The organism is Cetobacterium sp. ZOR0034 (assembly GCF_000799075.1).
GTDB lineage: Bacteria > Fusobacteriota > Fusobacteriia > Fusobacteriales > Fusobacteriaceae > Cetobacterium_A.
In genome coordinates this window covers 1-51,556 of record NZ_JTLI01000013.1, presented here as the reverse complement: position 1 = coordinate 51,556, position 51,556 = coordinate 1, and the positions used below count along the sequence as shown (strand labels likewise).

The following is a 51,556-nucleotide window of genomic DNA, read 5'->3' as shown; positions in this document are numbered from 1 at the left end:
ATTTTTTTAAAAAATTCTAAAAAATATTTTAGAAAAAACAAAATTATATACTTGACTTCATATAGTTAGTCTCATATTTATCTAATAATTTATAATACTCTTTATTTTATGAAAAGTAAATAAAAAGGGTGAATAGTTCATAGGTGAACACTCCATCTATTTATTTGTTTCAAAATAGATTAAAATAACTTATGAAAAAGAGATGAGACATATTTTAGCCACAAATATTTAGTAAAATATTAGTAATAAAAAATGCTCAATTAATAGGAGGAAAGAAAAATGAAAAAAATGAATATGATGGTTTTAATTGGAAGTTTATTAATAGGAACTATGGCTTTTGCAGAAAGAGAAGTAGAATTTGATTATCAAAAGAACTTAGAGGAAAGAAATCAAAGAGATCAAAAAAACATAGAAGCCTACGCAGAAAGTAATAATATTTCAATAGAAGTAGCGGCTCAAAAATATTATCAAAAACTGCAACAAGAATTTAAAAATAATGAAGCATTAAGACAAGAGATGATAAAAAGTAGTAGTGATCAAAATTAATTTAACTCCACATATTGTTTGATAATCAAAATTTTGTGAAAAAAATGTATTTTTTCCAATCAAAATATCTTGACTTTTTCCATTTTATTAGGTATATTACATAGTATAAAGAAACATAAAAATTCAGGAGGTATTTGGTTATGCATATAATAGATAAAGACACTTGTATTGGTTGTGGAGCTTGCGAAGGAACTTGTCCAGTATCAGCAATATCAGCTGACACAAATGGAAAATATGAAATTGGTGAGGCTTGTGTAGACTGTGGAGCTTGCGCAGGAGTTTGCCCAGTATCAGCAATAACAGCATAGTTATAACTAGATTTTAAAGCTTAGGGAAACCTAAGCTTTATTTTTTTTTGATTTTTTTGTATACTTAAAGAAAAAAGGATGGTGTTCCGATGAGTTTAAATAGAAGTCAAAAAGAAGCAGTGGAAACTATCAACGGACCATTGTTAATAATAGCAGGACCCGGTTCTGGAAAGACAAAAACTTTAGTAGAGAGAATGGTTTATATGATCAAAGAGAAAAATATAAAACCAGAGGAACTTTTAATTTCAACATTTACAGAGAGAGCAGCAAGAGAACTATCAACAAGAGTTATGGATAGATTGAAAGATGAAAAATTTCATATAGAAGGAATGTATATAGGAACGCTGCATTCAATCTGTTTAAAAATTATAGATGAAAATATAGAGATATCTAATTTAAAAAAAGGATACAAAGTGCTTGATAATATAGATCAAAAGTTTTTTATCTTTTCGAAATTGAGATATTTTAAAGAAATTAAGGGATTTAATGAATTTTTTGAAAAGAAAGAATATTTGAGTAATTGGAAAATTGGGGAAATCTTAATAAAGTGGTTTAACAAATTTAGTGAAGAGGGATTAGAACTATATGATGAAAGTTTCTTATCAAAAGCATATAGAATCTATAAAGAGATTCTTTTCAAAGAGAATGTAATTGATTTTTCAATGATTCAAAAAGAGGCTTTTCAAATTTTGAAAAATAATGAAGTTATTTTAAAGAGATTCACTGAAAAAATTAGATATATAATGATTGACGAATATCAGGATACAAACACAATTCAAGAAAAATTGATTTTTTTAATGGGCGGAGAAAATAAAAATATATGTGTTGTAGGAGATGATGACCAGGGGATATATAGATTTAGAGGTGCGACAATAAGAAATATACTTCAATTTGAAGAACGAATAGGAAAAGAGTGTAAAGTAATTAAATTAGAAGTTAATTACAGATCAGAAAAAGATATTGTTAAATTTTGTAAAGAATGGATAAATAGTCTTTATTGGGATAAGTTTAGACACTCTAAAGAGTTAGTAGTGCCTGAAGAAAAGAATAGTGAGAAAACCAGAGTTGTAAAATTATCGGTTGAGGACTCTGAAAGCAAATGGCAAGACAGAATTGCTAAATTTTTAATTTTTTTAAAAAATTCAAAAAAAATTGATGATTTTAATCAAGTTGCATTTTTGTTTAGATCTGTAAAAAATAAAAGAATTGTATCTTTAGCGCATTATTTAGAGTATAGAGGGATAGGAGTCTATTCACCGAGGTCTAATCTTTTTTTTAATAGAGATGAGATTATACTTTTAATAGGAGTTTTTCTTTATATTTTAGCTAGGCCTGAAAGCAAGATTTATAATAATGAATATAAATTGGAAATTTTAGATTATTACAAAAAATGTTTAAATATTGTGGAGAAAAAAATAAAATCTGATGAACTTTTTAAACAAGAAATTAATTATTTAAAAGATGAATATCTTCAAGAAAAAAATGAAGGAGCGTTGCTAGAACTTTACTATAAAATTATTGGATTAAGTATATTTAAAGAAAGTTTTGAAAAAGAATTAAATGGTGTTTTAAAAAATAGAGAACTTTATAATTTAGGAATATTTTCGAAAATAGTTCAAAAAGCAGATAATATTTCTGGTGTTTTAAAAATAAAAAAAGAAAATATAATAAAAGTTGGAGACTATTTTTTTACTATGCATTTAAAATTTTTAAAACAAAATGGTGTAGATGAATATGAGGATATTAAGGAATATGCTCCAGAAGGAGCAGTATCATTTTTAACAATTCATCAGTCTAAAGGATTAGAATTTCCTGTTGTTATAGTTGGTTCATTAGAAAGTATTCCAGAGGGAGACAGAAATGAAGAGGAAGAGTTAGAAAGAATGTATATTCCATATAACGATTTTGAACCAGATTACAGAATAAAAGATTTCGATTTTTGGAGATTATATTATACAGCGTTTTCAAGAGCTAAGAATTTATTAGTCTTAACTGCAATTGAAAGCAATAAAGGTAAAAGACAAGTTCCGTCTTTGCCTTTTAAAAGAGTTTATGAAAGTATTCCTGATATCCTTTCTGGCGATTTAAGTTTTAATGATTTAGATATAGAAAATATAAATAGTATTGAAATAAAAGAAAGCTATTCGTATACCGGAGATTTATTGAAGTATAAAGAGTGTCCATATAAATATAGACTTAATAAAATTTTAGAATTTCAAAATATGCGAACTGTTGATAATTTTTATGGGTCATTAGTACATGAAACTTTAGAAAATATAAACAAATATATTTTACAAAATATAAATTTAGATGACAGTCAATTATCTAAAGAATATTTTGAAATATATGAAACTATGAGAAAAAGGGATAATATATCCTTAAATAAAGAGATTTTGGAAAAGGGATTCTCTCAAATACTAAATTACTATAAAAGTGAATTTACTAAGAGAAAATTTAAAGATGTAGAAAAAAATATTTTTGCTCTAAGAAAAAACTATACGATAGAAGGAACACTAGATTTAATTATAGAGGAAAATGAAGAATTGAAAGTTATAGATTTTAAAACTGGTTCAGATGAATTAAATGAAGAGATGATGAATAAGTATATAGAGCAGATAAGGTTATATTGTTATCTTTTATCTGTAAATACAGATAAAAAAATTATTGGTGGGGAGATTTATTTTGTTAAAAATAATAAGATAATAGAAGTTGAGTATAATTTAGGTGATGAGGAGAATATTTTAAAGGAGTTTGATACGATATCTGAACGTATAAGTAAGTGTGATTTTTCTGAAAAAAGTTCTTCGAAAGAAAAATGTTTAAAATGTGAATTTAAAAAGCACTGTTTTGGTATAAATATGATATAATAAGAATAAAAAAAGGTGATTAGAATGTATGTAGTATTAAAAAAATCTGCTACATCTGGAGAAATTTTAGAGTTAAAAAAATTTATAGAAGAAACAGGACATGGGGCTTTAGAGATTCTAGATGGTGGTATAAAGAAAATTGGTATTATGGGTAAAAAAGGTGGATTAACAAAAGAAACTTTAAAGGAGTTTCATATAGTTAGTGATGTTTTACAGATTGGGAAACCTTTTAAATTTGTGAGTAGAGAGTTTAAAAATGAAGATACAGTAATTGAAATAAAAGGAAGAAAAATTGGAAGCTCTGATTTAGTTTTAATGGCAGGACCTTGTTCTATTGAAGATAGAGATATGATACTAGAGATAGCTAAAGTTGTAAAAGAAAATGGCGGAGAATATCTTAGAGGTGGTGCATTCAAACCGAGAACATCTCCGTACGATTTCCAAGGATTAGGTGAAGAGGGTCTTAAGTATATGAGAGAAGCTTGTGATACTTATAATCTTTTGATGGTAACAGAGGTAATGGATACAAGAGATATAGAGTTGATTTCAAAATATACAGATATTTTCCAAGTTGGTGCTAGAAATATGCAGAATTTTAGTCTATTAAAAGAACTTGGAAAAACGGATAAACCAGTACTTTTAAAAAGAGGATTGAGCGGTACAGTAAGAGAGTTCTTAATGGCTGCAGAGTATATTGTAGCTTTTGGAAATACACAGATTATTCTTTGTGAAAGAGGAATAAGAACGTTTGAAACGGCGACTAGAAATACTGTAGATATAAATGGAATAGCTCTTTTAAAAGAAAAGACACATCTTCCTATAATTATAGATGCAAGTCACGGAACAGGAAAAAGATCTCTGGTAGAACCTGTGACATTAGGATGTGTTTTAGCGGGAGCTGATGGTGCAATGGTAGAGATTCATAAAAATCCATGTTGCGCTTTATCAGATGCAGATCAGACTTTAAGCTTTGAAGCTTTTGAAATACTTTGTAAAAAATTAAAGAAAACACTAGAATTTAAAGAGAGCTTGAAATGTTTATAGATAAGAAAGAATATTGGGAGCTAGAGGAGTTTAAAGAGTTTAATTTAAAAGCTATTTATACAACTAAAACTTTTGGAGATGTTCGAAATGAAGAGGATAGAAAAAATATAATCTCGATATTAAAAATAGAGGATAAAAAAATCTATTCAGGTTATCAAACACACTCGGATAATATAGTTATAATAGAAAGTGAAACGCCAGAGTATTCTGAGGATACAGATGGTTTTTTAACAGATAGAGATGATGTGGTAATATTTACTAAATATGCAGATTGTCTGCCAATCTATTTTTATGATAAAAAAAATAAGGCTTATGGCTGTGTTCATTCTGGATGGGTAGGAAGTTTTAAAAAGATAGGAGTAAAAGCAGTACAGCTTTTACAAAAGAGATTTAAAACTGATTTAAAAGACCTTATAGTAGCTTTCGGAATAGGAATCTCTCCTAAAAATTATGAGGTATCAAAAGATTTTTATGAAAAATTTAAACTAGAGTTTTCAAATGAAATTTTAGAAAAAGTATTTTTAAATATAGATGAAAAGTATTTTTTTGATAATCAGAGGTTTAATTATAACTTGATGATAAACTTTGGAATAAAATCAGAAAATATTATAGAAACTCAACTTTGTACATTTGAAGGGAATTTTCATTCTCATAGAAGAGAAAAAGAACTTTCAGGAAGAAATGGAGCATATATATATGTTGACATTTCTAGAGAATAGTGGTACAATAATTTGCTAATAAAATGCACATTGATTATTTCTAAACAAGGTGCCCTTAGGGGATGTTTAGTTTTGAGATCAATGGAAGAAAAAACCAAAACTAGGAGGAATTAAAAATGGCAGTAATTACTATGAAACAATTACTTGAAGCTGGAGTTCACTTCGGACACCAAGCTAAGAGATGGAATCCAAAGATGTCAAGATACATCTTCACTGAGAGAAACGGAATCCACGTAATCGATTTACACAAATCTTTAAAGAAAATAGAGGAAGCTTACGCTGTAATGAGAGAAATCGCATCTAACGGTGGAAAAGTTCTTTTCGTAGGAACTAAAAAGCAAGCTCAAGAAGCTGTTAAAGATCAAGCTGAAAGATCAGGAATGTACTACATCAACAACAGATGGTTAGGTGGAATGTTAACAAACTACAAAACTATCCAAACTAGAGTAGAGAGATTAAAAGAGTTAGAAAGAATGGAAGCTGATGGAACATTAGATACAGCTTACACTAAGAAAGAGGCTGCTAACTTCAGAAAAGAGTTAGTTAAACTTTCTAAAAACTTATCAGGAATCAAAGATATGAAAGAAGTTCCAGCTGCTATATTCGTAGTAGACGTTAAGAAAGAAACTTTAGCAGTAGTAGAAGCTGCTAAATTAGGAATCCCTGTATTCGCTATGATCGATACAAACGTAGATCCTGATTTAATAACTTACCCAATTCCTGCAAACGACGATGCTATCAGATCGGTAAAATTAATCGCTTCTGTAATGGCTAACGCTATCATCGAAGGAAACCAAGGAAAAGAAAACGCTGCAGTAGCTTCAGACGAAATCGCTGTTGAAGAAGGATCAGCTGAGTAATTAATACTTGAATTTATGGAATTGAGTGCTTAGCCCTCAATTCCTTGTACTATATAGATATGAAAGAATTCTAAAAAATTAGGAGGAAAAAATGGCAGAGATTACAGCAAAATTAGTAAAAGAACTAAGAGATAGAACTGGTGCTGGAATGATGGATTGTAAAAAAGCATTAGGAGAAACAAACGGAGATATCGAGAAAGCGATAGACTTACTAAGAGAGAAAGGAATTGCTAAAGCAGCTAAGAAATCAGGAAGAACAGCTGCAGAAGGATTAATATTCGACGGTGTTTCTGCTGATAACAAAACAGCAGTAGTATTAGAGTTCAACTCTGAGACAGACTTCGTTGCTAAAAATGACGAGTTCAGAGCTTTAGGACAAGCAATGGTAGATCTTGCATTAACTGCAGGAATCAACACTGTTGAAGATTTAAAAGCTGCTGATTTAAACGGAACTACAGTTGAAACAACAATAACTAACTTAATCGCAAAAATCGGAGAGAACATGTCTCTAAGAAGATTCGAGAAAGTAACTGCTGAAGGATTTGTAACTACTTACAATCACTTAGGAGGAAAATTAGGAGTTATCGTTGAAATGACTGGAGAAGCTACAGAAGCTAACGTAGCAAAAGCTAAAGATATCGCTATGCACGTTGCTGCTATGGATCCTAGATACGTAGACAGATCAGTTGTAACTACTGACGATTTAGATAGAGAGAGAGAAATTTCTAGAAAGCAATTAGAAGCTGAAGGAAAACCTGCTCAAATTATCGAAAAGATATTAGTTGGAAAAATGAACAAATTCTACGAGGACAACTGTTTAGTTGACCAAATCTTCGTAAAAGCTGAAAACAAAGAAACAGTTGCACAATACGCTGGAGATATCAAAGTAGTTTCATTTGCAAGATACAAAGTTGGAGATGGAATCGAAAAAGAGGAAGTAGACTTCGCAGCAGAAGTTGCAGCTCAACTTAACGCGTAATACAACAAAAATTATAGGGGTGCGACTTAGCACCCCCTTTTTTTAAGCTAAATAAAAGATAAAAGAGGAGAGTTTTGACATGAAGCCAGTTTATAATAGAATTCTATTAAAATTAAGTGGAGAAGCTTTAATGGGAGACCAAGAGTTTGGAATTTCATCTGAGACAATCACTTCATATGCTAGACAAATAAAAGAGATAGCTGATTTAGGAGTAGAAGTAGGAATCGTAATCGGTGGAGGAAATATCTTTAGAGGATTATCTGGAACTGAACAAGGTATAGATAGAGTAACTGGAGACCATATGGGAATGTTAGCAACAGTTATAAACTCACTGGCTCTTCAAAATGCAATTGAATCACTAGGAGTACCTACAAGAGTACAAACAGCAATCGAAATTCCAAAGGTTGCAGAGCCTTTCATAAAAAGAAAAGCTCAAAGACACTTAGAAAAAGGTAGAGTTGTAATCTTCGGTGGAGGAACTGGAAATCCATACTTCACAACAGATACAGCTGCAGCTTTAAGAGCTATTGAAATCAATGCTGATGTTGTAATAAAAGCAACAAAAGTTGATGGAATATATGACAAGGATCCTGTAAAATTTGCAGATGCAGTAAAATATGTAGATGTAACTTATACAGAGGTTTTAAATAAAGATTTAAAAGTTATGGATGCAACAGCAATCTCTTTATGTAGAGAGAACCAATTGCCAATCGTTGTATTCGATTCATTAACAGAAGGAAACATTAAAAAAGTTGTTTTAGGTGAAAAAATCGGAACAACTGTAGTAAATGGATAATTTTAGGAGGGTAAAATGAGCGCACAAGTAGTAATTAATGAATGTAAAGAGAAAATGAGTAAAGCAATAGACTCAACAAAGCACAAGTTTGCTTCAATAAGAGCAGGAAGAGCATCTGTTTCTATGTTAGATGGAATAAAAGTAGAGCAATATGGATCTTTAATGCCATTAAACCAAGTTGGATCAGTATCAGCTCCAGAAGCTAGATTATTAGTAATCGATCCTTGGGATAAGTCAGTTATACCTGTAATAGAAAAAGCTATAATGACTTCAAACTTAGGATTAACTCCAAACAACGATGGAAAAGTTATCAGACTTATGATTCCTGAGTTAACAGCTGATAGAAGAAAAGAGTATGTAAAGTTTGCTAAAACAGAAGCTGAAAACGGAAAAGTTGCAGCTAGAAATGTTAGAAAAGACATGAACAACTCTCTAAGAAGATTAGAAAAAGAGGGAGAGATAACTGAGGACGATTTAAAGAGATTTGAAGATGAAGTTCAAAAGTTAACAGATGCAACAATAAAAACAATTGATGAGCTTTTAGCTTTAAAAGAAAAAGAGATCACAACTGTATAGTTAAATTAAAAGAGAGTTTTTCAACTCTCTTTTTTTGTTACAAATATATATATAGATAAGAAGATTGTACTAAAAATTAAAAGAATAATTAAAATCTTATTAGCCTCAGAATAATCTCCGGATTCGATAGCAGAGTATAGAGCTAAGGGAAGTGTTCTGGTTTTTCCAGGAATATTCCCTGCAATTAAAATAGTTGCTCCGAATTCTCCAAAAGCTCTGCCAATTCCAAGAATAGTTGCGGATAAGATTTTTCTATAACCTAATGGAATATAGACGTACCTAATCATATTAAACTTAGAAACTCCTAAACACTGTGCTGTTTCAATATAAACTTTATCTATTGTTTCGAAGGCTACTTTGATGCCTTGATATAAAATAGGTAAAGAAACTATAATTGCAGCTAAGCATGCACCTTCAAAAGAGAAGATAAATCTGAAATCTAGATATCTATAGAAGATTCTTCCAATAAAACTATTTATCCCTAAACCTATAATCAACATATATCCAATTACAGATGGTGGTAAAAAAATTGGAAGAGTAAGTAAAAATTCAACTATCTTTTTGGATTTTCTCTTTTTTTCAAAAATAAAATAAAGTGAAATACTGAAAAAAAGATTGAAAATTATAGCTATTGTTCCGATAGAAAGAGAGAGTTTTAAAGCATTAATCATTCCCAATCTTTTCCTTTTAAGAACTCAATAAATTTTCTGGCTTCAGCTTTATTTTTAGATGACTCTGCTATTCCAATTGAATATTCGATTGGAGAGTGGAGATTCTTATCAAAAACTTTAACAATCTCTGAGTTTTTAAGAAGCTTAGTATCAGTTAGATAAACTATACCAAAATCAGCCTCACCAAGCTCAACATACGATAAAACACTTCTAACATCTTTGGTGTATACGAAAGAGTAGTTTTTAGGCTGTAATTTATCAAGAACTTCAGTAGCATATGCTCCTGCAGGAACGTATTTAGGATCTCCAATAGCTAAAACTCCATTTTCTGATGTTACTTTTTTGTTTTTAATTAAAGCTAATGAGTTTTCTAAAATAACCTCTTCATCTTCAATATATTTATTCTCTTTTAAATCAATCATATAGGCTCTATCAGCTAAAAAGATGATGTCGACATCGCCGCCTCTTTCAAGCTGCTTTTTAAGTGTACCAGAACCACCTAGATTTAATGTAACATTGAAATCAGGTTCTATTTTTTTGTATTCTTCAATATTTTTTTCTAAATACTCTTTTAAAGAAGCAGCTCCACTTAGAAGCAGCTCTTTTGAAAAAGAGAGTTGAAAAACCATAAGAAAAAGTAATAAAACTATCTTCATAAATCCTCCCCCCCCTAAAAATTATTTGTTCATATTATAAAGAGTGTAAAGTCCTCTGATACTAAGTTCAGGACAGTATTCATCAATCTCTTGAATTTCAGCGAAAAGAATCTTTCCAAGTCCACCAGTAGCAATAATGTATGGGTCAGGAACTATCTTTTTAATTTCTTGAATTATATTTTTTAATTGTCCAGCATACCCATAGAATATTCCTGCTTGTATTTGTTCGGCAGTATTTCTACCTAAAACACTTTCAGGAGTGCTGAATTTAACCTTAGGAAGTTTAGCAGTATTTCCAAATAAAGCATTGATAGACATCTCTATTCCAGGTAAAATTCCACCACCAATATAAACTCCATCTTTTAAAACTTCGTAAGTAGTTGCAGTTCCTAAATCAAAAATAACCAAATTTTTATTTGGATAATCGATAACAGCTTGTGCAATGTCGATTATTCTATCTGCTCCAAATCCATTAATCTGAAGAGTTTCAGAGAATGTAAATGGTAGATTTAGATTTAAATCTATAACCATAGGTTCAATTTCAAAATATTTTCTACCTAAGAATTGGAAAATTCCAATTAGGTTTGGAACAACAGATGATATGACGATTCCATTTAACTCCTTAATTTCAACTCCGTTAAAATCACATATATTTTTTAAGTATGAAAAATATTCATCCTCAGTTAATTTTTCGTTTGAAGATACTCTGAAAGTAAGTAAAACCTCTCCGTTGGGGTTAAGTAATCCAGTAACAATATGAGTATTTCCAATATCTACAGCTAAAAGCATGTAATCACCGCCTAATAAAATTTTAGATAATCCATATTATAAACTATAATTAAAAAAATGTAAATTTTTCTCGGATAAATTATTAAAATTTCATATAATATAGTAAATATGAATATGAGGTGTCAGATGAAAAAAGCGGTAGGAATAGTAGTCGAATATAATCCTTTTCACAATGGACATAAATATCATTGCTTAAAAGCTAGAGAGCACGGAGATTTAGTTATTGCTGTTATGAGTGGAGATTATGTTCAAAGAGGAGAGCCAGCATTAATAAATAGATGGGATAGAGCAGAACTAGCTTTAAGAAATGGGGTGGATATAGTGGTAGAATTACCAGTATTTTATTCAACTCAGAGTGCAGAGATATTTTCTAGAGGAGCAGTTGGACTATTAGATTTAATGGGAGTAGAAAAGATAGTTTTTGGATCAGAGAGTGGAGATGTTCAAAGCTTGAAAGAAAGAGCAGAGTTAGAGGAGATGAATGAGTTTAAAGAAGAGTTAAAAAAGCAACTTAAAGATGGAAACTCATATCCAACGGCTTATTCAAATAGTTTAAGAAAATTAAATAAAGGGATAGATTTAAATTCAAATGATATTTTAGGTGTTGAATATATTAAAGCTTTGAAGTTTTGGGAAAGTGATATAGAACCAGTAGCAATAAAAAGAGAGAAAAGTGGATATTATTCAGAAGGAATAGAAGATGGAATATCTAGTGCTACAGGAATTAGAAAAAAATTAGAGCAAGGTGAAGAGATAAAAGATGTTGTTCCTTTAACGACATATGATATTTTAAAAGAAGCTTTAGAAAAAAATAGATTTGCGAAATTAAAAGATTTCTATCCGTTTATAAGGCATAAAATTTTATTGGAAAAATATAATTTGAAATATATTCAAGATATAGAGGATGGATATGAAAATAGATTATATGAAGCAGCTTTCAAATGTATTGATTTTGAAGAATTTTTCAAAGAGATTCAAAGTAAAAGATTTACAATAGGTAGAACTCAAAGAATACTTATTCACATCCTTTTAGGTATAAAAAAAAGTGATGTGGAGAGTGTTAAAAATAATGTTCCATATGTTAGAGTTTTAGGTTTTACAAAAGATGGGCAAAACTATTTAAAGTTTTTAAAAGAAAAAGATATTGAAATTTTAACAACACTTAAAAATATTCAGAGAATATTGAGTGAGGAAAACTTGAAATTATTAGAAATGAACGAAATTGCAAGCAAAATATATTCAATGGTTAATCCGTATGAAGATAGAAAAATCCCTATAATGATAAGGTAGGATTAGATGAAAAGTAAAATAAAAATAACAGATGATTTAAAATGGATTTTAAATAGATTGAATAGTTATGGAAAAGGTTATATTGTCGGAGGTTATATTAGAGATTACCTATTAGGAATAGAACCAAAAGATTGTGACTTTTGTACAGATATAGATTATGAAAAATTGAAGGTTATTTTTGCAGAGTGTTCACCGAAAGAGATAGGAAAAGCTTTTGGTATTATCCAGATTATATATAATGGTAAAAGTTATGAAATAGCTAAACTGCGTAGAGAGATAGGATTTACAGAGAATAGAAATGTAGTAGAGGTCGAGTTTGTAAGTGATATATACGAGGATTTAAAAAGAAGAGATTTTACAGTTAATGCAATAGCATTTGATGGAGAGAGGATAATATATCCATCAAATGAATCTTTAAAAGATATTGAAAATCGAATTTTAAGATTTGTAGGAGAGGGAGAAGAAAGAATAAAGGAGGATCCTCTAAGAATATTGAGAGGAATTCGAATTGCTGGAGAGAAAAAGTTATTTATATTGAAGAGTGTTGAAGACAATATGATTAAAAATAAAAAAGAGATACAAAGAGTTTCAATTGAGAGAGTACAAGATGAAATTTTTAAAATGTTAAAGGGTGAAAATAGAGTAGAGTCATTTTATCTATTAAACAAACTTCAAATTTTTGAAGAACTTTTTCCAGAAACTTCTAAAAAAATGGATTTAACCGGAGTTTTAGATAAAATAAAACAAATAGATAGATTAAATTTAGAGTTAGCAATTATATTTTTTAAATCTAAAGAGGAACTTTCAAAATTAAAATTAGATAATAAAAGTAAAAAATCAATTTTGAATATAATCAATCAAAAAGAAAACTTTAAAAATATTAAAACTAAATATGATGTAAAAAAAATGATATCTCTTATTGGTTTAGAGGATTTTAAAGATATTTTAGTATTAGAAAAACTAGAGAGAGAAATTTCGAATTTAGAGATTTTTTTAAAAGAGATTTTAGAAAATAATGAACCAATATTTTTAAAAGATTTAGTTATTTCAGGAAAAGATATTATCTCTTTAGGAGTAACTGATGGAAAAAAAATAAAATTGAATTTAGAGAGATGTTTAGAGAGTGTTTTACAAAATCCGAGATTTAACAGTAGAAATTATTTAATGAAATTAATAAAGGAGGAGAAAAATTGAAACCGAGAATACCTTTGTCAACGCAGATATTTTATGGAGTAGGAGTTAGTTATGCAATAGTAGATCAAATATTTGCACAGTGGATACTATATTTTTACTTACCACCTGAAAATTCAGGGTTAAAACCGTTTTTAGCACCAGTATTAATTTCTCTAGCCTTAGCCATATCGAGAGTTGTAGATATGATTTCAGATCCAGTGGTAGGTTATTTATCTGATAAGTTTAACAGCAGATGGGGGAGAAGGATTCCATTTATAGCAGCAGGTGCTATTCCACTAGGATTGGCAACAGTGGCTTTTTTCTATCCACCGCTTAGCAGTGAAAAATCTACATTCTTATATCTAGCAATGGTTGGATCGTTATTTTTTACTTTTTATACAATAGTAGGTGCTCCATATAACGCTTTAATTCCAGAGATAGGAGAGAATTCAGAGGAGAGATTAAATCTATCGACATGGCAATCTGTATTTAGATTAGTATACAGTGCTATAGCTATGATATTACCTGGAATTTTGATAAAGTATTTTGGAAAAGGGGATACTTTAGTCGGAATTAGAGGAATGGTTATTTCATTGAGTATCTTATGTGTCTTAGGACTTTTTGTGACTGTTTTTTTAGTTCCTGAAAAAAAATATTCAAGACCTGTTGAAAATGTAGGAGCTATAAAAGAGATATTAAAAGAAGTTATAAAAGATAGAGATTTCTTGTACTATCTTTTAGGATTACTCTTCTTCTTCGTAGGATTTAACTCGTTGAGAGCAATGATGAACTATTATGTAGAGGATATTATGGGATATGGAAAAGAAACAATAACAATAGCCTCGGCACTGTTATTTGGAGCCTCAGCTTTATTTTTCTATCCTGTAAATAAATTGTCAAGAAGATTTGGGTATAGAAAAATTATGTTGGCGTCGTTAATAGCTTTAATAGTTTTAACTATAGGATTAGCACTTCTTGGAAAAGTTATTCCAGTAAAATATGGCTTTTTAATATTTGGGCTTTTAGGAATTCCAATATCTGGAGCAGCATTTATATTTCCACCAGCTATGATGAGTGATATAAGTGAGAAGATTAGTAAAAGAATTAACAATAGAATTGAGGGAGTTTGCTTTGGAATTCAAGGATTCTTTTTAAAAATGGCATTTTTAGTGTCGATAGTGATACTACCGTTGATGTTGGTTTTAGGTGGAACTGGAGAGGTAACAAAGTTTGGAATCTACTCAGCGGCAATATTTTCAGCAGTATCCTTTGTAATCTCATATATATTTTATTTTAAATATAGTGAATAGTTTTAATTAGGAGGAGAGTTGAAGCGAATAGGGATTGGGGCATTAATAATAGTTTTTGCCTCAATTTTCTTTTTAAGGTTAAATTTTATGACTTTTAAAGAGAGAGTTGAGGTTGGAGATATAGTTCAAATTACTGCACGAGTAGACGCTGGAAGAGGACAAATTGAAAAGATAAATGGAAAATATCCTAAAAAAAATCTATTTTTTACCGTTGATAAAGTTGAAGATGGACACAAAGTTATTTTGGGAGAGGTACAAAAAATAAAAATATCAAAATGGGGAGCGACATATTATTTAAATAGTGAAGAAGTTATAGAAAACGAAAATTTTTTTAAAGTTTTTTTTAGAAATAGAGTAAACAAGATGACAGAAGAATATTCGATAGATTTGCTTCTTTTTTTTAAAGCGATACTTTTGGGGGAGGGATATTTATTAGCTGATGATTTAAAAGAGATGTTCAGATATACAGGAGCAGCTCATATACTGGTAATCTCAGGATTACACATAGGAGTTATTGTTTCAGGAGTTACATATATGCTATTAAAATTAAACATTCCGAAAAGAGAAAGATATATTTTAGCATTAGGAATATTAACACTATATGTTTTAGGGATAGGTAGATCACCATCAGTATTTCGAGCCTATATAATGGGTTCTATATATCTTTTGAGTAATATATTCTATGAAAAAGCTAGTACAAAAAAATCATTTTTTATAGCTTTTATATTATCTTTGATAATCTATCCAACTTGGATTTATACGATTTCTTTTTGGATGTCTTATATAGCGGTCTTTTCAATAGTTTTTATATATGAAAAAATACCTAAAATAAAAAAATTTAAAAAAGATTTTGTAAATAAAATTTTGAATGCGATGGTATTGAGTCTGACAATTCAACTTTGTATGACTCCAATATTTTATCTATTTTTTAAAAATTTACCATTGTTTTCGTTTTTAAGTAATATTATTTTAATTCCAATAGCTTCGCTAGTTGTGATTACTAGTTTTATAGCTCTTTTTTTATCAAATTTTTATCTAGAATTTTTGATAATGCCTGTTTTAAATTTAAGTTATATATTTTTAATAGAAGTAGTTACAATATTAAATCAGATTCCGTATTTGACTTTAGAATTATAGATATGATAATCTATTTGTGAGGTGATGAGAATGTTCGTATTTAAGGTTATAATTTTGCTATTTTCTTTGGTTTTACATGAGTTAGCCCACGGATATATGGCACTTTTTTGTGGAGATAAAACAGCTAAATATTCAGGAAGACTATCTTTGAATCCTTTGAAGCATTTAGATCCAATTGGGGCATTAATACCAGTTGTAATGCTTTTAAGTGGTAGTAATTTTGTTTTTGGCTGGGCAAAGCCAGTTCCAGTAAATTATTTTGCTTTTAAAAATGGAAGAGTTGGAGAGTTTTTGGTTTCTATAGCTGGAGTTTTAACAAACTATTCAATGATGATAATTGGAGCTCTTTTAATAAGATTTCATATAATTCCATTCAATGATTTATCAGTATATTTTATTATAATAAATATGGCGTTGGGAACATTTAATCTTTTACCAATTCCTCCGTTAGATGGATCAAGAGTTATAGCTTCATTTTTGAATGATGAAAATAGAATTAAAATATTTACGATAGATAGTTATGGAATATTTCTTATATTAGGACTTAGCTATTTTGGTATTTTAAGTAAAATAATGTCGCCTATTTATAGTTTTATAATAGGAGTAGTAGATTTAATAATTAGGAGTTAAAGAATGAAAAGCATAAAAAAAGCAGTAAGAATAGAGTTTGAAGAAAGGAAATCAAAGTTTATAGGATATGCAAAGCCTATCTCAACTAAAGAAGAAGCCGAAGATTTCATAGAAATGATAAGAGAGATGCATCCAGATGCGACTCATAATTGTACAGTATATAGAGTCATAGATAATGGTCAAGAGTATTTTAAAGCTGATGACGATGGAGAGCCAAGTGGAACGGCAGGAAAGCCTATGGGAGAGATTTTAACTTATATGGATGTAAATAATGTTGTAGTTGTGGCTACAAGATATTTTGGAGGAATAAAATTAGGTGCGGGAGGATTGGTAAGAAACTATGCCAAGACAGCAAAATTAGCAGTTTTAGAAGGAGAAATTGCAGAGTTTATAGAGCGTCATGAATGCCTTTTAGATTTTTCTTATGAGAGAATAAATGAGATTGATTCGTTATTAATATCTGGGAACGATGAGTTATTAAATAAAGATTTCAATGAGAGAGTTACTTATAGAGTTAAAGTGTCAGAAGATACTTTAGAAAAACTAAGAGAGTTAAAAGATATTTTGGTTATAATTTAAAATATATAATAAAAGTAAACAGGTAGAACTTTAAAGTTCTACCTGTTTACTTTTATTTTGTAATCTTTTTTTCTGAATAAAAATAATAGCAGTAAAGTTAAAATGATATATGCAAATTCAACAACTATTATATAGTATGGCCACTCTCCAAAATACTGAAGTGGTGATTGGAAGCTAGGCTTTCTATTTATATATAAATAGTTAGTTCCAAGAACATTATTTATAAGAAATACGCCTGCAGCAATAATGTTTAGACCAAGAAATGAACCTGTCCAAGATTCTAGAGATGGTCTCAATTTGAAAATTTTGTATTCTGTAACAGCAACAAAAATTATGTAGCAGTGTGTTGAGAAAAAACTGATGTTGAAGAAATGTGGAAAAGTTTCTCTAACTTCAGGTGTTAGTAGTGCAAACACAGCTCCGATTGACCAAAAGAATGTTGCGTATAAAAATGGAGTAAATCTAAGAATAGTACCCAATACTGCAAAAATAAGAGTGATATTACAAAGATGTAGTGGAAGTAGAGAATACCAAGCTTCTCCAATTAACTTATATCTAATAAAAAGTTCACCACATTTTATCATTAAAATAATTAAAGATATTACTCTCATAACTTTTTTAGGCTGTGGATTATATTTAACTCCAAAATAAAGAAAAACAAAAACTAACGAATATCCCAAAAGATAAAAAAAGTGTAGCTTGTCAAATAGTTCAAACTCCATTAAATCCTCCTAGTATTATTTATGAAAACCTAAATCTGCAGGATTGATATCACCAGAGACATGTTCAATTTTTCCACCAATATTTTCGAACTGTTCTCTTCTTGCAGCGGTTTTTTTGATAAGGTTTACTGTTTTTTCATTTAATGACGATTTATTATAATGCCCTTTAGACCAATAATCAATAATTAATTTGCTATCTCCAAAAATTTTTAAATTGTTTCTTCTAATTGCGATATCGATAGCTAGATATATTCCTATTAATTCACCATAGTTATTAGTACTTCCTTCTGGTGCTAAATAGTTTCCAAATTCATTTATCATATGTTCTGGCATGATGTTATCAAGAAGAGATATTCCTTTGATATCTGTTACTCTAACTTCAACACCAATTCCTCTTCCAGTTCCAGCATCAAAATAGATTCCTTCGATAAGTTTTTCTTTAGCTTCTTTTAGTTTCTGTTTTTTATCTTCGTAGATTCCACCTTGAGCAAGCCACTCTTTAGCTTCTTTTTCTGTTTTGAAAGATTTATATCTCGCTTTCTTTCCTTTTGTTAATTGTTGACATTCTGGCCAAGAAGTAACAATGGAAGAGTATTTTTCATTATCTATAATAAAAGCATAATATTTAGTAGCCATAACTCTCCTTTTATCTTTTTTATAATATTTTATCATAAAATTTTATAAAAATAAAAAACTTTATGTTGAGGCCAAAAAAATGTTGCAAAAGTCAAAAAATTATGATAAAATCTTTACGATAAATAGAAAGATTATAGGAAGGTGACAATAATGAGAAAAGGAATTCATCCTGATTACAAATTAATTACTGTTGACTGTACTTGTGGAAACAAGTTCGAAACAAGATCAACAATGAACGCAAAGGACGCAGAGCTTAAAATAGCTGTATGTGCTAACTGCCACCCATTCTACACTGGAAAAGCTAAGTTCGTAGACGCTGCTGGAAGAGTAGAGCAATTCAACAAGAAGTTTGGATTAAAGAAATAAGAAATAAGAAATAAGAAAACGGGACTATGTCCTGTTTTTTTTTAAAGTATAAGTAACAGGGAGGTTAAAATGGCTGTAATAGAGATAAATCATCCATTAATACAACACAAATTAACAATATTAAGAAATAAGGAGACTGACACAAAGTCTTTTAGAGAGAACTTAAATGAAATTTCTAAGTTAATGACTTATGAAGTAACAAAGAATTTAGTTCTAGAAGAGATAGAGGTTCAAACTCCTCTGATGAAAACAACTGGATATACATTAGGAACAAATATCGCAGTTGTACCTATTTTAAGAGCCGGATTAGGGATGGTAGATGGAATCGTTTCATTAATTCCTACAGCTAAAATAGGGCATATAGGTGTTTATAGAGATGAAGAAACTCTAGAACCAGTATACTATTACTGCAAACTTCCTGTAGATGTACAAAATAAACAAGTTATATTAGTAGATCCAATGTTAGCAACAGGAGGATCAGCTATATATGCGATTGATTACTTAAAGCAATCTGGAGTTAAAAATATAGTATTTATGTGTTTAGTAGCTGCACCTGAAGGAATTGCAAAAGTATTACAAACGCATCCAGATGTTGCTATTTATACAGCTAAAATAGACCAAGGTTTAGATTCAAACGGATATATTTATCCAGGTTTAGGAGACTGTGGAGACAGAATATTTGGAACAAAATAATTATAAACGGGTGGTCTTATGTCCACCCTTTTTATTTTTCATAGAGATAAAGTCTGAGGAGGGAAAAGATGTTAAGTGTTATAATTCCAGCTTATAATGTAGAAAAATATATTGAGAGATGTGTAAAATCTGTTTTGAATCAAACTTTAAAAGGGATTCAGATAATCATTATTGATGATGGATCAAAAGATAGCACTTCAGAAATTTGTGAAAACTTAGCTGAGCAAAATTTAAATATAAGTTATAAAAAAGTGAAAAATGGTGGATGTAGTGCAGCTAGGAATTTAGGTCTTTCTTTAGTAGAAAATAAATACGTTGCATTTTTAGATTCAGATGATTGGATAGATGAAAATATGTACAAAGATATGGTGAACGTAGCAGAAAAAGAGAGAGCAGATATTGTAATTTGTGGATTTAAAAAATTAGATGAATCGGGAAGTGTTTTATCAAAAGTTAAAGTTCCAGAAAGAGATGACAAGGATAGATATACAGATTGTACTACAGAGTGGTTTTCATCTCCTTGTAATAAAATTTACAAAAAAGAGATGATTGAAAAAAATAATATTCAATTTTTATTAGATATTTATACAGGAGAGGATATGTTTTTTAACTTTATGTGTTTTTTCTTCAGTAAAAAAGTTGTTTCTATTGATAAACCGTATTATAATTATTTTATGAACAGTGGTTCTGTATCAAATAATTATAAGAATAGAACAGATATATATTTAGTTATAGATGAACTTATAGCTTTTTATAAAAAAAATGAAGTATATGAGAAGAATATAGATAAAGTTAGAGAATGCTTTAAGTATCATGGTATAATGTATCCATTTGACGTTTTACAAAGATTAAGTGAAAATAAAGTCGAAGACTGGAAAAAGTTTTATTTAAAAATAAAAGAAGAGATAGGAAGATTTTCAGAATTAAAAACTTTTGAAATAAGACTTTACTATTCTTTTAGAATTTTTAGATTGAAAATGATGGGTTTAAAAAAGTATAAGAAGATACTAACAAAAAAATAGGGTGAGGGAAAGTGAAAAAAATATTAATAAAGGCGTATGCCCAGTTGAATTTAGGTGATGACCTTTTTATAAAAATGCTTTGTGAAAGATATAAAGATACAGAATTTTATCTTTATGCAACACCAGAGTATGAAAGATTGAAAGGTATAGATAGTAATAATTTGAATATACTTTATAACAATACATTTGCTAAGAAAATTTTATTTCGTTTAGGAAGAAAATTTGGAGTTCCAAATATATTAGAAGATTTGAAGGCGAGAGAGTTAGATGGTGTAGTGAATATAGGAGGTTCTATATTTATAGAAAATGATTTTTCAGAGGAAGATTTTAAAGTCAGAGAGAGAAACTTAGATTTCGGAAAAAATTATTTTATATTAGGAGCAAATTTTGGTCCATATAAAAATGAAGCATTTAGAGATATGTATCACGAATTTTTCAAAAGTTGTAAAGATGTTTGTTTCAGAGAGAGATATTCATATGAAATTTTTGAAGATTTAGAAAATGTTAGGTATGGAAATGATATTGTATTTAGTTTAAAAATAGAACCTGTAGAAGCTGAGAACTATGTTTTATTCTCAATAGTATTACCTTCAGGAAGACCTGGGTTCACAGGAATAGAATCTGAATACTTCAATAGATTAAAAACCTTAACGTTAGATATTATAAAATCTGGTAAAAAAGTTAAGTTTATGTCGTTCTGCCAAGGCGAAAAAGATGAAGAAGCGATAAATAAATTACTGAATATGATTCCGAATGAGCAACATAAGCATATTACAAAGTATCTTTATAGAGGGGATATAAATGAGGCTCTAGATATAATTAATAAAGCTGAGAGTGTGGTTGCAACAAGATTCCATGCAATGATACTAGGATTTATTTTTAAGAAGCCTGTCTTCCCAATAACATATAGTAAAAAAATGACAAATGTTTTAGAGGATATAGAGTTTAAAGGAAATTTTGCATCGCTAGATAATTTAAAGAATTTGAACTATGAAAAATATAAAGAAAATTTAGCATTATCGGATGAAGTTTTAGCGAAAGCCTCTGAAAATGGAGAAAAACACTTCTTAAAGCTAGATGAATTTTTATCGATATAGGTAGTGCTATGGTAAAAAATGAGTTGAAAATAGGAACAGTATTATCAATGCTAACAATTATAATGAGTTCTTTAATTCAGATTATATATACACCACTATACATGAGATATTTAGGTCCGGCAGACTATGGAATAAACTCTTTGGTTCAATCTATAATGGGATATATTTCTATTTTGAATTTAGGACTTGGAAATACAATGCTGAGATATACTGTTAGATATAGAACAGAGGGTAAATTAGAAGAGGAAAAATCTTTAAATGGAATGTTTTTATTAATTTTTTCTATTCTTATGACTTTGGCAATAGTTATAGGAAGTTATATATATATTAATATAGAAACATTTTTTGGAGAGAGATTTACAACAATTGAATTACAAAAAACAAAAATGGTTTTTATAATACTGTCTTTGAATGTAATTCTATCATTTCCATTGACTATTTTTTCAACAAATATAGCTTCTAAAGAGAAGTTTATATATCAAAGAGGATTAAAGTTATTGACAATGATATTAAATCCAATTGTAGGTGCATTACTAATGATAAATGGATTTGGATTGATCAGTGTGACACTATCAACACTGTTCTTTGCAATAACTTCATATTTTTTTGATATAGCTTATGCAATAAAATTGGGAATGAGAATAAGATTCTCAAGGTTTGATACTCATATTTTGAAAGAGATATTTACATATTCATTTTTCATATTTTTAAATGTTCTTATAGACCAGATATATTGGGGGACAGATAGAGTTATAATAGGAAAGTATATCGGAGTAACTGGAGTAGCAGTATATTCTGTAGGTGCTATTTTTAATACTCTTTATACTGGCTTTGCATCAGCTATAGCTGGAGTTTTATTTCCAAGAATAAATAGATTAATTGTAGAAGGAAGACATACTGAAATAGATGAACTATTTTTAAAGGTTGGAAGATTACAATATATTCTTTTGGGATTGATATCTTCAGGGTTTGTTTTGTTTGGTAAAGATTTTATAACTCTTTGGGTAGGAAAAGAATATGTAGAAGCATATAGAATAGCTTTATGGATAATGATACCCCTTACAGTTCCTTTAATTCAGAGTATCGGTGTAAGTATAATGCAAGCTAAAAATATGCACCAATTTAGATCTGTTGTATATTTGATAATAGCATTTTTAAATTTAGGAATGAGTATTTTTTTAGTGAAAAAATATGGAGCGATAGGTTGTGCTATCGCTACAGGAATATCTTTTATATTAGGTCAAATAATAATAATGAATATATATTATAAAGTTGTTGTTGGATTGGATATAATTAGATTTTGGAAAAATATATTTAAAATGTCAATTCCAATTGGGATTACAATGCTTTTTGGAATTATTTTAAATACTTATTTAAATAATGTAGATTATCTAAACTTTATAATTAAAACTGGGATATATACGATTTTATATTCAATATTAATTTGGATAATGGCATTAAACGATTATGAGAAATCACAAATTCCAATTTTGAAACTATTGGATAAAATAAAAAAGTGATGATTAGATTTCATCACTTTTTTTGTTACCCATATATTCCTCTGTTAAGAAGTGGATTCCTAAAAATAGAATATACCATCCGAAAACTATGTAAACAGCTTTGTCAGTAAGCAAAGGTAAAACTACAATTAAAGATCCAAAAAGGAAATGTAAAAGTCCTTTTACGATTACGAGAACTCTAACTTTAGCATTTGTTTTTTCCCACGAAGTAAATTTATTGTCTCTTCCTAAGATTAAAATTAGTCCCTTTAAACAAAGAAGAACACCGATGTAACTTGTAAAGAATAACTGGCTGGTAAAAGTGTTTAAAAGAATAATTGCAACAGAGATAAGTTCGATAATTCCCTCTGCTAAAACAAGCCCCCAATGGAAGTATGGACTTTTTCTATTACTTGTAGAATAGAATATATGATAAGCTCCATTTAAAAATAGAACGGTACTTAAAATATATTCAATATTTTTATTAAAAAATCCCATATTGCTAATTCCAAGAGCTCCGATTAAAACATAAAAAATCCCCAATGTTAAGAAAAATGATTTGAAATTTACCTTCATTATAAATTCTCCCTTAAAGAATAGTTGTTGATGAAATTATATCAAAGATTAGTTTACACTTCAATCAAAAAAAACTTCACATAAAGGCAAGAGCTTGGTATAATATTAAAAAGTTTGCTTAGGAGGGACAGATGTTTTCAAAAAATATACAAAACTTAAAAACATCTCCTGTAAGAGAGTTGATACCATACTCGAAAAAAGCTAAAGAAGCTGGGATAGACATTATACATTTAAATATAGGACAACCAGATTTAGAAACTCCAAAGGAGTTTTTTGAAGCAATAGAGAATTTTGGACAAGAAACAATAGCGTATTCAGACTCTTCGGGGAGAAAAGAGTTAATAGACTCAGTAAAAGGATATTATAAAAATTTAGGGATGGATTATAACAGTGATGAAATCTTAATAACTGCTGGAGGAAGTGAAGCACTACTATTTACGTTGATGACACTTTTTGATGCAGGAGAAGAGGTTTTGATTCCAGAACCATATTATGCAAATTACAATAGTTTCTTTGCAATGTTAGGGATAAAGGTTGTGGGGATACCAACTCAATTCGAAGATAACTTTAAGTTGCCAAAAAAAGAGGTTATCGAAAGTTTAGTAACAGAGAAAACAAAGGCAATAATGTTTTCAAATCCAGGGAATCCAACAGGTTCAGTTTATTCAAAAGATGAACTGCTTATGTTAAATGAGATTTCTAAGGAGAAAAATTTATTTTTAATCAGTGATGAGGTTTACAGAGAGTTTATCTATGATGGAAAAGATACAGTTAGCTGCGGAACATTTAGTGACAATTTAGAGAGAATTATTTTGATAGATTCAATATCAAAAAGATTCTCAACATGTGGAGCTAGAGTAGGAACGATTTTAAATAAAAATAAAGAATTCATGGCATATATTTTAAAGCTTTGCCAATCAAGACTATCTATTTCAACTTTAGATATGGTTGGAGCAGAAGCTCTTTATAGATGTAAAGATAGAGCTTACTATGAAGCTGTAAATGCAAAGTATATGGAGAGAAGAGATTTCCTATATGAAGGATTAAAAAATATAGAGGGTGTAGTATTAAATAAACCTGAGGGAGCTTTCTATTGTATTGTTCAACTTCCAGTAGAGGATGCAACAGAGTTTTCAAAATGGTTATTGGGAGAGTTTTCATATGATAACTCAACTGTTATGTTAACACCAGCAAAAGGATTCTATCAAAGAGAGGAATTAGGAGTAAATAAGGTTAGAATATCTTATGCTCTAGACTTAGATAGATTAGAAAAAGCTGTAAAAATAATTGAGTTAGGATTAAAAAAATATAATTCAAAGTAGATATAAAAAAGGTGTCAGAAAAATATTCTGACACCTAATTTTTTTATTTTTTTAATAGAAGCTCACGAAACTCTTTTGCTGTCATTCTATTACTTTTTATCTCCTTTTCAACTTTAGTTGGAGGAGTAAGAGTAACTTTTGGTGAGTATAAAGAGTTTGTTAATGAGTTTATATGAGTTATGGCAACAGCGATAGCATCGGCTGCATCATCTGGCTTTGGAATCTCATCAAGTTTTAATATTTTTTGAACCATCAATTGAACCTGTTTCTTATCAGCTTTTCCATATCCAGTTATTCCCATTTTCACTTGTAAAGGGGTATAGTTTTCAATTTGAAGATTTTTTCTTTTTCCAGCTAAAACAATAACTCCCCTAGCTTGTCCAACACTGATAACTGTTTTATTATTTTTGAAGAAGAAAAGTTCCTCTATCGCCATAAATTGTGGTGAGTATAAATCTATAATCTCTTCTAGCTCATCAAAAATTTGAAGAAGTCTATCCTCCATAGCTAAATTTTTATCTGTAAAAATACAGCCATATTTTATAAGAACAATCTTATTTTCTTTATAATCCACAATAGAATATCCAACAATAGCTGTTCCTGGATCGATACCTAAAATTCTCAAAAAAATCACCTCGCTTTAGTTTAACATGTAGAAAGAAAAAAAACTAGCGGGTGTATATAAGTTTAAAAATTATGGTATAATAAAAACAAAAATGATGATATTAGGAGAGAGATATATGATTTTAAAAAGAGCTATGGCAGCACAGTTAATAGAAGAGTTAAAAAAGCAAAATAAAAAAGTAGTATTTACAAATGGATGCTTCGATATTTTACATGTTGGACATTTGACTTATTTAAACGAAGCTAAAAGACAGGGGGACATCTTAATTGTAGGTGTTAACTCGGATGCTTCGGTGAAAAGATTAAAGGGTGAATCAAGACCAATCAACAGTGAGTTAGATAGGGCAGAGATGTTATGTGGTTTAAAAGCTGTAGACTATACAGTTATTTTTGAGGAGGATACTCCATGTGAGCTTTTAGACGAATTAAAGCCATCAATTCATGTAAAAGGTGGAGATTACACAAAGGATGATTTACCAGAAACAAAGATTGTTGAAAAAAATGGTGGAGAAGTAAGAATTTTAGGATTTGTTGAAGGGAAATCTACAACAAATATAGTTAACAAGATACAAGGATAGGTGAAAAGTTAGTGAGAAAGATATTAAAATTTGAAGAGATTAATGCTTTGGCTAAAAAGTTAGCAGACTATGTTTTGCCAAATACAGTAGTAGCATTGATTGGTGATTTAGGTACTGGGAAAACTACGTTTACAAAAAACTTTGCAAAAGAGTTGGGAATAGAGGAAAATTTAAAAAGTCCAACATTCAATTATGTATTGGAGTATTTAGATGGAAGATTACCTTTATATCATTTTGATGTATACAGACTTGGGAGTGCAGACGAAATCTATGAGATAGGATATGAGGATTATATAAATAACGATGGTGTTGCTCTTATAGAGTGGGCAAATATAATTGAAAGTGAACTGCCTAAAAAATATATAAGAATAGAGTTTGAATATGCTTTAGAAACCGATGACTTAGAGGTTAGAGCTGTAAATTTAGAGTATGTTGGAGATAAAGAAAAAGAGGAGGAGATGTTAAAATATGTTGATTTTAGCTATTGATACATCTACAAATATAGGGACAGTTGCTCTGTATGATGATAAAAAAGGATTGGTAGGAGAGATAACTTTAAACGTAAAACAAAACCACTCGGCGATAACGATGACAACGATTGATACACTTTTTAATTTAACAGGTGTGGATAAAAAAACCATTGATAAGATTGCGGTGAGTATTGGTCCAGGATCGTTTACTGGAATTAGAATTGGAGTTGGACTAGCAAAAGGATTAGCCTATGCTTTAAAAAAATCAATTGCAGGAATAAATGAGCTAGATTTACTGGCTCAGACTTATACTGGAGATAAAAAAGTTGTAGCTATGTTAGATGCAAGAAAGGAAAGAGTATTTGCTGGAGTATATAAGAAAGAGAATGGAGCCTTTATTTTAGAAGGTGACTATATGGCAGAAGAGTTAGAAAATATTTTAAACTCTATTGAAGAGGAAACAGTTTTTGTTGGTGATGGAGCTGTAGTTTATGAAGAGTTAATCAGAAATAGATTGGGTGATAAAGCTATTTTTATAAAAAAATCAATAAATGTTTCTAGAGCTTCACTGTTAGCTGAATTAGCAGTAGAGAAAGAGGATAATCTATTTACACTAGAACCATATTATGTTACAAAGTCACAAGCTGAAAGAGAAAAAGAGGCAAAATAAAAATCGAGGTGGGATTATGAACTCTTTTAAATTGAAAGATGATATCTATTGGGTAGGATCACTGAATCCTGATTTGAAAGTTTTTGATGTAATAATGGAAACTCAGTTTGGAACAACTTATAACTCTTATCTATTAAAAGGTAGTGAAAAGATTGCTATTTTTGAAACAGTAAAAGAGATTAAATTCAATGAGTTTTTAGAGAGACTCAAAACATGTTTAGATGATATAAAGTTGATAGATTATATAGTTTTAAACCATACAGAACCTGATCATTCGGGATCCGTAGGAAAATTATTAGATTTAGCTCCGAATGCAAAAGTGGTAGGATCAAAAAATACGATTGAATTTTTAAAAGGAATTTTAAATAAAGAGTTTCCTCATATTATTGTAGAACACGGGGATAAAATCTCTTTAGGAGATAAAACCTTGAAATTTATTTCAGCTCCGTTTTTGCACTGGCCAGATTCAATCTATACATATGTTGAAGAGGATAAAGTTTTAGTCACGTGTGACTCTTTTGGTTCACACTATAGCTTTGACGATATTTTGCTTTCAAAGTTACCATTAGAGAAAAAAAGAGATTATATGATTGCCTTAAGATATTATTATATGTGTATTTTCTCGCCATTTAGAAAATATGTTTTAGAGGGTATTGAAAAGATAAAAGATTTAAAGATAGAGATGATTTTACCTGGTCATGGACCAGTTTTAGATGTGGATATAGATAAAGTTATTGAAACATATAAAAATTGGTCAACAGTAAAAAATCCAAATGAATTTAAAAGTGTAATAATTCCTTATGCTACAGCTTATGGATACACAAGAGAGTTAGCAAAAGAGATAGAAAAAGGGATAAAAGATTATAACAGTACAGTAGATGTAAAAAGTTATGATTTGGATGTACAGAATTTTGGAAAATTAGAAGGTGAAATTTTAAGAGAGTTTCAATGGGCTGATGGAATAATATTTGGAAGTTGTACGATAAATGGAGATACACTCCCAGTTATTTGGAATCTTTTAACATCTTTAAATCCAATTGTTCACGGTGGAAAATATGTTTCAGCTTTTGGAAGTTATGGATGGAGCGGAGAAGCAGTTCCAAATATTTTAGATAGATTAAATCAACTTCGAATGAACGTTATCGATGGAATAAAAATTAATTTTAGAGCATCAAGAAAAGAGTTAGATTCAGCTTTCGAGTTTGGACAGAATTTTGCAAAGCATATGTTTTTAAAAACTATTCCAGAAAAAATTGTGGCAGAGGAAGTAGAAAATCTAAATCCAGACAGAAAATTTATGAAGTGGACTTGTACAGTTTGTGGTGAAAGTTACAATCAGATTGACGCACCAGATATTTGTCCAGCTTGTGGTGTTGGAAAAGAATTCTTTGTTCCATCTCCAATAGAGGAGAAGTTAAAGAAAGTTGAAACGGATGATATGATTGTTATTGTTGGAGGAGGAGTTGCGGCATTATCAGCAGCTAAAGCAGCTAGAGAAAGAAGTGAAGATGTGAGAATAACAATCCTATCCAATGAAAATGAATATCCATACTATAGAACCCTTTTATCAGAAATGATAGGGGAAAGTATTGAAAGGGATAAATTCTTAGTAAAAAATGAGAAATGGTACGAAGATAAAAAAATAGAAGTAAGATTAAATACAGTTGTAGAAAATATAGACCATGAGAGTAAGAGATTAAAAACATCTAAAGGCATAGTACAATATGACAAATTAATAATAGCAACTGGAGCAAAAGCAATGATTCCTAGTATAGGGAATTCGCATCTTAAAGGTATATTTACTGTTAGAGATAAAAATGATGTTGATGAGATAAAAAATTATTGTATTGGTAAGAAAAAAGCTGTTGTTATAGGTGGAGGAGTTTTAGGGTTGGAATCAGCATGCGGATTACAAAAGTTGGGATTAGAAGTTACCGTTGTAGAGATGATGCAGAGAATTTTGCCAAGACAACTTGATGAAGATGGATCAAAGATTTTTGAAAAATGTATAGAAAAAAGTAACGTAAAATTATACAAAAACTCTAAAGCGGAAAGATTTAAAGGTACGAATGACGTTGAAGGAATTTATCTAGATAATGGAGAGTTTGTGAAAGCGGATATTGTAATAATAAGTTCTGGAATTACTCCAAACAAAGAGTTGGCTCAATCTGCAGATATAAAAACTAATAGAGGAATTGTTGTTGATGAAAAAATGCAAACTTCTAAAGAAAATATATATGCATGTGGAGATGTTGCTGAGTATAAAGGAAATATAATTGGACTTTGGCAAATCTCATCAGATCAAGGAAAAGTAGCCGCATTAAATGCTTTAGGAATAGATGAAAGATATGAAGATAAAATTCAACCGGTAACTTTTGAAGGCATGGGTACAAAAATATTTTCAGCAGGAGGAGTTTTAGAAACAGGAGATTCAGTTTCTGAAACAATATTTGAAGAGTTAATCTATAAAAAGTTAAATTTTAAAAATTCTCAATTAATGTCTGGAATTTTAATTGGTGATGTGGAAAAAGGAATAGTAATCATAAAAGGATTAAAAGATGAAGAGAAAAAAGGAAATCTTTTAAAAAAGTTCTATAAATAGGTAAGAAATTAAAATTGACAAAAATAGTTAGGTATGTTAAAGTACAACTACAATTTAAAGGAAGATTTTCCGTGTTAAGGAGGAAAAAATGGGAAAAGTTTTAAGTTTAAATAATTCAAATTTTAAAGGTGAAGTAACAGAATCAAAAGGAATTGTATTAGTGGATTTCTGGGCTGACTGGTGTGGACCTTGTAAGATGTTAGCTCCAATTTTAGAAGAGCTTTCAGGAGAAACTTCTGCAAAGATATGTAAAGTGAATGTAGATGAAAGTGGAGATTTAGCTGGAGATTACGGAATTAGAAGTATCCCAACAATGATTATCTTTAAAGATGGAGTTAAAGTTGATCAAATCGTTGGATTAAGACAAAAATCAGAGCTTTTAGAAAAATTGAATTCTTATTAAAATAATAAATAAAAAGGTTGCTACTGGCAACCTTTTTTGTTTTATGGTATAATTGAACTTAACATAAAATGGGAAAATGGGAGGGCTAATGAAAAGGAAAATCTATTTGATTTTAGCATTAATGGTTGTTGCAATGAGTAGTTTAAAAGCACAAACTGAGATGCTTAAAGATACACAGGATGAAGTTGAAATAGATTTAAACTCTAATACTATGACTTCAACAGATGGAGTAAATGTTAGATATGGATCTTTAAAGTTAAAAGCTTTTGAAGTAAGAGTAGATAGAGAAAGAAATAGAGCTTATGTTCCTGGAGAATTTTTCTTAGAGGCGGATGAACCGACCGGAAAGTTAAAGATAGATTCATCTAACGGAGAGTTTGATACTGAAGGAAATACTGGAAGCTTTGGAAAAAGTTTTGGATATCTAGAGGTTGGTCAGATTACAGGAGCAGAAAAACCAAACGATAGAATATATTTCGGTGGAGATAAAACCGAATATTTAAATGGAAAAACCTATTTAAGAAATGCTTGGTTTACAACTGATCCTAAAATTATTGAAACGAGAAACCCTTCAGAAGTTGGATACCATTTGCAATCAGATACAATTGTAATAGAGCCTGATAAACAGGTAACTTTTAGAAATACTGATTTATTTATTGGAGATACAGATATAATCCCATTTTCATTACCATGGTATAGATTTAATATAAGACAAGGATCGGAAGTACCTTTATTCCCAAGCTGGGGATCAGATGATGATTATGGTTGGTATATAACATCAGGAGTACTTTGGGGAGATAAAGACAGTAAGTTTAAAGGTGGAATTTCACCAAAGTTTGGAGATAGAATCGGTCTTTTAATTGGAAGAATGGAAAATTGGTATGACCTAGGTAGTTATGGAAGTGGACAATTAAATATAAATGATTGGCTTGTACATAAAAAAGCTGATGAAGATGAGATTGAAAGAAACTTCAATAGATGGGATGTAAATTATACTCATAATTACTCAGGAGAAAATGGATATTTAAATCTGAACTATCAAAATGCAACATACAATATGATTTCAACTATGGATGATGGAATAGATAGCTACTTCCGTGGAAAAGAAAATACCAATAACGGTTGGAAATATATAGATGGTATACCTGATAAGGGTGGAAGTTTAGGATTCTATAATTTAGATACAGAGCTAACAAATTTAGGAAGCAATAATGATATAACCTTAAAGGCGAAGTTAAATTTAGTATCAGATAAAAAAGCTTACGGTGTTATTGTTGCAGAGCAATTAGACGATATGGATTACGGAGCTTCAGCAGACTATGATTTAACAAGTGATATCTCAATTCAAAAAGAGAATGAAAGATATTCGATGGGTGCTTATTATAACTACCTTTATGATATGGATCCGGGATCGACTAAAAAAGATTTACAATCGAGAGCTGAAAACTTTGGATTCAATTTCAATGATAAAGAGAATAAGATTTTCATATCTTATGATGATAAATCTGGAGATAAGTTTAGAGAGTTAAACTCTTGGGAAAGAGACCCAAATTTCAGTAAATTAAATAGAAAAGGTTTCTATGGAATAGAGTTTGATTATACTCCTTGGACAGTTTCACAATATGATATCTATGATAGCAAAAACTTAAAAACTTCACTGGGAGAGTATCACCTATATAAAGATGTATTCTATAAAGTTGGATATGATTATAGTGAGTTTGAACACAAATTAAGTCTTGAAAGTGATCCATTTAGAGAAAAAGCATTATATAGAAATAGTAAGACTAATATTTTAAATCCAGGAACAAAAAATTATAGAGATACTCAATACAACAGATATGAGAATATAATCTATAATAAAACTACAGAAAATAGAGGGTACATAGACTTTATGTATGATAACTATAAGTTTACTGTAGCTGGTGGTAACACTAAAGAGGAGATTTGGGATAGAGAGGGAATCTATACATACTCTGATTTTGATACTCCTTGGGGTAGAGAAGCGTATAGAGTTTATGTAAATGAATCAGATTTCTATGAAGTTGGATTATCTAATGAAAAACTTTCTTTAGGTGCTTTAGGAGATTTAGAGTTATACGGAAACCTTAGATTCGATCAGTATGACAAAGGTTATGATGATGAAAAATCAAAAGAGTTATCAACAGAGGATAAATCAACTAGAGTTAGAGCTGGATTTGCTCATAATGTGACGCTATTTGATAATAGTGATAACAGAGATAGAGTTACAGATCTAGCTTTAAATAATAGATTGACATATATGTATCAAGACTATTCTTACGATTCTGATTCTAAGATGACTAGTGATAGAAGAATGTTCCATAAAGAAAATGTAAATGAAGTATCAGATACTTTAACATTCGATTTAGGAAACACTCAAACTATATACACGGTTGATTATAAGGATGTTAGAAGAGCAAGTAATGACAATAAAAAAGGTGAAATCTTAAATCAAAAGTTAGAGTTCTTAATCGATGATGAGAATAGTTTTGGTTTAGATTATGGAATAGATAAAAGATTTACAGATTACAACACAGAAAAAGAGAACCATAACGATTTAACATTTGAAAACTATGGTGCTAACTACAGATATTCTAATAACTATTTCTACTATAAAAATCGTAGAATAGATTCTAGTATTTGGAATATTGAAGGTGTAAGTGATGCTGAAGAAAGAATCAGAGAAGATGTCTATGGATACACTTATGACTTTGGTAAAAATAAGTTAAACTTAGAGTATATTGAAGGAAAAGATGAAAGAGATGAAGAGAATGCAAAAGTAATTAATACTAAGAATAAAACTTACTCAGTATCATACTTAGTTGGTGGAGATGTAGAGCATCTTTATAAAGCTAGCTACGAAGATTACAAAAATGCAGGAGATTGGAATAACTCACTATCAAACTATAATTCAGATGTAGTTTATTTAGCTTATACTTATAAGGATAAGAGATTTACAGATGCAGAGTTAGTTTCATATGCAGCTTCAGAATATAAAAAGACACCAGATCAACTATCTCAAGTTGAGATTGATAGAATTAGACAAGTTTTAGAAGATAGAGAAAACTCTAGAGTTCGAACATTTAATTTAAATAGAATTGTGGATGATAGAACTTATTTTGGAGATTATAAAAGAGGATTCCACACATCTCTTATGATGCAAAGAAATGATAAGAGATATGAACAAACTGGAGACTACCTAAAGTCTTTAGAAGAGTTAGAGGGAAGATTATTCTATTCATACAATAGAATAGGACTTGGGTATGTCTATAACCAAAAATCAGCTTTCCAAAGCTATGTAGATACAGCAAAATGGAGAGATACAGAGATAGAGCATGAGTTTAGCTTACATGCAAAAGTTGGAAAACCTAGTGAAGGTTGGAGAACGAAAGCTTATGTTAAATTCTATGATCAGTTGAGTGGACAACCTGAAGAAACAGGAAGAAGCACATTTGATGGATTTGGAGTGGAAATAGGAAAAGAGTTTGGATACTATGAATGGGCAGTGGCTTATGAAAGAGATTATTCATACAGAACCAAAGATTACGAGTGGAGTATGGCAATTCAATTCAGATTGTTAACATTCCCAGATTCTAATATCTTTGGATTAGGAGCAACAACAGATAAAAACAAAAAGACATCCCCTGATACATATCTATTTGATGGAATCAAGATAGATGATCTAGAGGATTAAAATATTTTATATTTATAGAAAAGGAGAAAAACATGAGAGTAATATTACCAAGTGGAGATATAAAAGAGTTTGAAAACAGTGTAAATATGTTTGAGATTGCAAAATCAATCAGTAACTCTTTAGCTAAAAAAGCTATTGGAGCAAAAGTAGATGGAAAAGAAGTAGATATGAGCTACGTATTAGATAGAGATGCTAATATTGAAATCATAACTCCAGAAACAGAGGATGGAGAAGAGATCATAAAGCATTCAACTGCTCACTTATTGGCACAAGCAGTTATAAGATTATTCCCTGGAACAAAAGTTGCAATAGGTCCATCAATAGAGAACGGATTCTATTATGATTTCGATCCTGAAAATCAATTCACAGATGAAGATTTAGAAAAAATCGAAGCTGAGATGAAAAAAATAGTTAAAGAAAATATAAAAGTTGAAAGAATAGAAATGGTTAGAGAGGAAGCTATTGAGCACTTCAAAAACCTTGGAGAAACTTATAAAGTTGAGATAATCGAGAGTATTCCAGCTAACGAAATGTTAACATTCTATAAGCAAGGAGATTTTATCGATTTATGTAGAGGACCACATGTTCCATCTACATCTTACTTAAAAGCTTTCAAATTAAAGTCAGTAGCTGGAGCTTACTGGAGAGGGGATTCTAATAACAAAATGTTACAAAGAATCTATGGATTTGCTTTCGCAACTGAACCTCAATTAAAAGCTCACTTAAAGTTCTTAGAGGAAGCTGAAAAAAGAGATCATAGAAGATTAGGTAAAGAGTTAGAGTTATTCTTTACAAGTGACTTCGGACCAGGATTCCCGTTCTTCTTACCAAACGGTATGAAAATGAGAAATGTATTAACAGATTTATGGAGAAGAGAGCATGAGAAAGCTGGATATGAAATGATTCAAACTCCTATCATGTTAAATAAAGAGTTATGGGAAACTTCAGGACACTGGATGAACTATAGAGAGAATATGTATACATCAGAGATTGATGAAACTGAATTCGCTATAAAACCTATGAACTGTCCAGGTGGAGTTTTAGTTTACAAGCATGGAATGCATTCATATAAAGATTTACCAATCAGAGCTGGAGAGTTAGGAATCGTTCATAGACATGAGTTCTCAGGAGCACTTCATGGATTAATGAGAGTAAGAAACTTTACACAAGATGACGCTCATATATTTATGACTCCAGAGCAAATCGAAGATGAGATTATTGGAGTAGTAAACTTAATAGATAAATTCTACAGAGGGCTATTCGGATTCGAATATGCAATCGAGTTATCTACAAGACCAGAAAAAGCTATTGGATCTCAAGAGATTTGGGATAAAGCTGAATCAGCTTTAGAGGGAGCTTTAAAGAAGTTAGGAAGAGATTATAAATTAAATCCAGGGGATGGAGCATTCTATGGTCCGAAGCTAGACTTCAAAATAAAGGATGCTATCGGAAGAACTTGGCAATGTGGAACTATCCAATTAGACTTCAACTTACCAGAGAGATTTGATATCTCTTATGTTGGAGAGGATGGAGAGAAGCATAGACCAGTAATGATTCATAGAGTTGTTTATGGTTCATTAGAGAGATTCATGGGAATATTAATCGAGCACTATGCAGGAGCATTCCCAACTTGGTTAGCACCATGTCAAGTTAAGGTATTAACAATAAACGATGATGTTGTGCCTTATGCAAAAGAGTTAGTATCAATATTAAAATCTGAAGGAATCAGAGTTGAAATAGATACAAGAGCTGAATCTATCGGATACAAAATTAGAGAAGCTAACGGAAAATATAAAGTACCTGTACAATTAATTATTGGTAAAAATGAAGTTGAAAATAGAGAAGTGAACATTAGAAGATTTGGTTCTCAAAACCAAGAGTCAATGTCATTAGAAAGCTTCGTAGAGATGATAAAAGACGAAGCAACACCAAAATTTAATAACTAATTAAATTATGAGCAGGAATTTTTTCCTGCTCTTTTTCCACTTAAAAATATATTAGGAGAGAGAAATGGGAATTAGATATAGTAAGATTGAAAATAAAAATAAAAGAGAGATTGTTTTGTTAAAAGGATTGCCTTGTAAGTATGGAAAGTGTAAATTTTGTAACTATATAGAGGATAACTCAACAGATTTAGATGAGATTCAAAAAGTGAATATAGAAACTTTAGAAGAGGTAACAGGCGAATTTGGAGCCTTAGAGGTTATTAATTCGGGTTCTGTATTTGAACTTCCAGAATCAACTTTAGAAAAGATAAGAGAGGTTGTTTTAGCAAAAAATATAAAACTACTTTACTTTGAAATCTATTATGGATATAAAAATAGGTTGAATGAGATTAAAGAGTTTTTCAAAGGGATAGATATAAGATTTAGAATGGGAATGGAAACATTTGATAATGATTTTAGAATACACTCTTACGGAAAAAATTTCAAAGTTGGAACTGTTGAAATAGAGGATTTAAGTCAAAAATTATATTCTGTTTGTCTTCTAATCTGTGTTAAAGGTCAAACTAAAGAGATGATAGATAGAGATATCGAACTAGGATTGAAATATTTTAAAAGTATAACAATAAATATATTTATAAATAATGGAACTGAAGTAAAAAGAGATGAAGAGTTAGTAAAATGGTTTATTCAAAAGTATGCTCATCTACAAGATGATCCAAGAGTTGAGTTATTGATAGACAATAAAGATCTAGGAGTTTTTGAACAGTAATAATCTATTCCTAAAAAATTAGAAAAAGGATATACAGAATGAAGAGAGTAAAATACATACGAAAAATTTAATTTAGGAGGAAGATATGAAAGTAGTTATTGCGATAGATTCTTTTAAAGGTAGTTTAAGTTCTTTTGAACTGGGGAGTGCAATAGAAGAAGGAGTAAGAAAAGTATATTCGGATGCAGAGATAGTTAAAGTTCCAATAGCTGATGGTGGAGAGGGGACAGTTTCTTCATTAGTAGAAGGAACAGATGGAAAAATTGTTAAAGTTTTAGTTAATAATCCGCTGATGGAAAAAATAGAATCAAAGTATGGGATAATGGGAGATGGAACTGCAGTTATAGAGATGGCTGAAGCTTCAGGATTACCACTTATTCCAACAGAGAAAAGAAATCCTATGAAGACAACAACATATGGAACTGGAGAATTGATAAAAGATGCTATATTAAAAGGGTGTCGTGAATTTGTCATAGGAATTGGAGGAAGCGCAACAAATGATGCCGGGCTAGGTATGCTTCAAGCTTTAGGTTTTAAGATTTTAGATGAAAATAGAAACGAATTAGGTTTTGGTGGTGAGATTTTATCAAAAGTTAGATTTGTTGATTCATCATCAAAAATGAAAGAGCTAGATGATTGTAAATTTCTAATTGCATGTGATGTAGATAATCCTTTCTACGGACCAAGAGGTGCAGCAGAGATATATTCAAGACAAAAAGGTGCCACAGAAGAGATGGTTAAAGATTTAGATAAAGGATTAAAAGATTTATCTGAAGTTATAAAAAAAGAAACAGGAATCGATGTATCAAATCTTTCTGGAGCAGGAGCTGCGGGAGGATTAGGAGGAGGACTAGTTGCATTTTTAAACGGAAAATTATCTCCTGGAATAGATATGATTTTAGAAAAAGTTGGATTAGAGCAAGAGTTATCAAATGCAGATTTTGTGATAACAGGTGAAGGAAGATTAGATCTTCAAACAGCAATGGGGAAAGCTCCTGTAGGTGTAGCAAAGATAGCTAAAAAATTTGATATACCAGTTATAGCTTTAGCTGGAGGATTAACAGATGATGCTGTTCAAACTCATGAAAAAGGAATAGATAGTTTCTTTTCAATAATAAATTATCCAATTTTATTAGAAGAAGCTATGAAAAAAGAGATCGCATATAAATTTGTAAAAGGAAATTCAGAAGAGATATTTAGATTGATTAAAGTTTGTGAGAAAAAATATTCTAAGTAGTAGGGAGGAAAAATGACAGCATTTGGAGCAGTATTAGGACTAATAATTGCAATAATTTTAATTATAAGAAAAGCTAATCCAGCATATAGCTTGATATTAGGAGCCGTTATAGGTGGGTTAGCAGGAGGAGTATCTCTTCCTGAAACGGTAAATTTAATGATAAGTGGAGTAAAGGATGTTACTCCAGCGATTGTTAGAATCTTAACAGCGGGTATATTAGCAGGAATACTTATAAAAACAGAAGCAGCAACAAAAATAGCGGAAACAATAATAGATAAGTTAGGTGAAAAAAGAGCAATCTTAGCACTTGCGTTATCAGCGCTTATATTAACAGCAATAGGTGTATTTATTGACGTTGCTGTTATAACAGTGTCACCAATAGCTTTAGCTATAGCAAGAAGATTGAAAATGTCAAAAATGGCCATGCTATTAGCTATGATTGGAGGAGGAAAATGTGGAAATATAATATCTCCAAATCCGAATACAATAGCATCAGCTGAAAATTTTGGGGCTTCACTTTCGTCAGTTATGTGGGTAAATATAGTTCCAGCATTGATAGGTTTAATTGCAACGATTTTAATAGCAAATTTGTTGGTTGAAAAAGGAGAAAAAGTTATAGAGATAGAAAATATTGAAGAAAAAGGAGAGTTGCCATCATTCTTTGGAAGTATTGTAGGACCTCTTGTGACAATAACTTTACTGGCTCTAAGACCGATAGCTGGTATAAATGTAGATCCTCTTATTGCTTTACCAGTAGGTGGTTTAGTTGGAATAGTTTTCATGGGAAAAACAGCGAAATTAAAGGAATCTATGGAGTATGGACTTCAAAAAATGTCTGGAGTGGCAATTCTTTTAGTAGGAACAGGAACGGTAGCTGGAATAATTAAAAACTCTACATTGAAAGATGTTATACTTTCTCTGTTAGGAAAAGCTAATATAAGCGATAGACTTATTGCACCGATAGCAGGGGCATTAATGTCTGGAGCGACGGCATCAACAACAGCAGGAGCAACAATAGCATCAGCAACTTTCTCGGGTGCAATTTTAGCAGCAGGGGTTAGTGCTGTTTGGGGTGCGGCAATGGTGAACTCTGGAGCAACAGTTTTAGACCATCTACCTCATGGGTCATTTTTCCATAGTACAGGTGGAGCGTGCAGTATGAAATTAGAAGAGAGATTAAAGCTAATACCGTATGAATCTGCAATTGGATTTGTATTAGCTTTATCTTCATTTTTAACATATTTAGTAATAGGATAGAGTGTAAAAAAAGCTGGATAAATTTCCAGCTTTTTTATATATCAATATCTTCTCTAAAAATTTCCTTTACATCTCCTGGATTCATTCCGTCGAGAGTTAAATTTCCAAATTGAACTCTTTTTAGATAGATAACTTTATTTTTTACAGCTTTAAGCATTTTTTTTACTTGATGATATTTTCCTTCTGTAATTGTTAAATGAATACTTTTAGAAGTTAAATACTCAACTTTACTTGGAAGAGATGTATAATCAGTATCTAATTTTACTCCTGTTTCAAGAGCTAAAATATCTTCTTCAGAAATTTCTCTATCTAATTCGACATAGTATGTTTTTTCCATCTTTTTATCTGGGTGAGCCATTGTATAACTTAAATCACCATCACTTGTAAAAAGCAAAAGTCCTTCAGTATCTTTATCGAGTCTTCCAACAGGTGAGACAGATCTTTTATCTATAAAGTCAGGGAGAAGTTCAGCAACAGTTTTTTTATTCATATCCTCCATTGCGGTTATGTAACCAGCAACTTTATACATAATATAGTATTTTAGTTCTTTTTTCTTAGGAATAACTCCGTCGAAAGTAATGGTATCTATTCCCCATTCAACTTCAGTTGCATCATTTACCTCAACTAACCCATTAACAGTGACTCTGCCTTCAGCAACAGCTTTCTTTATCTTTCTTCTACTAGCCACACCACATTCAACTAAGTATTTTTCTAATCTTAATTTCAACTTTAATTTCAACCTCACAAATTTTATTTTCTATCATAAGATGGTAACATATTTTTGATATTTTTGCAAAAGAGACTATTTTTTTTGGACAAATTATGTTAATTTATATATATGTTAAACAATAAAGAGGTTTTGGGAGGAAAGATGAGTTTTTTATTAGAAAAGTTTTTACAATATGTGCAGATTGATACAACAGCGGATGCTAAGAGTAAAACATGTCCGAGTACAGAGATTCAGTGGGATTTAGCTAAAGTAATAGTTAAAGATTTAGAAGAGATTGGATTAGTGGATATATCATTAGATGAAAATGGATATATTATGGGGACGCTACCATCAAATTCGAAAAAAGAGATTCCAACAATTGGATTTATAGCTCATATGGATACAGCACCATCGTTTAACGGAACAGATGTTAAACCTAGAATAATAGAGAAATATGATGGAGAAAATATAGTTTTAAATAAAGAATTAGATATCGTTATGCAAACTAAAGATTTTCCAGAGTTAAAAAAATATATAGATCAAACTTTAATTGTAACAGATGGAACGACTCTTTTAGGAGCGGATGATAAAGCTGGAATAGTAGAGATTATGACAGCTTTAAAATTTTTAAAAGATAATCCAGAGATTGAGCATGGAGAGATTAAAATAGGAATAACTCCTGATGAAGAGATTGGAAGAGGAGCAAATCTATTTGATGTAGAAAAATTTGGGGCAAAGTTTGCATATACGATTGATGGTGGAGAAATTGGAGAATTAGAGTTTGAGAATTTCAATGCAGCTTCAGCAAATATAGTTATTAAAGGAAGAGATATACATCCAGGAGCTTCAAAGAACAAAATGATAAATGCGATGTTATTAGCTATGGAATTAAATGCGATGCTTCCTGTTAGTGAAAGACCAGAATATACAGAAGGATATGAAGGATTCTTCTTATTAACAAATTTTAAAGGAACAATTGAGTTAACAGAGATAGATTATATAATAAGAGATCATTCGAAAGAGAAGTTCTTAGAAAAGAAGAGTTTGATAGAGAACGCAGTAAACTATTTAGCAGGAAAATATTCTGATGCTGAGCTTATTTTAACAATGACAGATAGCTATTATAATATGAGAGAGATGATAGAACCAGTTTATCATATTGTGGATTTAGCCAAAGAAGCTATGTTAGAAGTTGGAGTAAAGCCGATTATAAAGCCAATTAGAGGTGGAACTGACGGAGCTAGATTATCGTTCAAAGGATTACCTTGTCCAAATATATTTACAGGTGGACATAATTTCCATGGAAAATTTGAGTTTATACCTTTCCAATCTATGGAGAAATCAGTACAAGTAATTTTAAAAATTGTAGAAATTATGACGAGATAGTATTCGAGGAGGAAAAATGAAAACATATCATTTTTTAGTTAAAGGTAGGGTTCAAGGTGTTGGATATAGAATAACTACTCAGCTTAATGCTCAAAGACTTGGAGTTAAGGGTGTTGTAAGAAATTTATCTAATGGTGACGTGGAAGTTTTTGCTCAGGGAGAGGATATTATTATTCAAAACTTTAAAAAGTATTTAAAAATAGGTTCGATAATGAGTAAAGTTACGAGTATCGAGGAATCTATTTTGGATACTGAAAAGTTTGAAGAGTTCAAAAGTAAATATTAAAAAGCGATAGAAATCTATCGCTTTTTTTTATATTTCTTCTACATTTTCAGGGAAAAGAATATTGTTTAAAAGCATTGCTAAATCAGCAGCACTACACTCAACAATATGAGCTGTTATAAGCTCTTCATCATATCCATCAATATTAAAGAAAACTCTATCATTGTTAAGGAAAATCTCTTTTACAATTCCGGCTCCAACTTTATATGCTCCAGAAGCTTTAGAAATAGCTAAAACTTCGTATTCATCCTCTGTAATAGATAAAGTTTTTACATTTAAATGTTTAAGGTGATCTTTAACTAATTCTTCAGACTGCACATAAAAATCTTCTAAAATTTTAACATATCTATCTTTTTTTATAAGTTTATCAGCTAAAACAGCTAAAGAGAATGAATGGAAAATATCTTCAATGCTATAAGCCGAAGGAACCATATCTTTATTTTTTAAAAAAATCTCGATACCGTGTTCTCCCTCTTTTATTGTTTCTATAATTGGAGTTTTACTACCGTCTAAATAGTCGATAGCATCAACCTCTAAATTTAAGACAGATAGTTTTTTTGCCTTTTCTTTTTTCATTAATGATTCGAATTCAGTTTCAATTTTGTCATAGAAATTAACAATAAAGTTGTTGAAAAAGTTTTCTTTCATAATATAATCACCACCATCATTTTTTAGATATTATAACATAAAATCTATGATATAATATATAGAAGATAAAAAAATTAGTGAGGTATATAAAATGATAATTTGTCCAGTTTGTAATAAGAAAATGCAAAAGATTGAAAGAAAATATATATGTGAAGGAAATCATAACTTTGATGTCTCGAAATTTGGACATGTAAATTTATTATTGTCTAATCAAAAAAATAGTAAGCTTCCAGGAGATAGTAAAGAGATGGTTTTAAGTAGAAAAAACTACTTAGAGAAAGGTTATTATGAAGGTATATCAAATGGAGTAAATGAGATAGTGAAAAAAGAACTCGGAGAAAAGAAAGATATAAAAATTTTAGATATAGGTTGTGGAGAAGGTTATTACACAAATAGATTAAAAAATTTTTTAAATGATCTAGGTGTAAAAAATGAGATAGTGGGAATAGATATATCAAAGGAGGCTGTTATATCTGCAGCAAAATCATATAAAAATATAGAATGGATTGTTGCTAGTGCAAGCTCTTTACCAATAGAAGATGAATCTTTAGATTTTATAATATGTATGTTTGCTAAAATAATCCCAGAAGAAAAAATGAGAACTTTGAAAAAAGGTGGAAAGCTAATAATAGTTTCGACAGGAGAAAATCATCTTTTAGAATTGAAAGAGGTAGTTTATGATGTTGTTAGAAAAGAGTTTTATTCACCGATTGAAGATTTAAATATTTTCTCTCATTTAGAAAAAGTGAATGTAAAGTATCAAACAGAAATATTAGAGCAAGAGAGTATTGAAAATCTTTTCAATATGACACCATATAGATGGAGAAGTCCACAAAAAGGTGTTGAGAAATTATTTCTTTTAAATAAATTAAAAACAACAGTAGAGGTAAATATAGATATTTTTGAAAAAAAATAAAAAAATAAAACTTTTTTGAGAAGACTCGCGTCAAAAAAGTGTAATTAGAAAATAGTAAGTTTTTAATTACAAAAAAGACTTTATACTTAATAAAAGTATTATTTAATCCCCCCCTGTAGACGGCCTTCTATCCCCCCTAGAAGGCCGTTTCTTTTTTTTGTATTTAATAAATAGGTTGTTGCTATTTTTTTTTGTAAATTTATATTGTATAATATATTAGGTCAATTTTAGGGGGGGATTAAAGTTGAAACAGATAGAAAGAATAATTTTTATTAATTTATTAACATCGTCGATAGTTTTAGGGGTTTATAATGTATTTACAGGTATTCATATAAAAACGTTGGGCTATGGAGAAAGTGTTATTGGTCAGGTTTTATCTTTAGGAAGTTTATCGATAGCTGTTGGATCGATGTTGAATGCGTACTTTAGTTCAAAAGTTGGTTTGAAAAAAACTATTTCTTTTGGTTTAGCTTTGATGTCAGTAGGTATTTTAGGAGTTGGATTCATAAAAAATCCATTTTTTATAAAAATATTTTCTAGTTTAATGGGAATAGGTTATGGATTTCCTTTTTCATCAATTGGTGTTTTATTGATAGAAAACTCAGTTGAAAATGAAAGAGTAAAGGTTTTTAGTAAGAATTTTATTGTTCAAAGCTTGGGAACGGTTTTTGCAAGTTATTTTGCAGGAATTTTGATTAAGACTTTTGGAAAGATTTTTGCCATAGATAAGGCAATTCCACTGCTTTATCTACTATGTGTTTTTATAATTTTATTAGGATTTTATCCATTATTAGGATTAAATGATATTGATAAGTTAAAAAAAAATAAAGAGAGAAATTTTTTTAAAGGTTTTAAAGAGGTAATGAGTGGAAATGCATTGAAATTTGTAGTTTACAATACTGTTATAGGATTTGGAGCAGGCTTAGTAATCCCATTTTTCAGTGTCTATTTAAAATTCGCACTTAATATAGATAATGAAAAAGTTGGAATTATAATGGGGTTATCACAATTAGGGTTGGTTTTAGGGGGATTTTTAGTACCGTATATATCTAAACTTCTTGGAAGAGAAATGACGGTTGTTGTTTGTCAGCTATTATCAATTCCATTTTTAATTTCGATAGCATTTCCGCAAGGGATTTTTGTGATGGGTTTATCATTTTTTTTAAGATCAACATTAATGAATTTAAATCAACCACTTATTCAGAATATATCTCTAGAAACTGTAGAGTATGAAAATAGAGCTTTGATGAGTAGTGTTATATCTATGTCATCTAATGCAACAAGAGCCTTAAGTATGATAGTAGCTGGATATTTAATGGAAAATGTTTCGTATACAGCGCCATATTATATAACAGTAATATTATATTTAATAGGAACCGTTATTTTTTATAGAAGTTTTAAAGCAGAAAAAAAACCATTAAGAGGAGGGATTGAATGAGTAAAAATTTTGTTCATTTGCATCTACACACAGAGTACAGTCTTCTAGATGGGGTTGGAAAGATAGATGAATATTTAGATAGAGCTAAAGAATTGAATATGAGGGCAATGGCGATAACAGATCATGGAAATATGTTTGGAGCTATTGAGTTTTATAAAAGTGCAATGAGTAGAGGAATAAAGCCGATAATAGGAACAGAAGCTTATGTTTCTGAATTTGCTATGGATAAGAAAGAGGGGCGGAATTTTCATCTTATATTATTAGCTAGAAATTTAACGGGATATAAAAATCTTTTAAAGATATCATCGACGGGATTTTTGAAGGGATTTTATTATAGACCGCGTATAGATAAAGAGTTTTTAAAAGCACATAGTGAGGGGATAATTGCTTTATCCGCTTGTATGCAGGGAGAGATATCTAGAGCTATTTTAGGAAATGAACCCGAAGAGATTATAGATAATAAGATAAATGAGTATATAGATATATTTGGAAAAGAAAATTTTTATATTGAACTTCAAGGTAATGGAGTTGAAGGTCAAATAGAACTAAATAGAGAGCTAAATAGATATGCCAAAAAGCATGGTTTAAAATGTGCTGCAACTAATGACACTCATTATGTTTATGAAGGAGATCATGTTCTTCAAGATTTAGTTATCTGTATTCAAACTGGAGCAAAAGTTGCAGATAATAATAGAATGAAGATCGAAACAAAAGAGTTATTTTTAAAAAGTAGAGCGGAGATGATAAGTTCTTTAGGAGATGAATATATCGAAGCAATTGATACAACAGAGGAGATAGCAGATAGATGTAATTTGAGTTTAGAATTTGGAGAGCTTAAGTTTCCTAAATATGAAATACCTAGTTGTGTAAAAAATTCTGCTGAATTTTTAAGAAAGATTGTTTATAAAGGATTAGCTGAAAGGTATCCAGCAGGACTAAGTGAAGAGTTATTAAAAAGAGTAGAATATGAGTTAGAAGTTATTTTGAAAATGGGATATGAGGAATATTTTATAGTTGTATGGGATTTCATAGCTTATGCGAAAGGTAAAAATATTCCAATTGGACCTGGAAGAGGTTCGGCGGCAGGAAGTTTGGTTGCATATGCATTGAAAATAACAGATTTAGATCCAATAAAATATAATCTGATTTTTGAAAGATTTTTAAATCCAGAGAGAATTTCAATGCCAGATATAGATATAGATATTTGCCAAGAGAGAAGAAGTGAAGTTATAGACTATGTTACTAAAAAGTATGGAGAGGATAAAGTTGCTCAGATTATAACTTTTGGAAGAATGAAAGCTAGAGCAGCTTTGAGAGATGTTGGGAGGGTTTTAGATGTAAATTTGGCAAAGGTTGATAAGATAGCTAAGTTGATCCCAGCATTTTCAACGTTAGCAGAAGCTTTGAGAGAAAATTCTGAGTTGAGAGAGATTTATTCTGAAGACTCTGAGATTAGAAATTTGATTGATTTATCTCAAAGATTAGAAAATAAAGTTAGACATGCTTCAATACATGCTGCAGGAGTAGTAATAACTAAAGATCCGTTAATGGATGTTGTTCCTTTATATGGAGATAATAAAGATAATACTGTATCAACTCAATATCAGATGAAAGAGTTAGAGGAGTTGGGTCTATTAAAAATGGACTTTTTAGGTTTGAGAAATTTAACAAACCTTCAAAGAACAATCGAGTATATAAAAGAGAGTAGAGGAAAAGATATAACTTTAGAGAAAATATCTTTAAACGAAAAAGAAGTTTATGATATGCTTTCTAGAGGAGATAGTCTAGGTGTCTTTCAATTAGAATCAACAGGAATAAGAAAGATTTTGATTCAATTAAAACCAGAAAGATTTGAAGATGTAATAGCTTTATTAGCATTGTATAGACCGGGTCCTTTAGGATCAGGAATGGTAGAAAGTTTTATAAATTGTAAAAATGGCTTAGAGGAGATAAAGTATCCACATGAAAGTTTAGAGAAAGTTTTAAAGGAAACTTATGGTGTTATTCTGTATCAAGAGCAGGTAATGAAAATAGCGAATATAATGGCTAACTATTCATTAGGGGAAGCAGATTTATTAAGAAGAGCCATGGGAAAAAAACAGGCTTCTATAATGGATGAAAATAGAGAGAAATTTGTTCAGAGATCTATTGAGAATGGATATACAAAAGAAAAAGCTGAGGAGATATTCTACTTAATTGATAAATTTGCAGGATATGGATTCAATAAATCCCATTCAGCGGCATATGCTCTTATAGCTTACTGGACAGCTTACTTTAAATATTTTTATCCAGAGGAATACTATGCATCTATAATGACATCAGAAAAAAGTAATGTTGAAAATGTAGCATTTTATATAGAGGATGCGAAAGCTCATAAAATCGATTTAAAACTTTCAGACGTGAATAATCCAGTTTCTAAATTTACAGTTGAAAATGGCGGGATAAGATTTTCTTTAGCTGCTATAAAAAATGTTGGAGAAAGTTTAGCAGAAAAAATAAAATTTGAGTTTGAAGAAAATGGAAATTTTTTAAGATACGAAGATTTTATTTATAGATTGAGAGGGCAAGGTTTAAATAAGAAAAATATAGAAGCTCTAATATACTCAGGAGCACTAGACTCGCTTCCCGGAAATAGAAAACAGAAAATAGAATCGATAGAAAAAGTTATAGATTATGCTAATAAAAAGATAAAAGAGGATGATATTCAGCAGATGAACCTATTTGGTGGAGCGAAATCTGAAATGGTAAATTTTGTTTTACCAGATCTATCTGATTTCACAGCAGATGAAAAATTGGATAAAGAAAAAGAATTTTTAGGTTTTTATTATAGTGCTCATCCCTTAGATAAATATGAGTGGTTATTAAAAAATTATAAAATGAATAAGATTTCAGAGGTAAAATTAGAAAATTCTCAGCATACAGTAAAAACTTATGGTATACTAAGGGATGTGAAAAAAATACTCACTAAAAAAACGAAAGAAACGATGTGTACCTTTATTTTAGAGGACTATTATGAACAAATATCGGGAATAATCTTTCCAAGAGAGTATAGAGATTTGATGAATATTGATTTAGAAGGAAAAGCCGTTTTAATAGATGGAACAGTTCAGGTAGATTATTTTAATGGAAATGAAAATAAAAAAATAGTTGTAAAAGATATAAAATCACTGAATTCGATAGAATTTACAAAAAGAAATCGGATGTATATATTGATAAATGAAAAATCAAAAGATAAATATAGTCGTTTGAAAGAGCTTCTTTTAAATAGTAAAGGAGAGGTACCTTTAAGTTTTGCTATCGACATAGATGGTAATAAAGAGGTTAAAAATTCTAAAATAACTGTAGAAATAACGCCAACTTTAATAAGAAAAATTGAAGAGTTATTGGGTGAAAAAAGTATAGTAATTAGATAAAATTACACTTGTAATGTAACCTTGAATGATTTTTTAAATTATGTTAAAATAAGTGATAAAAAACTGATGGAGGAGCTATGAAGAAAGACGAGTTTCAAATAGAAGATTTAATTAGCGTACTTAGTGAGTGTGGACTTACAGAGATTAGTTATGAGGAAAATGAAAATTTAAAAATAAAAATAAAGAAATCTCCACAAAGAAAAGTTGTAGTACCAAAAGAGGTTGTACAGCCGATTAAAGAAGTTTCAAAAAAAGAGGACAATGTAAAAAATATCTTATCAACAGGAATAGGAAAATATTTCTATGAAAATTCAGTTAAAGTTGGAGATAAAATTAAAGTTGGACAAGATTTAGGTTATATCCATGTAATGGGACTAAAAACTCCTTTAAAAGCAACTGTAGCTGGAGAGGTGTTAGAGATAACTGTAAAAGATGGTGGAGTAGTTGATTATGGTAAAGTTTTATTAAAAGTTAAGGCTACAGCAAGATAATCGGGAGGATTTTATGTTTAAAAAGATATTAATTGCTAATAGAGGTGAAATCGCTGTTAGAATTATAAGAGCAGCAAAAGAGCTTGGAATAAAAACAGTTGCTGTTTATTCAGAAGCGGATAAGGATAGCTTACATGTGAGGTTAGCAGATGAAGCTGTATGTATAGGGGGGCCTTTAAGTACAGAGTCGTATTTAAAAATACCAAATATATTAGCTGCAGCTGAGATAACAGGAGCAAATGCAATCCATCCAGGATATGGATTCCTATCTGAAAATGCTAGATTCGCAAGAATATGTCAAACTCATAATATAACTTTCATAGGACCAAGTCCAGAAGCGATTGAAAGTATGGGAGATAAAGCTACAGCAAGAAAAACTGCTATTGAAAATGAAGTTCCATTGACAAATGGAACAGGAATAATTAGAAGCATAGAAGATGCAAGAAAAGAGGTTGAAGAGAGAATCGGATACCCTGTTATGATAAAAGCCACTGCGGGCGGAGGCGGAAAAGGAATGAGGCTTGCTAGAACTCCAGAAGAGTTAGAAAGCAAAATCATCGCAGCTCAGACAGAAGCAGAATCAGCGTTTGGAAATCCAGATGTGTATATAGAAAAGTTTGTTGAAAATCCTAGACACGTTGAGATTCAAATTATAGGTGACAAACATGGAAATGTAATTCACTTAGGAGAAAGAGACTGCTCGATTCAAAGAAGACATCAAAAGCTAATAGAGGAAGCTCCATCTTATAAGTTACCTTCTAAAGTTAGAAAGGCTATGGGAGAAGCAGCAGTAAAATTAGCTAAATCAATAAGTTATGATTCAGCTGGAACTTTAGAATTCTTAGTGGATAAGGATGATAACTTCTACTTTATGGAGATGAACACAAGAGTTCAAGTTGAACATACAGTTACAGAGATGGTAACAGGAATAGATATAATTAAGTTACAAATAAAAGTTGCTGAAGGAGAGAGAATAAATATATCTCAAGAAGATGTTGTGTTATTTGGTCATGCAATAGAGTGCAGAATAAATGCAGAAGATACAACAGCTGGATTTTTACCTTCACCAGGAAAGTTAGAAACTTATATCGTTCCAGGTGGACCAGGAGTAAGAGTTGATTCTCATTCATACGCAGGATATGAGATTTCACCATATTATGATTCTATGATAGGGAAGCTTATAGTTCACGGAATTACTAGAGAAGAAGCAATTGAAAAGATGAAAAGAGCATTAAATGAGTTTATTATAGAGGGAATTGATACTACAATTCCATTCCATTTAGAAGTTCTAGATAATAAAGTATATAGAAGTGGAAAAGTTACAACTAAGTTTATTGAAGAAAATTTTGAAAAAAATTAATAAATAGCTAGGAAAAAATTTAAATAAATGTAATAATATAGGTATAATATCTACGGAGGTGTTTTTATGAACGAGTTAGGAAATATAAAAATAGCAGATGATGTAGTAAAGACGATTTCAGCAAAGGCAGCACAAGATGTTTCTGGAGTTTATAAACTAGCAGGTGGAGTAGCAGATGAAGTTAGTAAAATGCTAGGAAAGAAAAGACTTACAAATGGTGTTAAAGTTGAGGTAGGAGAGAAAGAGTGTAGCGTAGAAATCTATATAATAGTAGAATACGGATACCAAATCTCAGAAGTAGCTCAAAATGTTCAAAAGAGTGTTTTAACAGCAGTGAGTACAATGACTGGTTTAAAAGTTGTAGAGGTAAATGTTTTTGTTCAAGATGTTAAAATTTTAACAGAAGAGTTTGAGGATAGACACGAAGATATTGAGATAGTATAATAATAAAAGAGGCGTTTTGATACGCCTCTAATCTTTCTTACAGGGGTGAGTTTCTTGATAAAAAAAATAATATTTTTCTTTGCATGGATAGGAATATTTACTATGGCTGTAGCAGGGATTGGTTATATAACAATGCCACAATATTTTTCAACAATAGATACAAGCTCACTTATATTTAAAGTAGTGTTTTTTAATATATGTTTAGCTTACATATGTATATCAGTATTAAAATTATTATCAAAATTTTCAAAAGAAAAAGATTATGTTATAAAAAATGAACATGGTGCAGTACATATATCAACAGATACAGTAAAAAATCTAATTAGAGAGATACTATCAAGAGATAGTGATATAAAGGGATTAAAAATCGATTGTGGGAATAGAGGTAGCAAATACTTTATTAAATTAAATTTAGATATGATTTCAAATAATAATTTATCAACAAAAACTGTAGATATACAGAATTTAATAAAGAGTAACTTAGAAGAAAAACTAGATTTAAAGGTTGATTATATAGAGGTAAAAATTTCCAGATTATCAATAAAAAGGGATGTAATTGAATAGGAGGAGCAAAAATGATGTTAGAAAAAATTATTGAAAACTTTATTCTTAATTTTAAAAGATATCTTTATGCTGTTCTAGGATTAATATCTGGAATTCTTTTAGTTGAGTATGGAGTTTTAAAAACAATATTTATATTGATTTTAGCGTTTGTAGGATATAAACTAGGAGATAGAGATTTTCAGGAGAAGTTAAAAAAACAAATATTAAATAGATTAAAGGATTAGAAAGGAAACAGTAATGAGTAGAAGAGTAGCAAGAGAAGAGTTATTTAAAATAGTTTTTGAATCGGAGTTAACAGAAGTTAAAATAGACGAAACTTTAGAGAATTACATGCTAAGAGATGAAACTAACTTAAATACAAATGAAAAGGAGTTTATTGTAAAATACTCAAAAGGTATGGCATTAAACGATGAGAAAGTTGTAGAGACTTTAAAAAATAATATAACAGGATGGAGCTTAGAAAGAATTGGAAATGTAGAAAAAGCGTTATTAAAAATATCTACGTATGAAATTCTATTCGAAGATGTTCCAGCAGAGATTGTTGTAAATGAAGTTGTAGAGTTAGCTAAAAAATATGGAGATGAGAAATCTCACGAATTTATAAACGGAGTTTTAGCAAAAGTTGTAGCAGAGAAAAATAATTAATAGATTAGAGAGATGCCATTAGAATCTGATAGCATCTCTCTTTTTTTAATTTTTGAGGGTTTCCCAAATTTAGTGTAAATTGTAAAAATTGAATATATATATTTTACCTTCTTGGCTATTAATTTGTA

General features: G+C 30.1%; 51 protein-coding genes. 42 read left to right on the top strand and 9 right to left on the bottom strand.

Features of this window, described 5'->3' with window-relative positions:
- The first annotated feature begins 279 nt into the window (after window positions 1-279).
- From L992_RS03945 to frr, 9 genes are all read left to right on the top strand, one after another.
- A complete protein-coding gene (locus tag L992_RS03945) occupies window positions 280-546 on the top strand; it encodes a hypothetical protein (protein WP_047382556.1) in 267 nt (88 codons plus the stop codon).
- 140 nt (window positions 547-686) lie between these two features.
- Window positions 687-854, top strand: coding sequence for a 4Fe-4S binding protein (locus L992_RS03940; protein ID WP_047382554.1), 168 nt, complete (start codon window positions 687-689; stop codon window positions 852-854).
- 89 nt (window positions 855-943) lie between these two features.
- Window positions 944-3,721, top strand: coding sequence for an ATP-dependent DNA helicase (locus L992_RS03935; RefSeq protein WP_047394555.1), 2,778 nt, complete (start codon window positions 944-946; stop codon window positions 3,719-3,721).
- 24 nt (window positions 3,722-3,745) lie between these two features.
- The gene (gene aroF / locus L992_RS03930; RefSeq protein ID WP_047382551.1) at window positions 3,746-4,765 is read left to right on the top strand and encodes a 3-deoxy-7-phosphoheptulonate synthase; all 1,020 of its coding nucleotides are present in this window, start codon (window positions 3,746-3,748) and stop codon (window positions 4,763-4,765) included.
- Window positions 4,756-5,484: a peptidoglycan editing factor PgeF gene (gene pgeF / locus L992_RS03925; RefSeq protein WP_047382549.1), complete on the top strand. Its 729-nt coding sequence runs from the start codon at window positions 4,756-4,758 to the stop codon at window positions 5,482-5,484. The genes aroF and pgeF overlap by 10 nt, the downstream gene beginning before the upstream one ends.
- A 116-nt stretch (window positions 5,485-5,600) precedes the next feature.
- Entirely contained in the window at window positions 5,601-6,344 is a 744-nt protein-coding gene (gene rpsB / locus L992_RS03920) for a 30S ribosomal protein S2 (RefSeq protein ID WP_047382547.1), read from the top strand.
- Between the two features lie 91 nt (window positions 6,345-6,435).
- Window positions 6,436-7,323: a translation elongation factor Ts gene (gene tsf, locus L992_RS03915; protein ID WP_047382546.1), complete on the top strand. Its 888-nt coding sequence runs from the start codon at window positions 6,436-6,438 to the stop codon at window positions 7,321-7,323.
- A gap of 79 nt (window positions 7,324-7,402) precedes the next feature.
- The gene (pyrH, locus tag L992_RS03910; RefSeq protein ID WP_047382545.1) at window positions 7,403-8,119 is read left to right on the top strand and encodes a UMP kinase; all 717 of its coding nucleotides are present in this window, start codon (window positions 7,403-7,405) and stop codon (window positions 8,117-8,119) included.
- Window positions 8,120-8,134: 15 nt separating this feature from the next.
- Window positions 8,135-8,695 carry a ribosome recycling factor gene (gene frr / locus L992_RS03905; RefSeq protein WP_047394552.1) on the top strand — a complete coding sequence of 187 codons (561 nt, stop codon included), beginning with the start codon at window positions 8,135-8,137 and terminating at the stop codon, window positions 8,693-8,695.
- Between the two features lie 20 nt (window positions 8,696-8,715).
- On the opposite strand, the gene modB is transcribed toward frr, so the two are convergent.
- The 3 genes from modB to L992_RS03890 are packed head-to-tail and all read right to left on the bottom strand — an operon-like array spanning window position 8,716 to window position 10,811.
- Entirely contained in the window at window positions 8,716-9,366 is a 651-nt protein-coding gene (gene modB / locus L992_RS03900; RefSeq protein WP_047394549.1) for a molybdate ABC transporter permease subunit, read from the bottom strand.
- Window positions 9,363-10,022 carry a molybdate ABC transporter substrate-binding protein gene (gene modA, locus L992_RS03895; RefSeq protein WP_052193898.1) on the bottom strand — a complete coding sequence of 220 codons (660 nt, stop codon included), beginning with the start codon at window positions 10,020-10,022 and terminating at the stop codon, window positions 9,363-9,365. The genes modB and modA overlap by 4 nt, the downstream gene beginning before the upstream one ends.
- A 21-nt stretch (window positions 10,023-10,043) precedes the next feature.
- Window positions 10,044-10,811 carry a type III pantothenate kinase gene (locus L992_RS03890; RefSeq protein WP_047382540.1) on the bottom strand — a complete coding sequence of 256 codons (768 nt, stop codon included), beginning with the start codon at window positions 10,809-10,811 and terminating at the stop codon, window positions 10,044-10,046.
- Window positions 10,812-10,937: 126 nt separating this feature from the next.
- Here L992_RS03890 and L992_RS03885 point away from each other — a divergent pair, with 126 nt between their 5' ends.
- Genes L992_RS03885 through L992_RS03860 form a run of 6 tightly spaced genes read left to right on the top strand, consistent with a single transcriptional unit; the run spans window position 10,938 to window position 16,930 of the window.
- Window positions 10,938-12,101, top strand: a complete 1,164-nt coding sequence (locus L992_RS03885) for a nucleotidyltransferase (RefSeq protein WP_047394547.1) — start codon at window positions 10,938-10,940, stop codon at window positions 12,099-12,101.
- Between the two features lie 6 nt (window positions 12,102-12,107).
- Entirely contained in the window at window positions 12,108-13,295 is a 1,188-nt protein-coding gene (locus tag L992_RS03880) for a CCA tRNA nucleotidyltransferase (RefSeq protein ID WP_047394544.1), read from the top strand.
- Window positions 13,292-14,584 carry an MFS transporter gene (locus tag L992_RS03875; RefSeq protein ID WP_047382536.1) on the top strand — a complete coding sequence of 431 codons (1,293 nt, stop codon included), beginning with the start codon at window positions 13,292-13,294 and terminating at the stop codon, window positions 14,582-14,584. Before L992_RS03880 ends, L992_RS03875 begins: the two co-directional genes overlap by 4 nt.
- An 18-nt stretch (window positions 14,585-14,602) precedes the next feature.
- Window positions 14,603-15,721 (top strand): ComEC/Rec2 family competence protein, encoded by a 1,119-nt coding sequence (locus L992_RS03870; RefSeq protein ID WP_047394541.1) that lies wholly within the window; start codon window positions 14,603-14,605, stop codon window positions 15,719-15,721.
- A gap of 30 nt (window positions 15,722-15,751) precedes the next feature.
- Window positions 15,752-16,351: a site-2 protease family protein gene (locus L992_RS03865; protein WP_052191716.1), complete on the top strand. Its 600-nt coding sequence runs from the start codon at window positions 15,752-15,754 to the stop codon at window positions 16,349-16,351.
- A 3-nt stretch (window positions 16,352-16,354) separates the two neighbouring features.
- Window positions 16,355-16,930, top strand: a complete 576-nt coding sequence (locus tag L992_RS03860; protein WP_047382531.1) for a YigZ family protein — start codon at window positions 16,355-16,357, stop codon at window positions 16,928-16,930.
- A gap of 38 nt (window positions 16,931-16,968) precedes the next feature.
- Here L992_RS03860 and L992_RS03855 read toward each other — a convergent pair whose 3' ends face one another.
- Window positions 16,969-17,652, bottom strand: a complete 684-nt coding sequence (locus tag L992_RS03855) for a TIGR02206 family membrane protein (RefSeq protein WP_047394539.1) — start codon at window positions 17,650-17,652, stop codon at window positions 16,969-16,971.
- A 15-nt stretch (window positions 17,653-17,667) separates the two neighbouring features.
- Window positions 17,668-18,288, bottom strand: a complete 621-nt coding sequence (locus L992_RS03850; protein ID WP_047380307.1) for a ribonuclease H family protein — start codon at window positions 18,286-18,288, stop codon at window positions 17,668-17,670.
- Window positions 18,289-18,438: 150 nt separating this feature from the next.
- Here L992_RS03850 and rpmE point away from each other — a divergent pair, with 150 nt between their 5' ends.
- The 5 genes from rpmE to L992_RS03825 all read left to right on the top strand — a co-directional run bounded on the left by rpmE (window position 18,439) and on the right by L992_RS03825 (window position 22,986).
- Complete coding sequence (gene rpmE / locus L992_RS03845) at window positions 18,439-18,654, top strand: 50S ribosomal protein L31 (RefSeq protein ID WP_047380309.1); 216 nt, start codon at window positions 18,439-18,441, stop codon at window positions 18,652-18,654.
- A 69-nt stretch (window positions 18,655-18,723) separates the two neighbouring features.
- Window positions 18,724-19,347: a uracil phosphoribosyltransferase gene (gene upp / locus L992_RS03840; RefSeq protein ID WP_047380311.1), complete on the top strand. Its 624-nt coding sequence runs from the start codon at window positions 18,724-18,726 to the stop codon at window positions 19,345-19,347.
- A gap of 68 nt (window positions 19,348-19,415) precedes the next feature.
- Window positions 19,416-20,369, top strand: a complete 954-nt coding sequence (locus tag L992_RS03835; RefSeq protein WP_047394537.1) for a glycosyltransferase — start codon at window positions 19,416-19,418, stop codon at window positions 20,367-20,369.
- 11 nt (window positions 20,370-20,380) lie between these two features.
- Window positions 20,381-21,466, top strand: coding sequence for a polysaccharide pyruvyl transferase family protein (locus tag L992_RS03830; RefSeq protein WP_047394534.1), 1,086 nt, complete (start codon window positions 20,381-20,383; stop codon window positions 21,464-21,466).
- Between the two features lie 8 nt (window positions 21,467-21,474).
- Complete coding sequence (locus L992_RS03825) at window positions 21,475-22,986, top strand: oligosaccharide flippase family protein (protein ID WP_047380315.1); 1,512 nt, start codon at window positions 21,475-21,477, stop codon at window positions 22,984-22,986.
- Window positions 22,987-22,989: 3 nt separating this feature from the next.
- Here the strand turns inward: L992_RS03825 and L992_RS03820 are convergent, their stop codons facing one another.
- Window positions 22,990-23,541 (bottom strand): DUF308 domain-containing protein, encoded by a 552-nt coding sequence (locus L992_RS03820; protein WP_047380317.1) that lies wholly within the window; start codon window positions 23,539-23,541, stop codon window positions 22,990-22,992.
- Window positions 23,542-23,672: 131 nt separating this feature from the next.
- On the opposite strand from L992_RS03820, the gene L992_RS03815 reads away from it, so the two are divergent.
- Complete coding sequence (locus tag L992_RS03815; RefSeq protein WP_047394530.1) at window positions 23,673-24,863, top strand: pyridoxal phosphate-dependent aminotransferase; 1,191 nt, start codon at window positions 23,673-23,675, stop codon at window positions 24,861-24,863.
- 43 nt (window positions 24,864-24,906) lie between these two features.
- Here L992_RS03815 and ruvC read toward each other — a convergent pair whose 3' ends face one another.
- Window positions 24,907-25,488, bottom strand: coding sequence for a crossover junction endodeoxyribonuclease RuvC (gene ruvC / locus L992_RS03810; RefSeq protein WP_047380319.1), 582 nt, complete (start codon window positions 25,486-25,488; stop codon window positions 24,907-24,909).
- Window positions 25,489-25,603: 115 nt separating this feature from the next.
- On the opposite strand from ruvC, the gene rfaE2 reads away from it, so the two are divergent.
- The 10 genes from rfaE2 (at window position 25,604) to L992_RS03760 (ending at window position 39,131) form a co-directional block, all read left to right on the top strand.
- A complete protein-coding gene (gene rfaE2 / locus L992_RS03805; RefSeq protein ID WP_052191597.1) occupies window positions 25,604-26,065 on the top strand; it encodes a D-glycero-beta-D-manno-heptose 1-phosphate adenylyltransferase in 462 nt (153 codons plus the stop codon).
- Between the two features lie 11 nt (window positions 26,066-26,076).
- Complete coding sequence (tsaE, locus tag L992_RS03800) at window positions 26,077-26,553, top strand: tRNA (adenosine(37)-N6)-threonylcarbamoyltransferase complex ATPase subunit type 1 TsaE (RefSeq protein ID WP_047394524.1); 477 nt, start codon at window positions 26,077-26,079, stop codon at window positions 26,551-26,553.
- A complete protein-coding gene (gene tsaB, locus L992_RS03795) occupies window positions 26,534-27,205 on the top strand; it encodes a tRNA (adenosine(37)-N6)-threonylcarbamoyltransferase complex dimerization subunit type 1 TsaB (protein WP_047380325.1) in 672 nt (223 codons plus the stop codon). The genes tsaE and tsaB overlap by 20 nt, the downstream gene beginning before the upstream one ends.
- Window positions 27,206-27,221: 16 nt before the next feature.
- On the top strand, window positions 27,222-29,807 hold the full coding sequence (locus L992_RS03790; protein WP_047394521.1) for an FAD-dependent oxidoreductase: 2,586 nt from the start codon (window positions 27,222-27,224) through the stop codon (window positions 29,805-29,807).
- 88 nt (window positions 29,808-29,895) lie between these two features.
- Window positions 29,896-30,210: a thioredoxin gene (gene trxA, locus L992_RS03785; protein WP_047380328.1), complete on the top strand. Its 315-nt coding sequence runs from the start codon at window positions 29,896-29,898 to the stop codon at window positions 30,208-30,210.
- Between the two features lie 88 nt (window positions 30,211-30,298).
- Window positions 30,299-33,922 carry a hypothetical protein gene (locus L992_RS03780; RefSeq protein ID WP_047394519.1) on the top strand — a complete coding sequence of 1,208 codons (3,624 nt, stop codon included), beginning with the start codon at window positions 30,299-30,301 and terminating at the stop codon, window positions 33,920-33,922.
- 32 nt (window positions 33,923-33,954) lie between these two features.
- On the top strand, window positions 33,955-35,868 hold the full coding sequence (thrS, locus tag L992_RS03775; RefSeq protein WP_047380332.1) for a threonine--tRNA ligase: 1,914 nt from the start codon (window positions 33,955-33,957) through the stop codon (window positions 35,866-35,868).
- A gap of 64 nt (window positions 35,869-35,932) precedes the next feature.
- Window positions 35,933-36,637, top strand: coding sequence for a radical SAM protein (locus L992_RS03770; protein ID WP_047380334.1), 705 nt, complete (start codon window positions 35,933-35,935; stop codon window positions 36,635-36,637).
- An 85-nt stretch (window positions 36,638-36,722) separates the two neighbouring features.
- Window positions 36,723-37,874: a glycerate kinase gene (locus tag L992_RS03765; protein WP_047380335.1), complete on the top strand. Its 1,152-nt coding sequence runs from the start codon at window positions 36,723-36,725 to the stop codon at window positions 37,872-37,874.
- Between the two features lie 12 nt (window positions 37,875-37,886).
- The gene (locus L992_RS03760) at window positions 37,887-39,131 is read left to right on the top strand and encodes a GntP family permease (protein WP_047380336.1); all 1,245 of its coding nucleotides are present in this window, start codon (window positions 37,887-37,889) and stop codon (window positions 39,129-39,131) included.
- Between the two features lie 34 nt (window positions 39,132-39,165).
- Here L992_RS03760 and L992_RS03755 read toward each other — a convergent pair whose 3' ends face one another.
- Window positions 39,166-39,858, bottom strand: a complete 693-nt coding sequence (locus L992_RS03755; RefSeq protein ID WP_047394516.1) for a pseudouridine synthase — start codon at window positions 39,856-39,858, stop codon at window positions 39,166-39,168.
- 144 nt (window positions 39,859-40,002) lie between these two features.
- Between L992_RS03755 and pepT the strand changes: the two genes are divergently transcribed.
- Both pepT and L992_RS03745 read left to right on the top strand, forming a co-directional pair.
- The gene (gene pepT, locus L992_RS03750) at window positions 40,003-41,226 is read left to right on the top strand and encodes a peptidase T (protein ID WP_047380338.1); all 1,224 of its coding nucleotides are present in this window, start codon (window positions 40,003-40,005) and stop codon (window positions 41,224-41,226) included.
- A 16-nt stretch (window positions 41,227-41,242) separates the two neighbouring features.
- Window positions 41,243-41,512 carry an acylphosphatase gene (locus L992_RS03745; protein WP_047394514.1) on the top strand — a complete coding sequence of 90 codons (270 nt, stop codon included), beginning with the start codon at window positions 41,243-41,245 and terminating at the stop codon, window positions 41,510-41,512.
- 27 nt (window positions 41,513-41,539) lie between these two features.
- On the opposite strand, the gene L992_RS03740 is transcribed toward L992_RS03745, so the two are convergent.
- Entirely contained in the window at window positions 41,540-42,157 is a 618-nt protein-coding gene (locus L992_RS03740; protein ID WP_047394511.1) for a hypothetical protein, read from the bottom strand.
- Window positions 42,158-42,248: 91 nt separating this feature from the next.
- Between L992_RS03740 and L992_RS03735 the strand changes: the two genes are divergently transcribed.
- From L992_RS03735 to nusB, 9 genes are all read left to right on the top strand, one after another.
- A complete protein-coding gene (locus L992_RS03735; RefSeq protein ID WP_047394509.1) occupies window positions 42,249-43,073 on the top strand; it encodes a methyltransferase domain-containing protein in 825 nt (274 codons plus the stop codon).
- Window positions 43,074-43,317: 244 nt separating this feature from the next.
- Window positions 43,318-44,511 (top strand): MFS transporter, encoded by a 1,194-nt coding sequence (locus tag L992_RS03730; protein WP_047394508.1) that lies wholly within the window; start codon window positions 43,318-43,320, stop codon window positions 44,509-44,511.
- Window positions 44,508-47,924, top strand: coding sequence for a DNA polymerase III subunit alpha (locus tag L992_RS03725; protein ID WP_047380348.1), 3,417 nt, complete (start codon window positions 44,508-44,510; stop codon window positions 47,922-47,924). The genes L992_RS03730 and L992_RS03725 overlap by 4 nt, the downstream gene beginning before the upstream one ends.
- A gap of 77 nt (window positions 47,925-48,001) precedes the next feature.
- Window positions 48,002-48,415 (top strand): biotin/lipoyl-containing protein, encoded by a 414-nt coding sequence (locus tag L992_RS03720; RefSeq protein ID WP_047394506.1) that lies wholly within the window; start codon window positions 48,002-48,004, stop codon window positions 48,413-48,415.
- 13 nt (window positions 48,416-48,428) lie between these two features.
- Window positions 48,429-49,775, top strand: a complete 1,347-nt coding sequence (gene accC, locus L992_RS03715; protein WP_047380352.1) for an acetyl-CoA carboxylase biotin carboxylase subunit — start codon at window positions 48,429-48,431, stop codon at window positions 49,773-49,775.
- Window positions 49,776-49,841: 66 nt separating this feature from the next.
- Window positions 49,842-50,219, top strand: coding sequence for an Asp23/Gls24 family envelope stress response protein (locus L992_RS03710; RefSeq protein WP_047380355.1), 378 nt, complete (start codon window positions 49,842-49,844; stop codon window positions 50,217-50,219).
- 54 nt (window positions 50,220-50,273) lie between these two features.
- On the top strand, window positions 50,274-50,783 hold the full coding sequence (gene amaP / locus L992_RS03705; RefSeq protein WP_047380357.1) for an alkaline shock response membrane anchor protein AmaP: 510 nt from the start codon (window positions 50,274-50,276) through the stop codon (window positions 50,781-50,783).
- A gap of 11 nt (window positions 50,784-50,794) precedes the next feature.
- Window positions 50,795-51,007: a DUF2273 domain-containing protein gene (locus L992_RS03700; protein ID WP_047380359.1), complete on the top strand. Its 213-nt coding sequence runs from the start codon at window positions 50,795-50,797 to the stop codon at window positions 51,005-51,007.
- 13 nt (window positions 51,008-51,020) lie between these two features.
- The gene (gene nusB / locus L992_RS03695; RefSeq protein ID WP_047380360.1) at window positions 51,021-51,428 is read left to right on the top strand and encodes a transcription antitermination factor NusB; all 408 of its coding nucleotides are present in this window, start codon (window positions 51,021-51,023) and stop codon (window positions 51,426-51,428) included.
- Window positions 51,429-51,556 lie beyond the last annotated feature (128 nt).

Coding starts and splice junctions, on each gene's coding strand:
- L992_RS03945 (WP_047382556.1), top strand. CDS start 280: ATGAAAAAAATGAATATGATGGTTTTAATTGGAAGTTTATTAATAGGA.
- L992_RS03940 (WP_047382554.1), top strand. CDS start 687: ATGCATATAATAGATAAAGACACTTGTATTGGTTGTGGAGCTTGCGAA.
- L992_RS03935 (WP_047394555.1), top strand. CDS start 944: ATGAGTTTAAATAGAAGTCAAAAAGAAGCAGTGGAAACTATCAACGGA.
- aroF (WP_047382551.1), top strand. CDS start 3,746: ATGTATGTAGTATTAAAAAAATCTGCTACATCTGGAGAAATTTTAGAG.
- pgeF (WP_047382549.1), top strand. CDS start 4,756: ATGTTTATAGATAAGAAAGAATATTGGGAGCTAGAGGAGTTTAAAGAG.
- rpsB (WP_047382547.1), top strand. CDS start 5,601: ATGGCAGTAATTACTATGAAACAATTACTTGAAGCTGGAGTTCACTTC.
- tsf (WP_047382546.1), top strand. CDS start 6,436: ATGGCAGAGATTACAGCAAAATTAGTAAAAGAACTAAGAGATAGAACT.
- pyrH (WP_047382545.1), top strand. CDS start 7,403: ATGAAGCCAGTTTATAATAGAATTCTATTAAAATTAAGTGGAGAAGCT.
- frr (WP_047394552.1), top strand. CDS start 8,135: ATGAGCGCACAAGTAGTAATTAATGAATGTAAAGAGAAAATGAGTAAA.
- modB (WP_047394549.1), bottom strand. CDS start 9,366: ATGATTAATGCTTTAAAACTCTCTCTTTCTATCGGAACAATAGCTATA.
- modA (WP_052193898.1), bottom strand. CDS start 10,022: ATGAAGATAGTTTTATTACTTTTTCTTATGGTTTTTCAACTCTCTTTT.
- L992_RS03890 (WP_047382540.1), bottom strand. CDS start 10,811: ATGCTTTTAGCTGTAGATATTGGAAATACTCATATTGTTACTGGATTA.
- L992_RS03885 (WP_047394547.1), top strand. CDS start 10,938: ATGAAAAAAGCGGTAGGAATAGTAGTCGAATATAATCCTTTTCACAAT.
- L992_RS03880 (WP_047394544.1), top strand. CDS start 12,108: ATGAAAAGTAAAATAAAAATAACAGATGATTTAAAATGGATTTTAAAT.
- L992_RS03865 (WP_052191716.1), top strand. CDS start 15,752: ATGTTCGTATTTAAGGTTATAATTTTGCTATTTTCTTTGGTTTTACAT.
- L992_RS03860 (WP_047382531.1), top strand. CDS start 16,355: ATGAAAAGCATAAAAAAAGCAGTAAGAATAGAGTTTGAAGAAAGGAAA.
- L992_RS03855 (WP_047394539.1), bottom strand. CDS start 17,652: ATGGAGTTTGAACTATTTGACAAGCTACACTTTTTTTATCTTTTGGGA.
- L992_RS03850 (WP_047380307.1), bottom strand. CDS start 18,288: ATGGCTACTAAATATTATGCTTTTATTATAGATAATGAAAAATACTCT.
- rpmE (WP_047380309.1), top strand. CDS start 18,439: ATGAGAAAAGGAATTCATCCTGATTACAAATTAATTACTGTTGACTGT.
- upp (WP_047380311.1), top strand. CDS start 18,724: ATGGCTGTAATAGAGATAAATCATCCATTAATACAACACAAATTAACA.
- L992_RS03835 (WP_047394537.1), top strand. CDS start 19,416: ATGTTAAGTGTTATAATTCCAGCTTATAATGTAGAAAAATATATTGAG.
- L992_RS03825 (WP_047380315.1), top strand. CDS start 21,475: ATGGTAAAAAATGAGTTGAAAATAGGAACAGTATTATCAATGCTAACA.
- L992_RS03820 (WP_047380317.1), bottom strand. CDS start 23,541: ATGAAGGTAAATTTCAAATCATTTTTCTTAACATTGGGGATTTTTTAT.
- L992_RS03815 (WP_047394530.1), top strand. CDS start 23,673: ATGTTTTCAAAAAATATACAAAACTTAAAAACATCTCCTGTAAGAGAG.
- rfaE2 (WP_052191597.1), top strand. CDS start 25,604: ATGATTTTAAAAAGAGCTATGGCAGCACAGTTAATAGAAGAGTTAAAA.
- tsaB (WP_047380325.1), top strand. CDS start 26,534: ATGTTGATTTTAGCTATTGATACATCTACAAATATAGGGACAGTTGCT.
- L992_RS03790 (WP_047394521.1), top strand. CDS start 27,222: ATGAACTCTTTTAAATTGAAAGATGATATCTATTGGGTAGGATCACTG.
- trxA (WP_047380328.1), top strand. CDS start 29,896: ATGGGAAAAGTTTTAAGTTTAAATAATTCAAATTTTAAAGGTGAAGTA.
- L992_RS03780 (WP_047394519.1), top strand. CDS start 30,299: ATGAAAAGGAAAATCTATTTGATTTTAGCATTAATGGTTGTTGCAATG.
- thrS (WP_047380332.1), top strand. CDS start 33,955: ATGAGAGTAATATTACCAAGTGGAGATATAAAAGAGTTTGAAAACAGT.
- L992_RS03770 (WP_047380334.1), top strand. CDS start 35,933: ATGGGAATTAGATATAGTAAGATTGAAAATAAAAATAAAAGAGAGATT.
- L992_RS03765 (WP_047380335.1), top strand. CDS start 36,723: ATGAAAGTAGTTATTGCGATAGATTCTTTTAAAGGTAGTTTAAGTTCT.
- L992_RS03760 (WP_047380336.1), top strand. CDS start 37,887: ATGACAGCATTTGGAGCAGTATTAGGACTAATAATTGCAATAATTTTA.
- pepT (WP_047380338.1), top strand. CDS start 40,003: ATGAGTTTTTTATTAGAAAAGTTTTTACAATATGTGCAGATTGATACA.
- L992_RS03745 (WP_047394514.1), top strand. CDS start 41,243: ATGAAAACATATCATTTTTTAGTTAAAGGTAGGGTTCAAGGTGTTGGA.
- L992_RS03740 (WP_047394511.1), bottom strand. CDS start 42,157: ATGAAAGAAAACTTTTTCAACAACTTTATTGTTAATTTCTATGACAAA.
- L992_RS03735 (WP_047394509.1), top strand. CDS start 42,249: ATGATAATTTGTCCAGTTTGTAATAAGAAAATGCAAAAGATTGAAAGA.
- L992_RS03725 (WP_047380348.1), top strand. CDS start 44,508: ATGAGTAAAAATTTTGTTCATTTGCATCTACACACAGAGTACAGTCTT.
- L992_RS03720 (WP_047394506.1), top strand. CDS start 48,002: ATGAAGAAAGACGAGTTTCAAATAGAAGATTTAATTAGCGTACTTAGT.
- accC (WP_047380352.1), top strand. CDS start 48,429: ATGTTTAAAAAGATATTAATTGCTAATAGAGGTGAAATCGCTGTTAGA.
- L992_RS03710 (WP_047380355.1), top strand. CDS start 49,842: ATGAACGAGTTAGGAAATATAAAAATAGCAGATGATGTAGTAAAGACG.
- L992_RS03700 (WP_047380359.1), top strand. CDS start 50,795: ATGATGTTAGAAAAAATTATTGAAAACTTTATTCTTAATTTTAAAAGA.
- nusB (WP_047380360.1), top strand. CDS start 51,021: ATGAGTAGAAGAGTAGCAAGAGAAGAGTTATTTAAAATAGTTTTTGAA.